Source organism: Exiguobacterium sp. FD-YE-25-4 (assembly GCF_057004685.1).
In genome coordinates this window covers 1,076,067-1,133,367 of the sequence record NZ_CM168041.1, presented here as the reverse complement: position 1 = coordinate 1,133,367, position 57,301 = coordinate 1,076,067, and the positions used below count along the sequence as shown (strand labels likewise).

Here is a 57,301-nt window from a genome sequence, read left to right as displayed (position 1 = left end):
ATCGCCTGGAACGTTCGTTTCGCAGGGTGTCCGCCTTTTCGTCGTGCCGGCGCCGGAATCGCGTCTTTGATCAACTCGACGAGTTCAAACGTCGTCTCGATCGGCTTGACGGCACGGGCTTGTTCGATCTTGCGGGCAATCTGTTTCGAGAATTTCTCTTCCCCGTATGTAAAGAAGATGCGGGCAAGGTCCCCGAACGGCCATTCGTTGACGACATGGTAAGCCGATAGCTCACGCGAACGGTCCATGCGCATATCTAACGGCGCGTCGTAATTGTAGCTAAAGCCACGTTCGGCCTCATCGAGCTGCGGCGAAGACACGCCAAGGTCAAACAATACCCCATCGACCTGGGTGATTCCCCGTGCCAGCAGTTCATCTTTCAAATGGACGAAGTTGCTTTTAATGAACGTAACCCGGTCCTCATATGGAGCCAACCGCTCACTCGCGTGCTTGAGCGCGACGTCGTCTTGGTCAAAGGCGTACAGATGGCCTGTCGTCAAACGCTTGACAATCTCTTCGCTGTGACCGGCTCCTCCTAACGTACAATCGACATAAATCCCGTCTGGCTTAATATTCAATCCCTCAATGGACTCCATTTTTAAAACCGTTTCATGCTCAAACATACAAAAACCCTCTCAACCTACATTTTTCAACTATTTTATTACGTTTACTTTATCATAAAAATGTCAAGCGCCGCATAGGTTTTTAGCGAAAAGAGGAAACAAAAAGGTAACAAACAAAAAAGATTCCCTGATTGCTCAGGGAACCATCAAAAAAACATTGGTATTTATTTTACAGTTTAACGAGACATCGCTCCGATTCAGACTGTTCGTAGGCGTCAAATAGCCGTTTGAACACATCGAGGCCATGACGATTCAAGAGCGGTACCATCGACCAGATCCGTTCTTGCGGCGCATCCATCGGTAAGAGCCTTGTCGACAGATGAATCCGTCGACTGTTCAACCGATATTGGTCACGTTTCGCCTCGGCCCGCATCTCGTCAGCGAGCCGATCAAGTACGTGTCGCGCCTTGGCGTCAAATCGATGGCCCCGCTTTCCGGCTTCGCGACCGAGCGCTTCCGTGAGCGTTCGGTAGGCGTAAAGACTCTGGTCGAACGCCTCGTCATCGAACGTATGGTCCGGCAACGGGTTCGTCAAGTAATCGACGAGCGTCACGCCTTCTTGGGCAAGCTTCTTCTCATCGTTCGTCGAAACGAGGACGGCCCCGAGCCGTGGGATGAGGAGCGGCATGTTCCAACCAAAGAGATGGAACAGCGGGCGCAACTGAAGCCAGTAGGCGATTTCCCCCGGACCGGCGATATAAGCGAGCGTCGGGAACAAGAAGTCTTGCATGAGCGGACGTGACACGACGTTGTTCGAGAACCGCTCCGGGTGCTCCTCGACTTGTTGCAGCAACTCGGCCTCGGTGAATCGATGGCCTCGTTTCGTCGTGAACACCCCGTCTTGTTTCGTCAACAACTCGCGTGTGCCGTCGTGATAGAACAGATGGGCCGCGTCCCGGTTCAAGTCGACGTGTGGCATGCCATCCTCGAACGCCCCTCGTAGCGCCGTGTTCAGACGATCGTGTTCACGAATCAACCGCTTGAATGCGTCGCGCTCGAGCGCCCGGACTTCCGGTTGGTGCGGGTCGAACAGGATGAAGTCTTCTCCGACGAACCGGCGCATCATCCGCCCGAAAAATTCGGCGAACGAATGGCTCGCTTGGAGCACGGCGACGAGCTCATGATAAAGTGTCGTCGTGTATGGCGTCTCCGTCTCTGATAACAGCACACGCTGTAACATTTGCACGAGCTCAATTTTCAGTCGATCGAATTCTAACTCCCCGATCGATGCCTTGCCGGCGAGCGGGACCGTCGATAGCGCCTCTTTACGCAATTGACGCGACAACGGTTGGCTCACGAACACGTGGTTGATTTCCGCATAGTCATGATCCTCGGTCGCCATCCAAAAGATCGGGATGACCGGTTTGTTCAGTTTCGCTTCTGCCTGTTTGGCTTTTTTGATCACGGTCAACAGTTTATACACCGCGAACAACGGACCACCGAATACCCCGACTTGCTGTCCGGTCACCATCGTCAACGCCTCGCCTCGAGCCAACGCGTCGAGCTTTGATTCGAGCGCGGGAGACATCGGACCGTGGGCGGTTTGTTGGTCACGCAATATAGTTACAAGCGCGGGCAAATGCGTGAACGAACGTCCGGTCAGTTCGTCAGCCCTCGCCTCGAGTTCGTCCATCCCTTTATAGTCCAGCCATTTCGAATAGCCTGTCTCCACCTGCATCATCGGAGACGACGGGGCGTACATGGCATCTAGCGACTCTATCCTCACGTATAACGACTTCCTTTCAAACGATTAATACATCATCTCGCGTGCGATGCCGATCGTGAACAAGACGAAGTGGGCCGGGACGAGCAACAAAAACAATAGGCGCCACCCGTGCACGAACATCTTCGAATAGACGACATCCTCATGACGCACCCGCTGCCAAATAGCGTTGGCAGGGAAGATGGCGGCACAGACGGCTAGCAGCAGCCAGAACACATCGACCCCGACAATCGCCTCGAGCAAAATCCCACACGCATAGAACCATAGGACCACGCCGGCATCACAGACGAGTTTGAACGTATTAACCGATTTCGGCATAATTTTTCTAAGTATCATATACACCATAAACCAAATGACGAGTGGAAATGAAACAATATACACTAGCACGATACGCTCGCTCCTAAAATTAATTTTTGTAGGACGGGAATGACGGTTAACGTGATGCCTCGCTCGTCGGCCCGTTTCAACAGCGGTGTCAAGATGGCGTCGACCTCGGTCTGGCGCCCTGCTTCGATGTCACGTAACATGGAAGACCGGTTATGGGCCGTTTTTTCAATGATGGTCTCGATATATGTATAAGGCACGTGCCGGTCGAACAATGTGGACAATTCCGCATAGACGGCATCGGCGATGTCACGGCAAGGCGGCGAAGCGACCGCACCATTTTCGACACGACAGAGCGCTGTGATCGGATTGATGATTGCGTTCGCGAATAGCTTCTCGGTGACGACTTGCTCGATGTCTGCTTCCCAGACGACATCGAGTGGAGATGCGTTGAACGACATCTCTTCGAGCGAGCCGAGGCTGCCAATCCGGATGCGCCCGAGCCCGGTATGCTGGAGCCGGTCGCCATCGCGGCTCACGCCATGTTCGACCACGCCGAGATGAAACCCTCGTTTCCGTGCGTAGTCGAGATGGGCAATCCCGTTCGAACAGATGAAGACGGGCACGTCCCCTGACAATCGTTCCGTCGCCGCCTCGACCTGGTGTGCTTTCGTCGTCACAAAAAAAACGTCCTGCTCCGACTCGACGAGTGTCGTCACCGGACAAAGGCTTACATGAGCCGTCCCGTTCGTGACGCCGATTCGTTCGATCGTCACGGTCGTCGCCTCGTCGACACGGCCATAGAGCGTCACCGTGTAATCCGATTCGAACAGCGAAGCCATCAGCATGCCGACGGCGCCGTTCCCGATAATCCCAATTCGTTTAATCGGCTTCATTGCCATCCCTCCACGTCTAGTCTGCACTCAAAAGTTTACCACAATCTGTTTCCACGACCCAAAAAGAAAAAAAGAAGCGATCTCCGAGGAGACCGCTTCTTTTCGCATTATTTGCTTGTTACTTCTTTACCGTTGTAGTGTCCGCAAGATTTGCATACACGGTGAGAAAGCTTCATTTCGCCACAGTTCGGGCACTCGTTCATACCAGGTACGTTGAGTTTGAAGTGAGTACGACGAAGACGTTTGCGAGTTTTCGACGTTCTACGGAATGGTACTGCCATCGTTGTCCACCTCCTTGAAAAGTTAGCCGTTCTCGTCCTCTTTTTTAGAGAACAAGTCGGCGAGGCCCGCGAGGCGCGGGTCAATTTTTGGTTGGTCGTCCGGCTGCTCGTCAATGACGGACCAGCCTTCCCCTTCAACCTGAGTTTTGTCTGTTTCGTTCCCGAAAACTTGCATCGGGACGTCTAACATGATGAGCTCTCTTACGATTGGTCGCAGATCAATCGTATTTCCTTCTGGCAAATTGACATCATCGAATTGCTCCGTATAACGCCCATTCTCCAAAAAGAAAGGCTCGAGCGATTCAATATCAAATTCATAGATGACATCGTCCAACGTACGCGCATCTGGCAACGTCAGGTCACCTTGAACCTTCAAATTGAATGTAACTTGATTAGATGTGAACGACGCATCCCCGTGCACATGCACCGGGCGAATCGAACGGATATCCGGATGGAGCTGAGTAAGCTCTGGTAGTTCGACCATCTCATCGATGGCAAAACTGTCACCCTGGTTTCGTAGCTTAAGTAGCTGTGCAATAGACCACTTCATCCGAATCACCTCAATTGCAACAATATGAATTATAGATAGGCCAACTTGTTTTGTCAATGTTTTTTCTTTACACTAAAATCAGTTGACGACGGCGCTTTGCCAAAGCGTACTTATCCATCTTACACCAATCCAATCGACAATGCAAAGGAGTAATTTTATGCGAAAAACGGCCATCATCGCTGAGTACAACCCGTTCCATAACGGGCATCTCCATCAAGCTGAACGAGCACGGATCGAAACGGGCGCCGATGCCGTCATCGCCGTCATGAGCGCCCAGTTCACCCAACGCGGGGAACCGGCGGCGTTCGACAAATGGAGCCGCGCGAAAGCGGCCGTCCAGACGGGCGCGATTGACCTCGTCGTGGAACTGCCGACCCGTTACGGGGTACAACGTGCCGACCGGTTCGCAAGCGCCGCCGTCGCCATCGCCGAACGCATGCAGTGCCAAACGCTGTCGTTCGGAAGCGAGAGCGGAGACATCACAGCCGTGAAACGGGCCGCGGCCGCAAACATCGAGGAGATGCCAGCTTATCAGACGGCACTAAAAGAAGCGCTTGACCAAGGACGATCCTCGGCCAAAGCGTCGAGTGAGGCGTTCGGTGCGCTCTATCCCGATTTCGACTTGACGCTCCCGAACAATATCCTCGCCTATCACTATGCGAAAGCGGCGACGACGATCGAGCTCCATACGATTCGTCGCCTCGGTGCGGGATACCATGACCCAAGCGTCTCAGACGTCATGTCGGCCACGGGGGTGCGCGGCCACTACTTGGAGACAGGTATGGTCCGGGCCGTCCCTGACGCCACGAGAGCCCTGTTTGCGGACGTGTCGATGGCACACTGGTCACTCTATTGGCCCGTCTTGCAGTACAAGTTACGGACGACCCCGAAAGACGTACTCGACCAACTTGTCGGCATCGACAGTTCGTTATCACCGCGTTTGATTCAAGCCGGTCTCGAGCCGACGTTCGAGCAGGCGCTCGCTCGACTGTTGACGAGACGCTACACTCGGACCGCCATTCAACGTGCTCTCGTCTCTGTTCTCGTCCATTGGCGCCGCGATGAGCTGCCAGAGCGTTTCGATGAGGTGCCTTACGTCCGCCCGCTCGCGTTCAACGCGATTGGACGAACCGTGTTGAAAGGCATAAAAAAAGACGTACCGCTCATGAGCAAGTACCATCCTGACCTTGCGTTCGAGGCTCGAGTGACCGAGGCGTATCGCCTTCCTCTCGGAAATCGGTCACTCGTCGAACACGTACAAACCCCTCAATTCATTGACTCCAAATAATCGATGGCCTCCTCGACCGTCTTGACCGGAACGACTTTGATGTCACTGTCTAGGCGATCGAGCGATTCCATCGCCTCATCGTAATTTGATCCGTCCGGCACGAAGAAAACCGACGCACCGGCCCGATCGGCGGCGACGATTTTTTGCCACGCCCCGCCGATTGGTCCCACGGTCCCGGTCTCATCGACCGTGCCGGTACCGGCGATCACAGCCCCGCCCGTCAAATCACCCGGTGTTAACTGATCAAAGATTTCAAGCGTGAACATAAGACCGGCCGAAGGTCCTCCGACGTTCGTCAGTTCGAACGAGACTTCCGGGACTGTGCGCACGTCTTGAATCGGTAACGGTTCATAAATCCCGAGACCGACCCGGTCGCCGGTCCGGTCGAGCGGCTGGATAAGCGTATCGACCTCCAGCTCCCGTTCATCCCGTTCGAGCGTGACGGACACTTCATCGCCGGCTTCAAACGAAGCGACACGTTCAATGAAGTCGAGACGCGACGCGAACGACTGGCCGTCGATGGCGGTGATCACGTCACCCGGTTTCAAGACGTTCGCCGCGAGCGACCCGCTGATCGGGGCGGAGACATACATCCCTTCGAACGAAACCGTCACGTCGGCGTCCGCCAACTCATAGGCGTATTGAATCGCCGCCTGCTGGGACGATGCCATCAACAGTTCTTGTCTTCGCTCGTAGTCTGCTTCCCCTTCTCCCTCATACAAGTATCGACTGGCCGGGCTGGCATCGGTGAACGGCGTGAACCAACTGCCGACGAGCCAAAGCGGAGTCGCCCGACGTTGCGAGATGGTCACCATCTGTAGCTCGCCGGGTTCTTTGTCCCCGCCTTCGACCGTCATGAATTCTTCAATCGTCGTTGCTTCCCCCGGGTAGGTGATGTAATACGGGAGCGGCACAAACAAGAAAATCAAGACGGCCACGAGCAACCCGAAGCCGATTTTGAGAGACTTCATTGCCCTTGGCTCACTTTATACTTTTGACGCAAGGCGTGCTCGACTTGTTCAGGGACGAGTTCAGCGACGGACGCCCCGTATTTGGCGACTTCTTTCACGATTGACGAGCTTAGGAACGAATATTGGCTGTTTGTCATCATAAAGAGCGTCTCCACGTTCTCGTTCAACTTTTTATTGATGGATGCGATTTGAAGTTCATATTCAAAGTCAGAGACGGCCCGCAGCCCACGGACGATCGTTGCCGCCTCACGCTTCGCTGCATATTCGACGAGCAATCCCCCAAACGCGTCGGCGGTGACGTTCGGCAAATGCGTCGTCACTTCACGGATGAGCGACAGGCGCTCTTCTACATTAAACAGTGGTGCCTTGCTCGAATTTTCGAGCACGGCGACGATGACTTCGTCGAAGATGGCTGCCGCCCGCTCGATGATATCTAAATGACCGTTCGTAATCGGGTCAAAGCTCCCCGGGCAAATCGCGATACGTTTTGACATGTTCTCACTCCTCGGTCGCCGCATACTCGTAGAAGCTGATCGTGATCACGTCCGAGTAGCGCTGCACCTTGATTTTTTCCAACTGCCCGACCTGATCCGGTAACGTCACATCGCTGCCATGTTCGCAGACGACGACCCCGTTGTCCGTCAATAGTCGGTTCGACTCAATGATGTGTAAAAACGGCACATGTTCTTCCGCATGATATGGCGGATCCATAAAAATCAATTTAAACGGCTGTCCTTTTAAGACGAGTTGGTCGAGGACCGACCGGGCGTCTTGTTGCAACACCGTCGCTTTTGACTCATAGTGTGTCGTCTTCAAATTGTCTGTGACCGTCTGGATCGCCTTTCGTTGCTTGTCGACGAACACGGCATGGTCACATCCCCGTGACAACGCCTCAATCCCTAACCCACCGCTCCCGGCGTATAGGTCAAGCGCATCTCCCCCGGCGAAATAAGGGCCGATGATGTTGAATAATGATTCTTTCACTTTATCTGTCGTCGGTCGTGTCGCCGACCCCGGGACCGCCTTGAGTCGGGTCCCTTTTCGTTCTCCTGAAATCACTCGCATCTCCGTTCTCCTTCACCACAAAAGATGAAGGCGGTGCCGCCTTCATCTTTGTGTTATTTCTGCTTCGATTCGTACGTCTCCGCGACGAACGGCCGCTCACTGCGGACGACCGCTTCGACGAACGGCAACGCGCTCACTTGTTCGAGAATCGCCTCATGTCCATCGAGGTCGGTATACAAGAAGGCGTACTTCTCCCGCTTTGACACGTAATACAGGTTCGCATAGCGACGCAACGCCTTCACTTGCTTCAACGATTGGACGTAGACGACGAATCCGATTCGACCATTCAACTCAAACGTCTCAGATGGCACATCCACAGCTTCCGCCTCCACAACTTCCTCCGCCTGAACATCCGCCTTCATCGAAGAACGGGTTTCCGGTCGGGACTTTGATTTTTGGAGAAACCGAGAAGGCCAACAGCTCACTCACTTCCCCGAGCAGTTTATCTAAACTGCGTTCCGCTTTTTTAAATGCGGCCACTTCTGGCTGGACATCGAGACGCCGTTTGACGAGATGCATCTCTTTTTTAATGCGATCGTGGTCCGGGTGATGTTTCCCGAACCGCTGTACGTACTCGTAATCTTCTTTCATCCGCAAGAACTCACGTTCCACGAGGCGCGCTTCCTCCGATTGGGCTCGCGCTTGTTTCGTGGCGATATATGTTTGGAACGACTCGCTCGCTTCAATCAAATCGGCTAACGATTCCGTTTGATCGAGCAGGGCGATCGTCTGTTCAGTAATAATCATGGCTTTCACCCTTTCTGCCATGATTTTAACACATTTGATTCCCTCTGTAAGCAATCGGCTTTATAATTGAACGTGACTGTCAAGCGTCCAACCAGAAAGGAAGTGAACAGGTGCATCCGTGCACCTCGCTATGAAAAAAGTCTCATTTAACATGATTCGTTCGGCCGGCATCAAGACCGACTATGCGAAACCTGAATATTATTACGACCAGCTCGATAAAGTAAGAGCGGCCGACCTCGTCTTGTTCCCTGAATATTGGATGGTCAACTCGATCATCTACGGACTGAATAAACCGATTTTCCCGTCCCCGGCCACGTATCACCTCGGGCACGATAAGATTGAGATGACGCGCGCCTTCAAGGCGACGTTCCCGCACCGCATCCCGAAGACGCTCATCTACGGGAAAAACCCTTACACGATTGAGCGCGTCTTGGAAGAGTTCGAGTACCCGTTCGTCGCCAAGACGGCCAAGTCGTCGATGGGACAAGGCGTCTGGCTCATCAAGCATGAACAGGACTGGCTCGAATACGTCGACAAGCACGAGACGTTCTACGTCCAGCAATACATCCCGAATGACCGCGACCTGCGGATCATCGTCATCGGTGAAGAAGTCGTCGGTTCGTACTGGCGCGTCAGCGAAGCGTTCTTGAACAACGTCGCCCAAGGTGCCCACTTCTCGTATGACGACATCCCGGAAGACGTCGTCGCGGAAGTGCTCGACATCGCCAAGACGCTTCACATCAATCACGCTGCCTTCGACGTCATCGTCGCAGACGGTGAATTTTACATTTTAGAGTTCAACGTCTTCTTCGGTTCGGAAGGGCTCCTGCCGCTCGGTGTGAGGCTTACAGACAAGATTGCCCACTACCTCGACACCCAGGCTTGAGGCGTTCATCTTTTTTTCACAATTTGAACACACGTTATTCCAAGAACGTTTTCGAATATGATATGATGACATATGAGGTTTATTAGGGAAAAGGGGGATTATGATGAAATTTGAGCAGTTCCACATCGAGGGAAAAGAGATCCGCTTCGGTTTGCTCGAGACGATCATGGATCATCATCATTTCATCCGTGAAGGCGCTTGGGACTATGAGCGTGCAACGTATGACATGAAGTACGAGAAACAATCGACAGGCGAGACGTTCTACCTTCGCTTACCGGTATATGCGATTGAAGGACAAATCGAGGACCGTCATGCGGTCGTTAAAATGTTGACACCGATTCTCGGAAAACATTACTACCCGCACGGCGTCGAGTACGACGAAGAGTTCCCAGAAGAAATCGTCCGTGATTGCGAGCGTCGTCTTGCCGCACTCGCTGAGACACTCGAAGTAAAACCCCTTGCATAAGCGAAGGGGTTTTTCTTTTGTGCGCTCAAAAAAATGGAGAACCCGGCTGGGGTTCTCCATTTTTTATACTCCGATGACGTTGAGCGTCACATCGACCTGTCCGAGCAACAAGTCGAACTGATCGCGCACATACCGATACAAGCGTTCAGCCTCGACGAGCGAGACGGGTGCGATGATTTGATAATCGTATTGCTCTTTCGACAGAGACACGACTTTCACTTCACGCAATCCGAATTCGATCGCACTGCAAGCGATCAAATCCTCGATCGCCCGTTCGGCAATCGTCACATCTCCGTAGGAATAATCATTTCCGATGACAGCCATCGTATCATTCATCTTCTTCACTCCTTTTCTGCCGCGAGTACTAACACGTCCTCCATAATGGTTTCGATGTCGACAGGTTTTTCTCCTGCCGTCGCCATTTGGGCGACCGCGCGCACGTCATGCTTGCGATCGATGATATACATCGTCGTCGCATGCGTGACGAGGCCACTGTTCGCTTTCGAATAGTAGAACTGAAGCTGACGCGTGATACGGTCGATATCGGCTTTGTCTCCGGTCAACATCTTCCAGCCCGTCGGTTCGGCTTGGAACGCCGCCCCGTAGTTCTCTAAGACGGGGACCGTATCGACTTCCGGGTCGACCGTGATGGCGACGAGTTCAACGTCCGTCCCGTATAGATCGTTCGCTTTCAGCTCTTGCTCGAGCTTCATGAAGTCGCGCAACGTGAGCGGACAAATGTCCGGGCAGTTCGTGTAAAAGAACGTGACGATTTTAACTTTACCGTTGTCCGAATTGTACGACTGACCGTCGAGCGCGTTCGTCAACGTGAACGGGGTCGGCTCTTGGATGACGGGCAAGTCCTCTTCTTTAAAGAATAAGAAGTACGAGGCCACGCCGATTGCCACCAAAATGGCGACCGTCAAACCGACCGTCATATAGCTATTCCGTTTCATCCTCTTCCCCCTCTCTCGATTCACCCACCGATAATGGCACGGAAGACGTTCGTCGTCTCACCTGGGTCATAGGCGACGTAGAGGAGAACGTATACCGTCACCCCTGTGATCGCCGTGAAGAACCAGACGACCGAAGCTTTCGGTCCGATTTTCCGGTGTTTCTCGACTTTGTTTTTATAGCCGAGGTAAAGCGTGATCAAGCCGAGGACCCCGCCTGTCGTCGCGAGTAAGATATGAAAGATCATGAACGCCAAATAGTATGGCTTCACTGAATCAGGTCCGCCGAAAGCGGTATTGCCGACAAAAATCGTACGCGAGACGTAAAGAATGAAGAATGTTGTCGCGGCAATCGCGGCAGCCGTCATGACTTTTTTATGTTTGTCGACGTTGCGACGATCACGCGCGATGATCGTCCATCCGATTGCGACTAAAATAGCACTGATGACAATGAATGTTACACTGATCAAGGCAAGATAGTTCATCGTAGTTTCCCCTTTGACTTAGTTCATTTTTTCTCTTTTGGTTCTTGCGGTGTGAACGACATGCCTTCATCGAGCGCAAGCGATTTTGTCCGGCGCACCCAGCCGAAGAACGTCCAGCCGAAGAAGAAACCGTAGACAACTTCTTGACCGAGCTTCATCAATACCCCACCGAAGCGTTGGTCTTCAAGGGCGCTGTTCGTCGCGCTCATTAGCGCGTTCAAATCAAGGCCGGATACGTCCCCGTTCGGCATACAGTAGCCGAGCACGGTCGCAAACGTTTCTGCGTCTGTATAGGCGTCATACAAGATGCCTTGGCTGAAGATGATGAACGCACACGCCGGCGTCAACAACACCCCGTTCGCGATGATGTATACCATCCGCTTCAAATCAGACATGCCTTCCTCTTCTTCCGAGAGGAATGGTGCAATGACCGGATACCACATCGTCAAACTGAAGACGACGAGAGCGCCGTGGAAGATGCGATGCACACCATAGTTCGTCAACACGTAGTCAAAAATGAATGGCATATGGTAGAACGTGAATAATGCATTGAACAAAACGAGTGCGATCAAAGGTTTTGTCATAAATTTGAGCGTCGGCCCAATCACCTTATAGCTAAATAATTTTTCAAACACCCAATATGGCATCCCGTACACGACGAGCGCCGGTGCGAGCACGTAGACGAGCACCATCTGTAACATATGCACCGAGAAGATGATATGCGCGAGCACATCGACCGGGCTACCGAAACCGATGTAATACAATAAAATAGCGGATAACATGCTGAACTTTTGTAGCAACGTGGTCGACTCGTACCCTCGCTTCGCCATGCTCTCTGTGACGACCGCATAGAGGACGTACAACCCTACCATCAACAATCCGAACCATGGACTCCAAAGCGTCGTCCAATCGAACTGTTTGAGTAGCTCTGATGTATTCCAGAGCATCCCTTCACCCCTTTTCTTTCTCTCCCAAACCGATGAAACCGTTCACTTCAAGATTACTATTCCTTTATTTTTGAAGTAAAGCAAAAAGGACTGAATCATCTATGTTTCCACAGATGTTCAATCCTTTGTCACATTTACCAAATGAGCAAGCGAAGGGCCGCGACCGTGATGATGGCGACAAAGATGCCGAGCCACATCATTCCGACGATCCACGTGTTGCCACGGTTGTTCATATGCATGAAGATATAAAGCTGCAAGAACACTTGGATGATGGCGAGGATGATCAAGAAGCCACCTGCCGCCCACACCGGCATGAGTTCAGCGTATACGGCGCCGAACGCGACGAATGTGAGCAAAATCATCATCGCGAAGCTAATCAACTGAAGTTGATACTCGCGTCTTGATTCGGCTTTTACTTCAAGCTCTAACTGTTTGTGCGTTTCGTTCATTGGTTGTTTTTCCATATTAGCTCACCATCCCTAAGAGGTAGACGATTGAGAAGATGAAAACCCATACGACGTCGATGAAGTGCCAGTACAGGCTCGACACGTAGAACTTCGGTGCGTTGTACACATCGATTGGACGGTTCCAGTTGCGAATCAAAAGCGTCGTGATCCAAAGGAGACCGAACGTGACGTGTGCGCCGTGGAATCCGACGAGCGTATAGAACGCAGATCCGAACGCGCTCGATGTGAACGTGTGACCGATGTGGTAGTAGTGGATGAACTCATAAATCTCTGCTCCAAGGAATCCAGCCCCGAGGAGAAGCGTGACGACCAACCAAAACTTCATGCGGCCTGGATTGTTCGCTTTCATGTTCATCATGGCGAGAACACTTGTGAGCGAACTTGTGAGGAGGAGCATCGTCATCAAGAAGACGAGCCCCATCTCAAAGATATTGTACGAACGAAGTTCCTCTGGCGCACCAGAGTTCAGTAGACCGACGTACGTTCCGAATAGCGAGGCGAAGAGAACAGTCTCTCCACCGAGGAAGAACCAGAAGGCCACATATTTATTTTTCCCTTCCAGCGTGGCTTTCTCTGGATTGGCCGGAATACCGGTCACCGGGTGTTTTTCGACTGCATGTGCCATTTATTGGTCTCCTTTCTCACGAATCGCTTTCAAATCCGCTTCAATCTGTGATTTTGGAATATAGAAGCCATGGTCGTCGATCCATGAACGGAGGAACATCGACACGAATGTGATGAGTAATCCGATCACGATGAGTGACCAACCGACAACCGCGTTATCCATTTGGAAGATCGCTCCAAGTCCGGCGATGAAAAGACCGAGTGACATGAAGAATGGAATCAACGAGTTGTTCGGCATGTGGATGTCTGCTACCGGTTCAGCAACAGAGACCCGTTTGTTGCCCGCCATTTTCTCGAGCCAGAACGTATCGAGACCTTTGACAAGCGGTGTTTGTGCAAAGTTGTACTCTGGTGTCGGTACAGGAAGCGTCCACTCCAATGTACGTCCATCTTCCCAGTGGTCTGGCTTGACGCGTTGTTTCGACAAGAATGCCTTGACAACAGCGACGAGCAAGATGATTGTCGATACACCCATGAAGAAGGCACCGATCGTCGACAGTAAGTTCATCGTCTCAAACCCTTGGTTAGGAAGGTATGTGAAGACGCGGCGTGGCATCCCGAACAATCCGAGGAAGTGTTGCGGGAAGAACGTCAAGTGGAACCCGATGAAGAACAACCAGAACTGCCAGTAGCCAAGCTTCTCAGAGAGCGCTTTGCCGAACATGAGCGGGAACCAGTAATAAAGTCCTGCGAATAGACCATAGACAACCCCACCTACGATAACGTAGTGGAAGTGAGCCACAACAAAGTAACTATCGTGATACTGATAGTCGGCCGGTGCGACCGAAAGCATGACCCCTGTCATCCCCCCGACGAGGAACGATGGAATGAATGCGACCGAGTAGAGCATCGCGACGTTGAACTTGATTTGTCCGCCCCATAGCGTGAACAACCAGTTGAAGATCTTGACCCCTGTCGGAACGGCGATGGCCATTGTGGCGACAGCGAAGATCGAGTTGGCGACCGGTCCGAGACCGACCGTGAACATGTGGTGGACCCAAACCATGAATCCGAGGAAACCGATGAGCATCGTTGCGAAGACCATCGTTGTGTAACCGAACAGACGTTTACGAGCGAATGTCGGAATGATTTCCGAGAAAATACCGAACGCAGGGAGTATCAAGATGTATACTTCCGGGTGTCCGAAGATCCAGAAAAGGTGTTCCCAGATGACGACGTTACCGCCGGCTGCCGGATCAAAGTAGACGGCACCGAACAAGCGCTCGAACATCAACATGAACAAGCCGACTGTGAGCGGCGGGAACGCGAAGACGATCAACGCCGAAGCGACGAACGTCGTCCACGTGAAGAGCGGCATCCGCATGAGTTTCATGCCTGGTGCACGCATGTTCAAAATCGTGACGAGGAAGTTAATCCCGGCCATGAGTGAACCGAAACCTGAGATTTGAAGACCGAGGGCGTAGAAGTCGACCCCTGATGCTTCAGGTTGTGTCGAGAGCGGCGCGTACGCCGTCCACCCTGCGTTCGGTGCAGCGCCGAAGAACCAGCTAAGGTTCAGCATGACACCACCGAAGAAGAACAACCAGAAACCAAGTGAGTTAATGAACGGGAACGCGACGTCGCGTGCCCCGATTTGTAGCGGTACGACGGCGTTCATAAATCCGAATAGCATCGGCATGGCCGCTAGGAAGATCATCGTCGTCCCGTGCATCGTGATCAATTGGTTGAACGTTTCGCCGCTTACGAAGTCGTTCATCGGACGAACGAGTTGCCAGCGAATAAGTAAAGCTTCAATTCCACCGAGAAGGAGGAAGAAGATTCCTGAGAACAAATACAAAATACCGATTTTTTTGTGGTCAACCGTCGTAACCCAATCCATGATGCCATTGTATTTACGCGGTTGCTGCATAGCAGTGGTCTGTGCCACGTGAAATCCCCCTTTTCCCGTTAGTCAATCTTCTGATCGTACAAGAAGTCAACGAGTGCATCTAACTCTTCATCACTGATTTGGCCTTCACCGAAGCCAGGCATGAGCGCGCCTTGTTTCAATTCTTGTGGGTCGCGAATCCATTCTTTCAACTTCTCTTCGTTGTTTTCGAGGTAGCCCGCCAACCATTCGCGATCACCAAAGTTCGTCAAGCTCGGCGCGACTTTCCCGCCACCGTGACAGCTCAAGCAGCTCTCGACGTACACGGCTTCGCCTGTCGTCAAGTTTTGGTTATCTGCAACGAGGTTTTCTGTGTTTGCGTCCTGCTGTGCTTTCATGTCTTCGAGCCATTGGTCGTACTCTTCTTGCTCGAGTGCGATGACTTTGAAGTCCATGAGTGCGTGTGAAGGTCCGCAAAGCTCGGCACATTTCCCGTAGAACGTACCTGGTTCATTTGCATGCAACCACATTTCGTTATCAAGGCCTGGGTTCGTATCCGTCTTACCTGACAAGGCCGGTACCCAGAACGAGTGAATGACGTCTTTCGATGTCAAGTTGATGCCGACACGCTTACCGACTGGGATGACGAGTTCTTGACCCGTGACCACGCCTGCGTTCGGATATTCAAATTCCCACCAGTAAAGGTTGGCCGTGACATTGATTTCTTCTTCTTTTTTCGCTTCTTTCGCTTTCGCGAGCTCGACTGTCGTCGTGATCGTCGGAACAGCGAGAATGATCAATAAAATGATTGGAACGACTGTCCAAATCATCTCAAGCGTGCTGCTTCCTTCGACTTGCTTCGGAATCGATTCATCTTTCCGACGGAATTTCATGAGCACGTACACGTAAATAATCGTTACGATGACAAGTACAAAGAGCATGATTGCCAAACTGATGAGAATGATGCGAAGCTGAATCTCAGCTCCCTCTCCCATCGGCTTCAATGCAGACAATCCCTCTACGCCGCACCCTGATAACAGTAGTGCGAACATCATCATCGGGACGATGCCAAACAGAAGCTTCTTAAATGATTTCACAACAATCCCCACTTTCTCCCAAAATGATGTGCAATGGTTTCTATATAGTGAGTGCGACTATCAAAGTGCCGTCAATACCAGCGTGACAATCCACACGACTAAATAAATCAATGAATAAAAGAACATTTTGTTTGCCCACTTGATCTCATCTTCGGCCTTGAAACCTTTCAAGCCGAGATATAACCAGTAGCCCCCAAGACCGGCCGCGACGATCACGTAGATCAAACCGTAATGCAAGAACAAGAGCGACGCTGGAATGAGTGTCGCGATCCACCAAATGATTTGGCGCTTGGTGATCGCAAAGCCGTTGACGACCGGTAGCATCGGAATGCCGGCCGCTCGATACTCCTCGACACGCCGCATGGCGAGCGCGAGGAAGTGTGGCGGTTGCCACAAGAACATGACGAGGAACATGAGCCACGCATCGATATGAAGCGCGGGATCGATGGCTGCCCAACCGATGAGCGGTGGTACCGCTCCGGAGATGCTGCCGACGACCGTGTTCAACGTGTGCGTTCGTTTAAGCCACATCGTATAAATGACGACATAAAAAAATGCCCCGATTAAACCGAAGACTGCTGCCACATACGACACGATCAATAAGAGCAATGTCCCGATCGCGAGTTGCGTTAATCCAAGGAGCAAAATCCGTTCTCCCGAAATTTTCCCGGTGACACTTGGTCGGTTGTCTGTACGTCCCATCAAGTAATCGATATCACGGTCCACGAAGTTGTTTAGGTAACAACTCCCGGAGATGACGAGCGCGCTTCCTAACATCGTTAATAAGAGTTGTGGCCAAACTTCAAACAAATAAAGTACTGGCGTATCACTCTGATATGTTGCTGCTACAAAGAAACCGGCGAACACCAACAATAGATTGGCGCGGACGATTCCCATTTTTGCCAGAGCAACATAGTCGCGGAACGAGGCGGATTCTGTATATTCTACTTCTGCCATTGTCCCTGGGTTGACTTTTGTCATACTGACCCCCCTACTAATCACGAAATCCTCGTATTCTTTTCACAGAAAAAACACAATATGAACAAAGTTCACCTAACTCATAACAAAGATACCATATTTTCAAAAAGAATACGTCGTTTATGCTTGTAAAATAGCTAGTTTTTTGTGACAGACGTGTGATAATTGTCACAGTAAAAACGCTACGCTAATACTAGAATAACGATTTTGATAGCGATTGCAAGCTTTTCCGTTTCGTTTTTACGACGTAAAGCCGTATAATAAGTATGGCGAAAAAAATATAAACTGACAAGGCACAATTCTAGTGATTTTTCTCAAAAGCAGGTGGAAACGAATGCATAAAAAACTCGCACTATTTTCAGCACTCGTCACGCTCGGGATGATGCTCGTTCTCATCATGGGTGGAACCGTGACGAAGACCGACTCCGGCGACGGGTGCGGTACAGACTGGCCGCTCTGCCACGGGAAACTGATTCCGACCAATCCGAGCGTCGAGACGATGATCGAGTACAGTCACCGTGTCGTCTCCGGCATCGAAGGACTGCTCATCATCGCATTGACGGTTTGGACGTTCGCGGTCGTCAAAAACCGCTATGACGTCAAAGTGTTCGCGTTCCTCGCGTTCATCTTTATGCTCATCCAGTCCATCATCGGCGCCGGTGCCGTCATCTGGCAACAGTCGGACGCGATTCTCGCGCTCCACTTCGGCATCTCGCTCGTCTCGTTCGCGTCGCTTCTCATTTTGACGATTCTCTTGTTCGAAGGAGAACGTCTGCATCGGGCCGTCTCCGAACGATTGAAGATTCACCTTTACGGCTTGACGATCTATACGATGGTCGTCGTCTACACGGGTGCTTATGTCCGTCACCTCGGCGCGACGTATGCGTGCGTGGGCTGGCCGATCTGTGACCAGAACGTGTGGACGTTCGAGTCGTACGTCCAAATGGGGCACCGGATCATGGCGGGACTGCTCGTCTTCTATACGCTGTACGTGTTGTACTTGGCGCGACGGGAGACGAATCAACTCGTCGAGACCGGGATGTGGGCGTCCTTGTTCTTCATCTTGCTCCAAGTCGGCACGGGGGCGTGGATTGTCCTTGGGGGACATGCCACATACGTGCCGCTCCTCCACGCGTTCTTGATTACCTGCTATTTCGGGATTGTCTCGTACTTGGCATATCATGCGTATCGGAGTCAGAAGCAGACGACCGCGTCCGCTCGACAAAAATCAGTTTAATCGAACACACGAAAAGGAGCGACGTTCATCGCTCCTTTTTTCTATGCCTATTTACTGTGCATCCTTGAACCGTTCGAGCGCTCGGGCCCGCGCTTCCTTATGGTCGACGACTGGGTCGACGTATCCGTCCCGCTCGCTGAGATCGGGAAAGTGAATCGACTTTTTGTCGAGGTCGGCGAGTTCAGGCACATACTTCCGAATGAACGTCCCTTCGGTATCAAACTTCTCGGATTGCGTCGTCGGATTGAAGATGCGGAAGTACGGAACCGCATCCGTCCCGACCGAGGCGGCCCATTGCCAGCCGCCAATATTCGAGGCTGCCTCATAATCGATCAGTTTCTGTTCGAAATAGCGTTCCCCTTTTCGCCAGTCGATCAGTAAATGTTTCGATAAGAACGAGGCGACGATCATCCGGAGCCGGTTGTGCATCCAACCTGTCTCGTTCAGTTGCCGCATCGCCGCGTCGACGATCGGGTAGCCCGTCTTCCCCTCACACCACGCCTGAAAGTTCTCGGCATCGTCTTCCCAGTCGAGGTGCTTATATTTATCATTGAACGGACGGTCTTTCAGTCCCGGGAATTGAACCATGATCATATAATAAAATTCGCGCCATAACAGCTCATCGTAATACGTGTCGCGTCCGCTCGATTTCGGCGCCGACAGCACCGCTTCCGCCACGGTGCGGATCGACAACACCCCGGTCCGTAGATATGGAGACAGCCGGCTCGTGCCGGCGATCGCCGGGATATCGCGGTCTTCATCGTAGGCGTCGATCCGGTTGGCGACAAAGTCATGCAAGCGTCGTTTCGCGGCCGCTTCTCCGAGCGCTTTCCACGAACGCTCGCACCGGTCGAACTGACGCCGCAATTCAGCAGGCACGACATGTTCGGTCGCGACGAGTTGCTTCAGCGCTGTCACATCGACATCATACGGTGCGGGCGGCGTTTCGGCGTAGGCCGCCTTTTTGAACGGCGTATACACTTTGTACGGGTCGCCGTCTTTTTTCGTGAACGCGTTCGGGGCGAACAAATGCCGATCGAGCAGACGGATGACTTTGACGTCTTGCCCGAGCGCCTCGATGACAGCATCGTCGCGCTGCTTGAACGGTTCAACATACTCGGCGTTAAAGTATAGCGTGTCAAACTGACCGAGCGCTTCGACGAACGCTTCGGCCGTGTCGGCGACGATGACACGCAGGCCGAGGCCGTTCTCCTTGAGCTCACCCATAAATTGTCGCATCGTCGCGAAAAAGTAATCGTGCCGCGTCTCGAACGGCTCGCAATAGTTCGGATTGAGCCAAAAGACGAACTCCAATTCATCGCCTGAAGCAGCGTCTTTCAATACCCGGTGTAACATATGATTATCAGTCAATCGAAAATCCGATCGAAACCAACAGACTCGTCTCATCTCTCCCACTCCTATCTAAAAAAGAAGCATAGCCGCGCTATGCTTCTTTCCATTATACAAACTCAATCAATAAGTCGTCACTTTGGATTGTGTCGCCTTCTTTAATATGGACCGCTTTGACTTCACCGTCTTGAGCGGCTTGGACCGTCGTCTCCATCTTCATCGCTTCCGTGACGAGGAGCTGTTCCCCGCGATGGACACGGCTACCAGGTTCGACGAGCACTTTCAACACCGATCCCGGCATCGAAGCACCGACTTGTTTCGGGTTCGTCCGATCAACTTTCGGTCGGCTCGTCGTCGCCGACTTCACGTTCACGTCTTTGATTTCGATTTCACGCGGTACCCCGTTCATCTCATACGAGACAAGACGGATACCGTCCTCGTTCGCCGCACTGATTTGAACGAGTTTGATGATGAGCGTCTTCCCGGTCTCGATCTCGACTTGAATCGTCTCTCCGACGTTCAAGCCGTAGAAGAACGTTAACGTGTCGAGGACGGATACATCGCCATACGTCGTCGAATGGGTGACGTAATCCTCGAACACTTTCGGATACAACGCGTTCGAGAGCAGTTCGAAGTCCGTCACCGGGCGCTCGAGCTTCTCGAACAACTTCGTCTGCGCCGCCTTGAAATCATACGGTTCGATCAGTTTACCCGGACGTACGTCGAGCGGTTTTTCGCCTTTCAAGATGGCTTGTTGCACGTCTGTCGGGAATCCGCCTGGAGGCGTTCCGAGCTCACCGCGCATCATTTCGACGACCGAGTCTGGGAAGTCGAGTTGGTGACCCCGCTCGACCACATCTTGTTCGTTCAAGTTATGTTGGACCATGAACAGTGCCATGTCCCCGACAACTTTTGACGACGGCGTCACTTTGACGATATCGCCGAACAACATGTTGACGCGGGCGTACATCGCCTTCACTTCGCTCCAACGGTCGCCTAACCCGACCGCTTTCGCTTGTTGTTGCAAGTTTGAATACTGACCGCCCGGCATCTCATGCTCATAAACCGATGGGTTCGAAGCACGCATGTCGCTTTCGAACGGCTCATAGTTATGACGCACGTCTTGCCAGTAGTCGCTGATGACCTCGTAATGCTTCGCATCGATTTTCGGTTGACGTTCATGGTGATCGAGCGCATAAATCAAGCTGCCGCCTGAAGGTTGTGACGTCATGCCTGACATCGAGCTCGCAGCCACGTCGACGATGTCGACGCCCGCATCTGTCGCCCGGGCATACGTGAAGATTCCGTTGCCGGAAGCGTCATGCGTGTGCAAGTGGATCGGCAAATCGACGGCATCTTTCAAGGCTGAGACGAGCGCGTATGCCGACTCTGGCTTGAGCAGACCGGCCATGTCCTTGATGGCAAGGATGTGGGCCCCGCTCGCTTCGAGTTTCTTCGCCAAATCGACATAGTACGGCAAGTGGTACTTCGGACGGTTGCCATCGTACAGGTCGCCTGTATAACAAACGGCCGCTTCCGCGACTTTTCCTGTCGGTAACGTCGCGTCGATCGCAAGTTGAATCGACTCGAGGTTGTTCAAGCTGTCGAAGATCCGGAACACGTCGACACCCGCATAGGCCGCCTCATGGACGAACTGTTCGATGACGTTGTCGGCATAGTTTTTATACCCGACCGCGTTGGCGCCGCGAAGCAACATTTGAATCAAGACGTTCGGCATCTTCTCGCGGAGCCGCATGAGGCGAACCCATGGGTCTTCCGAGAGGAAACGATAGGCGACGTCGAACGTGGCCCCGCCCCATGCCTCGACCGAGAATAGCTCCGGCATGAGTTTACTCGTCGGTTCGGCGATATTGACGATGTCTTGTGTCCGCATCCGCGTCGCAAGAAGCGACTGGTGCGCGTCTCGCATCGTCGTATCCGTCAACAACAGTTCAGGTTGACGTTTGATCCAATCGGCAAGGCCGTCCGGACCGAGCTCCGTCAAAATCTGTTTCGTACCTGGTTTGGCTTCAGCCGGAAGGTCTTGCGGAATCCGGACCGAGCGGCTGATCGGCTTATCTTTCAATCCGACACCCGGGAATCCATTCACGGTGACGTCACCGATATAGTTGAGCAACTTCGTTCCACGGTCTTTCCGTTTCGGGAAGACGAACAGTTCTGGCGTCTCGTCGATGAACGACGTGTTGTAGTCACCGCTGATGAAGTTCTGGTGTTTCATCACGTTAATCAAGAACGGAATGTTCGTCTTGATGCCGCGAATCCGGAACTCGTTCAAGTTACGGACCATTTTCGAAGCCGCCTGTTCGAACGTCATGCCGTGTGTCGACAGCTTCACGAGAAGCGAGTCATAATACGGTGAAATCTCGGCCCCGACGTAAGCGTTCCCGCCGTCGAGTCGGACCCCGAAGCCGCCCGGAGAGCGGTACGCCATAATTTTGCCCGTGTCCGGCATAAAGTTGTTGCCCGGGTCTTCTGACGTGACACGTGACTGGATCGCATAACCGAGCAATTTGATGTCTTCTTGTTTCGGCATATGGATGACGTCGCCGTGGAGCGACTCGCCTTGCGCGATCATGAGCTGGGTCTGCACGATATCGAAGCCGGTCACCATCTCTGTGATCGTGTGCTCGACTTGGATGCGCGGGTTGACCTCGATGAAGTAGAACGACTCGTCTTCCGTGACGAGGAACTCGACCGTCCCGGCGTTGATGTAGCCGACGTGGCGCATGAGCTTAACCGCCGCGTCACAAATCGCTTGGCGCGATTCTTCAGACAACGTCACACACGGTGCGACCTCGACGACTTTTTGATGTCGACGTTGGACCGAACAGTCACGTTCGAACAAATGAATGATGTTACCGTGATCGTCCCCGAGAATCTGAACCTCGATATGTTTTGGACGCTCCACTAATTTTTCTATGTACACTTCGTCTGAACCGAACGCTTGCTTCGCCTCTGACTTGGCACGTTCAATCAAATCTTTCATCTCGGCTTCCGTACGGATGACACGCATCCCGCGGCCGCCTCCGCCCATCGCCGCTTTGACCATGAGTGGGAACCCGTGCTCGTTCGCAAACTCGAGCGCGTCTTCGTATGATGTGAGCGGTCCGTTTGAACCTGGAATGACCGGGAGTCCGGCCGCGATCGCACTTTGACGGGCCCGAACTTTATCCCCGAACGCATGAAGATGCGATTCATTCGGACCGACGAAGATGATACCTTCTTCGCGGCAACGACGTGCGAGCTCGATGTTCTCAGATAAGAAACCGTATCCTGGGTGAATCGCGTCAGCCCCCGACTGTTTCGCGATCCGGATCACGTCCTCGATATCGAGATAGGCGTCAATCGGCTTTTTATCGAGACCGATCAAATATGCCTCGTCCGCTTTGAAGCGGTGTAACGAGCCGCTGTCTTCTTGTGAATAGACGGCGACTGTGCGCATTCCTAGTTCAGTGGCTGCCCTAAATACACGAATGGCGATCTCTCCACGGTTGGCTACAAGTAATTTGCTAATTGGTTTCAACATAAATCCCCCCATTTAAGTAGTTCGAACCTTCTTACCTGACAACATGTAACGATGAACCTTGCACATTTTCGGCTGATTTCTCACGAATCTCAGCCCGTCTTGTTGCTTCCCGGTGCCGGTTTCGCATCGAGATGCTACTGAGCACTCCGAGAATGCCCATCGTCATGATGAGTGATGTCCCGCCGTAACTGACGAGCGGGAGCGTGACCCCCGTCCCCGGGAACCAGCCCGACATCGCCCCGATATTGATCCCGGTTTGGACCATGATTTGGGCAGCGATGCCAAATGAGACGAACATCGCGAAGTGATTATCGCTATGATTGGCGATATTGACGGCGCGGAACGCGATGAAAAAGAGCAGGACGAGGACGACGACGACACCGACAAAACCGAGCTCTTCCGCGATGATGGACATGATGTAATCCGTCTCCGGTTCGGGCAGATACCCATATTTCTGATAACTGTTCCCGAGACCGACACCGGTCACTCCTCCGTGCACGATCGAGATGATCGACATGAGCAATTGGTGACCATAGCCTTCAGGGTCCATGAACGGATTGAAGACGACCTCGATCCGACTGCGCTGGTTTTCCGAAAAAATTGTCGTGAACATCAAATAGACGGCCCCAATCCCAGCGATCACCGATGGGATAATGATTCGGAGCGGCGCCCCAACGGCGAGCCACATGAGGAACATGATGGCGCCAAGGACGAACAGCCCCCCCATATCCGGTTGCCCGTTGATGGCGATCGCATACGGGAGAAAGAAATAGATGACGGGAATCACGAAGAAGGCACCGGCTTGGGCCCGTAATCCTTTTTTCGTGATCGCGGCTCGGCCGAGGCGTCCCGGCAACCCTTTCAGTTCATTGTTCCACAGTTGGTGATAATAGTTCGCGAGCAATAAAATCAACACGAACTTGGCGATCTCGACCGGTTGCACCGTGAATCCGCCGATGATGAGCCACGCCCGTGCCCCGTTGAGTGGTGGCATCGCCCAAGTGACGAACAAGAGGACGACCGACACGAGGTAGAGGCCGTACAAAATATTTGGTTTTCTAAAGTTCTCATAGCGGAACATCGTCGCAATCAAGTAGACGACAATCCCGAGTCCGGCGTAGAAGAGTTGCCGATAGAACAAACCGCTGTTCGCGTAATCCCCGCGATTCCATACGCTCGCACTGTAAATCATGATCGAGCTGATTCCGACAAGCATGAGCACCGCAATGAACAGTGAGAAATCAAAGTACCGAAACCGAGTTTTCATGTTTTCACTTCCTTATGTACAACAATCCTTGACCCATTATAAAAAAATACTCAAACAGCGCCGCTTGCACAGTTTGAGTATAAGGTTCATAAATCTGAAGCTTCCGCGAGGGCGGACAGCTTTTGTTCCAATGAATCGAGCAGTCCTTTACCTTCAATGTCTGAAATGAGTCCAAGACGGACCGCAAAATCAATTTGGCGTGATAGACCGAACATATGTGTATCAAGCACCTCTTCATAAAGCGGGCACTTCGGCATTTTTAGGTTTTCTAACTGCACTTCAATCAAACAACGGATTTTTTCAGCGTCTGCCTCTAATAGTTGAAGCGCTTGCTCCCGTTGGACTGCAGCCAAATTTGTCGCCACTACGACCCCTCCTCCGTACAATGACAGACTGTTTGTCATAACTCAACTGTACATTATATTTCATCATAATTCAATGAACAGTCTGGATTCACTATGAGTTTCTCGCAGTTTCCCTTTTTCCCCGGAAGAGCTGTATAATGTACAGTGTATCGTGAATAAAGGGGGCGTATCAATGATTTTTCCACTAGACGGAGCGGTTCGTCACGCGTTGACGATCGACCCGACCGTATGGATTTTCGACGACCGCAAGCGGAACATCGAGGAACTCGACCGCGCGGTTGAGAATGATAATGAAGCGTATTATGCCAAGATGGGGAAGGCATGGGACGACGGCTTGACACAAGGGACACGTGTCGACCACAATAAACCGATGACTCGGGCCGATAAAGACGCGGCGCTTCGCGACTCGTTCGCGATGCCGTTCGCTCCGTTCCTGCAAAACGCTGAACCAATCGCTACGGCGACACACGTCAGCTTTTATGGGGAATCGGTGCTCACGCTACCAATCGATGAGGCGCGCACCGTCTATCTCCAGTTCTCGAAGGACGGGAAAGTGCTCACGGACGGCCCGGTATACGTCTTGTATCATCAGCAAGTTTTGCGCGGCGTCCACCATATCGCAGTGCGAACAGAAGCTTGATCGAGAAGGCCATAGCGCCTTCTCATTTTTTTGGACTTTTTACTTCACAAAGTGTAACATATAGGTTATGGAAAAACTTCATGTTTGAAAGGTCGTGACGCTTACGTATCCTTTATGGAAGAAAAACTTAATCATCGTTTGGATCGGTAGCTTTTTGACGGCGGCCTCGATGAGCCTCGTCTTACCGTTCCTCCCCTTATTTATCGAAGAGCTCGGGGTCACGAATCCCGATCACGTCGTCACCTGGTCAGCCGTCGCTTTCGGGGCCACATTCCTCGTGGCCGCCATCGTCTCCCCGCTCTGGGGAAGGCTCGCCGACCAAAAAGGCCGCAAACTGATGCTCATTCGGGCAAGTCTCGGCATGGCCGTCGTGATGACGCTCATCAGTTTCGTCCAAGACGTGTATCAACTCGTCGGGCTTCGGCTTCTCATGGGTGCCGTCTCCGGATTCATCTCGGCGGGGATCACCCTCGTCGCTTCACAAACGCCAAAAGAGAAAAGTGGCTGGGCGCTCGGTACCTTGTCGACCGGTGGCATCACCGGCGGACTCCTCGGTCCATTGATTGGAGGACTCCTCGCCGACTGGATTGGGCTTCGACCCGTTTTTCTCTTGACCGGCAGTGCCCTATTTATCACGTTCATCATCACACTCGTGTTCGTCAAAGAGGACTTCGTCCCGGTGGCGCGCGAACGGCTAGATTCGACCAAATCGATCATCGCCTCGCTCCGCCATCCGCAACTGATCTTAAGTCTCTTTTTAACGACGTTTTTAATCACCTTCTCGACGCAGTCGGTCGGTCCGTTACTGACACTGTATGTCCGGGAATTGAACCCGTATACGACATCGCTCGCCTTTATCGCTGGCATCGTCGCCTCGGCACCGGGTGTGGCCGCGCTCATTTCCGCACAGCGGCTCGGGCGGCTATCGGACCGGTACGGGGCCGAACGTATCTTGTTTTGGGCGCTCATCGTCTATAGTGCCTTCTTGATTCCACAGGCGTTCGTGACGTCGACGACGCAACTCGTCGTGTTGCGATTCGGCCTCGGTTTCGCCACCGCGGCGCTCATGCCGTCCGTGCAGTCGCTTTTGCGACAACACACGCCGAGCCGAGCGGCCGGGCGCATCTTCTCTTATAATCAGTCGGCCCAGTTCATGGGTAACCTGCTCGGACCGTTGTTCGGGTCTCAAGTCGTCGCGCATTTCGGCTTCTCCGCCCTCTTCATCGTGACCGGTTTGATTATGTTGACGAACGCCTTGCTCGAAAAATCGAACGTACAAGTGGCACTTCATCCGAATACGAAATAAACGCCGAGCAGCCGCTCGGCGTTTTTCGTTATAGTAAATCGGCTGCCAACCGGGCGAGCGACGAGCGCTCCCCTTTGATGAGTTGGACGTGGCCGAATACGTTTTGCCCTTTGAACCGTTCGACGGCGTACGTGAGACCGTTCGAATATTCATCCAAATATGGGTGATCGATTTGATACGGGTCGCCGACGAGGACGATTTTCGAATTCTCCCCGACGCGGGTCAGGATCGTCTTGATCTCGTGTTTCGTCAAGTTCTGGGCCTCATCGATGATGATGAACTGGTCCGGCATGCTGCGGCCACGGATATACGTGAGCGCCTCGAGCTGAATCGATTTGATGCCGGCCAAGATGTTCCCGAGCTCGTCTTTCGAATTGGCATTAAACAAAAACTCTAAGTTATCGTAAATCGGTTGCATCCAAGGCCGCAGTTTCTCTTCCATCTCCCCCGGCAAGTAGCCGATATCGTTCCCCATTGGGACGACCGGACGGGCGACGACGAGCTTATTGAAACGACGTTCGTCTTCAACGAGCGACAACCCGGCCGCGAGCGCGAGAAGTGTCTTCCCGGTTCCGGCTTTCCCGAGCAACGTCACGAACGGGATATCGTCGCGAAGCAACAAGTCGAGTGCCATCCGCTGTTGGACGTTGCGCGGATGGATGCCCCAGACGTGTTCGACGTCTAGGGAGAGCGGACGAAGGATCGGTTGCAGCGCATCGACGACCGCGACTGCGCTCGCTTTCGAGACGTTGCTTTTTAAAACGACGAATGAATTCGGGTACAGTTGATTTTTCGTCAACGCAGACAGCGGCAGCTGACGGACTTTGTAAAATTCATCGATGACGGCTTGATCGACCTCGATCTCCCGGTAGCCGGCATATAGGTTCGTCGTATCGACGATATGGTCGGTCAAATAGTCTTCGGCTTCAATACCGATCGCGTCCGCCTTGACGCGGACAAGTATATCTTTCGAGACGACGACGACTTTACGGGTCCGGTCGTGCTCGTATTGTTTCATCAGGCCGAGCGCCACGGTCAAAATGCGGTTATCGTTCGTCATGACGTCGAACGGGAAATCGACGGTATGTTCATGGCCGATCTCGACGAACAAGTGACCGCCATTCTCGAGCGGTACCCCGTCATGCAGTTTCCCGGTCGTGCGGAGTTGGTCGAGTACACGCGCCGTCTCACGGGCGTTACGTCCGACCTCGTCCATATTGCGTTTTTTGCCGTCAAGCTCTTCTAATACGATGGCGGGGATGACGACATCGTGCTCATCGAATTGGAACAAGGATAGTGGATCGTGTAAGAGTACGTTCGTATCGAGCACATACGTTTTTTTCATAGACTTTGCCGCCCCTCGAAAATAGGATGGTGATCAAGAATTCAAACTCTCCTTGACTTCACGGTCCAGCTTTTCTGCTGCTTCGACATCGTACGTCTTGACGATGTCCGGTTGTCCATATGTCGCCCCGTAAAAGGAGATGTTACGGACTTCTTCAACGTGCCCTTCAAAAAAGCGAAGGTGCAATCCCGGCTTCACGCTTGGCTCGAACTCGGCCACATGCGACAAGGCCACACTGTAAGCCAGGCCTCCTTCTATAAAGATGAGACTTGCGGTCCGTTCATTCCCAAGCAACGTGATCAAATGCGAATTTTTCGTCAAGGCGAAACGTATCGTTACTTCATTCGGCGCTTGCACCCAGCTGATGGCATGGGTGATCGGCCACCGTTTCGGTTCGTCAAATGTGATTAAAAATGTCAATGGCATATCATTCAACGTACCTTGTTGTGCCTTTGAGAGTTCGAACGCGGCTTTGCTCGCCATATACTCCCCTCCTCCCGAACGGGTATACGAAATGGATTCGCCCTTACAAACCTCTTTCCCTGCTTTTCTCTCCTGAAATCATGCTATAATCAACGAAGAGGAAGGTGAGACCATGCGCGTAAAGTGCTCTCTTTGTGACAAAATCGATACGATTGATTCGTGGTCGTTCGAAGCGAAACGACTTCGTAATAAACCTGCTAAAACGTACATGTGCCAGACGTGTCAAGAACGCATCACCGCGCGAACCGCGGAGCGTGCCGCGACCGGCCAATTCCACCTATATCCATCGTTCCGTCAAAAACGGAGATGGTAATCAAAAATGGACGTTTCGCCCTCGGGCGAAACGTCCATTTTTTCAGTGTGATTCGACGCCTTGTCGACGGTTCCACCAGAGGCGGCCCCGGTAGATTGCCAAGACGACAGCCATGACAAGGAGAACTTCTGGAATCGGCCATGTGAAGAAGACGAGCGCCATCGTGCCTGCCCCGAGTGCGAGCAGCATATAGACGACGAGCGACTTCCACCACGTCAATTGTTTGGCAAAACCTAATTTAAACACGAGTATCGTCAATAAGATGACCGTGATGATCAAGGCGTTAAACCCGACCGAGAAGTCGTTCGCGTCACTGCCGACGCCAAGTAGCGAGGCAATCCACGGCACATCGATTTGTGTGATGTCCATCGTTTGAGAAGCTTTCAAGCTGATAATCCCCCTTTATTTCCTTCACAATCATTCTACACTATCCAAAACAAAAGGGAACGCCTAGGCGCTCCCTTTTTTTCTGACTTATTCTTTACCAAGTTTACGACGCTTGTCAGCTTTCTCGCGTTCGTTCTTGTTCAAGACTTTTTTACGGAGACGGATTGACTCCGGCGTGATTTCACAGTACTCGTCATCGTTCAAGAACGTGAGCGACTCTTCGAGTGAGAAGACGCGTGGACGTTTCAAGACTTGTGTCGAGTCTTTTGCTGAAGCACGCATGTTCGTCAACTGTTTGCCTTTGACAGCGTTGATCGCGAGGTCGACGTCGCGGTTACATTCACCGATGATCATTCCCTCGTATACTTCTACACCTGGCTCGATGAAGATCGTTCCACGATCTTCAAGGGCACCGATCGAGTAAGCCGTCGACTTACCAGGTTCGATACAAACCATGACACCGCTGCGGCGGCCGCCGATGTCAGCAGAGATGAACGGACGGTATTCTTCGAACGTGTGGTTCAAGATTCCGTATCCGCGTGTCGCTGACAAGAACTCGTTACGATATCCGATGAGGCCACGTGAAGGAACGATGAATTCCATACGTGTTTGACCGTTGTCGTTCGTGTTCATGTTAGCAAGTTCACCTTTACGGAGACCGATTGATTCCATGACTGAACCCGTGTACTCTTCTGGGACGTCAACGATGACGCGCTCGAACGGTTCGATCTTCGTACCATCTTCGTCTTCACGGATGATAACTTGTGGTTTCGAAACTTGAAGCTCGTACCCTTCACGACGCATGTTCTCGATCAAGATCCCGAGGTGAAGCTCACCGCGTCCTGATACGATCCATTGGTCAGGCGAATCTGTGTTCTCGACACGGAGTGAAACGTCCGTCTCAAGTTGTTTCATCAAACGCTCTTCGATTTTACGTGCCGTCACGAAATCGCCTTCGCGTCCTGCGAATGGAGAGTTGTTCGTCATGAAACGCATTTGAAGTGTTGGCTCATCGATGCGAAGGAGCGGAAGTGGCTCTTCTTTACCGACTGGCGTGACCGTCTCACCGACGTTGATGTCTTCCATCCCGGCGATGGCGATCAAGTCACCAGCTTTGGCTTCTTCGATTTCAACACGTTTGAGGCCGAAGTAACCGAACAATTTAGTGACGCGCAATTGTTTGATTGATCCGTCTGTTTTGCAAAGTGAGACTGACTCGCCAACTTTGATTTTCCCACGGAAGACGCGACCGACACCGATCCGGCCAAGGTAGTTGTCATAGTCGAGCATCGTGACTTGGAACTGAAGCGGCTCATCCGAGTTATCGATTGGTGCCGGTGTGTTCTCAAGAATCGTGTCGAGCACGTACGTGATTGTATCTTCTTGCTTCTCTGGATCAGGATCGAACGAACTTGAACCGCTGACAGCAGACGTATAGACGACAGGGAATTCAAGTTGATCTTCATCTGCTCCAAGGTCGATCAACAAGTCGACAACTTCATCGACAACGTCGAGTGGGCGTACCATCGGCTTGTCGATTTTGTTAACGACAACGATTGGACGGAGACCTTGGTCGAGTGCTTTCTTCAATACGAAACGCGTTTGTGGCATGCAGCCTTCACGTGCATCGACGACGAGGATAACGCCGTCAACCATACGCATGATCCGCTCAACTTCACCACCGAAGTCGGCGTGACCTGGTGTATCAACGATGTTGATGCGTGTATCTTTATAATCGATTGCCGTGTTTTTCGCGAGAATCGTGATTCCGCGCTCACGTTCGATGTCGTTCGAGTCCATGGCGCGTTCTGCGACCATTTCGTTTGTCCGGAAAGTACCAGACTGTTTCAATAATTCATCGACAAGCGTTGTTTTACCGTGGTCAACGTGGGCGATGATGGCTACGTTCCGAAGGTTAGTTCTTACATTCATGTAGTTAGTCCTCTCTTATTTAAAAAAGTTTCATCTTTTATTCAACTTTAAGAGTATAGCACACGTCCCACCACTTTTGTCGAGTGTTATCAACTGTTAACGTTTCCAAACGCATCATTTTTGACTACAATAAAGAAGACTAGAGAAAAAAGGGGGAATCTCCATGCAACTCATGTTCGTTTTAATCGCGACCGCGGTCGTCGCCGGTTTCGTCGGCATCGGAATTGGGGTGGCCGAAGGAAGTGCCGCCATCATCATCGGCAGTCTCGCCTTGAGTGGCATCGCCACATTCTTCGGTATCAACTTACGCCGTCGCGTCCTCTCCGACCGACGTCCATAACAGAAGGCCCGGGCGCTGCGCCCGGGCCTTGTTTATGAGCTTGTTCTTCTGTCTGACACGCTTATAAGTCGCGCGTCAGACAGATGCGGTCACGCAAGGCGAGCCCGTCCTCTTCGATTGGCGGATAACCATGACTCGGGAAGTAGTCGCGCTCGACCGATTCAAAGCGGAAGCCAGCTTGTTGATAAAATCGCAACTGGACGATGCTCGAGTTGCCCGTACAGACGAGCATCTGCTTCGCACCGCTTTGCTCGGCCCGACGAATCGCGTCTTGGAGCAGCCGTTGTCCGATCGTCTGGTTTTGCCGATCCGGCTTGACGGCGATATTGACGAGCTCGAGCAGCGTTTCGCTGCGCCGCACCAACATGTACGCTCCGACGCGTTCTCCGCCGAGCGTCGCTTCATATGTCTCCCCCGCTTCATACTGCTCACGCACCATCGCCTCGTTCGGATTGGCCAAGACGAGCAAGTCACGGACGCGGTCGTAGGAGCCGTTAATCCCAATCTGAAGATCAGGTCTCACTTCCGGCGCCGCCCCTTTGGCGATGACATAGTGTTTGACGACATCTTTGACGAACGTCTCGCTACCGGCAAGGACCGACGTCTTCCCGTCATAACGGACCGGTTCCCCGTAAATTGAGACGACTCTGCCTCCGACTTCCTCGACGAGCAGTTTTCCAGCCGCATAATCCCACGGCATATTCCGCATCGTGATGTACCCGTCGACCCGACCCGCGGCGAGCCACGCGAGTTCGAGCGACGCGGCGCCATGGGCCCGCGTGCCGACCGAGTCGCGCACGATTGGGGCGAGTACTTCCGGAGCGATTTGCTGATTCGGCGTGACCCAAGTCGCGTTCATGCTCAGGAAGGCGTCACGGACATGATGTTCTTGGATGGCCGGAAGCTTGCGACCGTTCAGCGTCGTCCCAACGCCGCGACGCGCCACGAACAGCTCATCCGCCATCACATCATAGACGAAGCCGTATTCGACGACCCCATCGATCATGACGGCCACTGAGATGGCGAACATGCGCTTCTGATGGATGAAGTTCAACGTCCCATCGATCGGATCGACAAACCAGACCGTTCCGGACAAGTCGTCCGGTCCTGTCGAGATTCCTTCTTCCCCGATGATGTGATGCTCGGGGTACGTTTCACGGATACGGTCGACAATCAACTGTTCGACGGCTCGATCGATTTCTGTGACCAAATCCCCTTTACCTGTCTTTCGTTCGATGCGATAGCTCTCATCGATTTTTTGCCGAATATATTCCGCTGCTTGTTTAATCAAGTCAATCGCGAACCATTCCAACATGTTTATCACCTCTACTATGTATTGTACCAAACAAAAACCAGTATCCGCATGGAATACTGGTTGAATGAGTGGTTGTGGGTCAGGCTTCGAGACGCAAAAGTTCTTGGCGATATTTCTCTAACCGATGCTTGCTAGCCTGGACAGTGGCATCGTCTTGTGACGCCATCGCATCGAAGAGAGTTGCCAATTCATAATCAATCTCTAAGCGCAGCACCGGAATCCGTTTTTCTGCGTCTTTTCTTTTGAATGCCTCGATCACTTGTTTCATGAGATGCCACACTCCTTTAGTTGGGCTACAAGTTACGGTTTAGTGAGTTGAATTGAGTATATCAGATGAGATTCAAAAAGGAAAGAGAATTGTCTGACTATTTTGAATTTTTTATCTTAGTGAGTATATTCCCATTTCAACTGACGCTAAACCTGAAATAACTGTTAATAATATGTACCCTATTTAAAAGACAAATAACAAAAAAAGCATGAGAAAACTGTTCTGTTCTCCCATGCTTTCCAGCAGTTACAATTTTATAATCTTTGCATTTGATTTTAGGGCCGCTTGGACCGTACGATAGGTAGAGTATCCGGTCTGTTCGTCGTGCACGGCGCTCAGTTGTTTTTCTTCTGATTTCGATGTCACGATTTGTTTGAACGACCGATACGCATCCAAAAACGTTTCGCGGTCGACACCGCCTTCATTGGCAAGGGCGACTTGATTGTAGAACTCGACGACTTCTATGAGCTCATCCGTCGTCCAGTCCGGATTAATCGGATAGTTGATTTGCATATTCTTCACCTCGACAACCATTGTATCAACAAAAAAAACTATTGCAAGTTGGGATAGAAATCACTATAGTTTTTTTGTTGCATTGTTTTTTAAAACGAAACGTCTAAAATGACATGAGATTGAACTTAAACCGACAACCCATATACACACTGCTATCAAGGAGGACTTACTATTGAAACTTAAAGGTGCTACACAGCTCGAGACACCGCTCTTTGACACGTTGCTCACGCACGTGGACACGAATCCGATCGCATTCCACATCCCAGGCCATAAAGGCGGGAAAGGAATGGACCCTGAGTTCCGCGACTTCATCGGCGAGAACGCTTTGAAGATCGACCTGATCAACATCGCCCCGCTCGATGACCTTCATCATCCGAAAGCGGCGATTGCCGAGGCCGAGCGCCTCGCAGCCGAAGCGTTCCGTGCCGACGAGACGTTTTTCTCAGTTCAAGGGACATCAAGCGCCATCATGGCAATGATCATGGGCGTCGTCGGACCGAACGAAAAGATCATTGTGCCGCGCAACGTCCATAAATCTGTTATGTCCGCGCTCGTCTTGACCGGGGCCCACCCTGTCTTCATTCACCCTGAATATGATGAGACATACGGAATCGCCCACGGAATCACGGCAAGTGCCGTCGAACGCGCCCTCGAGATGCACCCTGACACGAAAGCCGTCCTCGTCATCAACCCGACTTACTTCGGGATCGCTGGTGATTTAGAACGGATCGTCGCCGTCGCCCATGCCCAAGACGTACCGGTCCTCGTCGATGAGGCACACGGTGTCCACTTGCCGTTCCACGACGAACTCCCGCTCTCGGCGATGCAGGCCGGCGCGGACGTCGCGGCAACGAGTGTGCACAAACTCGGCGGCTCGATGACGGGAAGTTCCATTTTGAACGTCCGCCGCGGACTCGTCTCACCAGAACGGATTCACGCGATGCTCTCGATGATCACGACGACATCGACGTCTTATCTTCTCCTCGCGTCGCTCGATGCGGCCCGTCGCCAATTGGCGACAAAAGGAGAGGCGATGAACGAACGTGCCCTCACGCTCGCACGTACGGCTCGTACGGCCATCGACAACATGCCGCACTTGTCGGTCTACGGTCACGCCGAACTTCATTCAGAGTCGACGTACGCGCTCGACGAGACGAAAATCCTCGTCTCGGTCCGCGAGCTCGGGATTACCGGCTTTGAAGTCGAGAAGTACTTGCGCGAGACGCACCGCATCGAAGTCGAGATGTCAGATCTGTTGAACGTCTTGTTCATCGTGACGAGCGCCGACGACGAGTCGACGATTCAAGCGTTGATTGACGGGATGCGTGACGTCGTATCGGTCTACGACCAGTCTGGAAACGATTCGTTGTCGATTATGCTCCCAGAGATCCCGCCACTCGCGCTCAGCCCGCGTGACGCCTTCTACGAGGAAACGGAGACGATTCCACTCGAGAACGCCGTCGGACGCATTTCGGCCGAGTTCATCATGGTATATCCACCAGGAATCCCAATCATTATTCCGGGAGAGCTCATCACGACATCGACGCTCGAATATATTATGGCCAACATCGAGGCCGGTCTACCGGTCCAAGGTCTAGAAGACGAGTCGCTCCAAATGATTAAAGTTATCCAACAAACAAAAGCTATCCGCTAAGACGAAAGCGAGCCGGTCCATTGGACCGGCTCGCTTTGTGTCATCAGAAGAAAAGGTGGCTTATGATGATCGAATTGCTTCCCCTACGTTCCATTATAAGAAAACGCTTACATTTTTTCAAGGGGTGAATTTTCAGTTTGGTTGGATTCAGTCTCATTTTCAGTTAGACAAAGGCGTAAAAACTCGGCGACGTGTCCGGTGTCTCGCAAGGCGATGCCGAGCATCGGATAGAGCTGTCTCGGTTCTTCGAGCGCATGGACGTCAAGAAGGGCAGACTGTCCGGTCTGCATGCAGACGACGAGCACTTTCCTCATAAATTGATGTGTATACACAAAACCGAAATCATAACGTGACGTCTCTGTCTCGATCCCCGTGAATCGGACGCGGCTCGTCTCAGAGACGGTGTATAACAATTCTTCATCGAACGCCATCATCGTTCCCTCCTTTCTCACTTCATTCTTTATTTTCCTTTATACTGAACGTACGAAACATAAGGAGGACGACTGATGAAGATTCGAAAAGCGAATGAACAAGATTGCCTTGAACTGGTAGCTCTCATGCGACAACTATGGCCAGACGCACCCGTTGCTGAACTGACCCCTGAGGTCCGGCTCGGGATCCGCTCCGGCAAGATGCACTATTTTATCGCGGAAACGGATGAACCGGTCGGATTTTGTCAGCTCAGCTTCCGTCATGACTATGTCCCTGGCACCTCCACCTCCCCGACCGCGTTTATAGAAGGGATTTACGTCGTCGAAGCCGCGCGGCAACAGGACGTGGCGACACGCCTCGTCGAAGCGGCCTCCGCGTTCGCCCGGTCGAAAGGATGCGACGAGCTCGCTTCGGATACGGAAATCGAAAACGTCGGCAGCCAACAATTCCATGAACGGATCGGCTTTCAAGAAGTCGAACGGACCGTTCATTACGTGAAAAAGCTCTCTCGCGAGTAAGCGAGAGAGCTTTTGACTTATTTAACGACGTGGATTGGCATACCCATTGCGATTTCTGCCGCTTCCATTGCCATCTCACCGAGTGATGGGTGAGCGTGGATTGTAAGCGCGATATCTTCTGCAGTCATGCCTGCTTCGATGGCGAGACCAAGCTCGGCAATCATATCTGAAGCGCCTGTACCCGCGATTTGAGCACCGATCAAGAGACCGTCCTCTTTACGCGTGATGAGCTTCATGAAGCCGTCTGGCTCGTCGAGAGCGAGGGCACGGCCGTTCGCTGCGAATGGGAATTTCGATACAGTGATCTCAAGTCCTTCTTCTTTTGCGAGTGGCTCTGTGTAACCGACTGTTGCAAGTTCAGGGTCAGTGAAGACGACCGCTGGGATTGCTGAGTAGTCGAGGTAAGCTGGCTTACCGGCAGCTGCCTCCGCTGCGACTTTCGCTTCGTAAGAAGCTTTGTGCGCGAGCGGTGGTCCAGGTACGATGTCGCCGATTGCGTAGATATTTTCGTTCGACGTTTTGCACTGGTCGTCGATTTCGATGATGCCGCGGTCGCTGATTTTAACTTCCGCGTTTTCGAGACCGATGTCGCCAGTGTTTGGACGACGGCCGACTGTGACGAGGACGTAGTCCGCTTCAACAGACTGCTCTTCGCCGTTCACTTCAAACTTAACTGTTACGCCGTCTTCTGTTTCCTCGACGCCTTTTGCAAGAGCGTTCGTGTGAATCGTGACGTTGCCTTTTTGTTTGAGTTTCTTTTTGACGATTTGCGTCATTTGCGGCTCGAAGCCAGACAAGATGTCGCTTGCGCCTTCAACGACGACGACTTCTGTATCGAAGTTCGCGTACGCTGTGCCGAGCTCCATACCGATGTATCCGCCGCCGATGACGACGAGTTTCTTCGGTACTTCAGGAAGAGCCAATGCGCCAGTTGAAGAAAGGACGCGTTTTGACCATTTGAACGATGGAATCTCGATAGGTGTTGAACCAGTCGCGATGATCGCTTTTTTGAACTTGTAAGGAGTCGAGCTATCTTCTGTGATGACACGTACTGTGTCTTCAGATGCGAAGAAAGCTTCACCTTGAACGATTTCAATCTTGTTACCTTTCAAAAGGCCTTTGACGCCGCCAGTCAATTTATTGACGACCGACTGTTTCCAGTCTTGGACTTTTGTGAAGTCGACTGACACGTTATCAGACGTGATCCCCATTGAAGAGTGACCTTTAGCGTGCTGGAAGTTGTGACCAGCCGTGATCAATGCTTTCGATGGGATACAACCGACGTTCAAGCAGACGCCACCAAAGTTTCCTTTTTCGACGATCGTGACTTTAAGGCCGAGTTGTGCGCCACGGATGGCTGCGACGTATCCACCAGGACCGGCGCCGATGACAAGCAAATCAGTTTCTTGTGCGAATTCTCCTACTACCATGTTCTTATCCCTCCATCATTAGAAGTGCTGGATCTTGAAGCAAGCGTTTCACCATGTTGAGTGCGTTTTGAGCTGTTGCACCGTCGATGAGGCGGTGGTCAAAGCTGAATGAGAGCGCGAGGACTGGAGCCGCGACGATTTCACCGTCTTTAACGACAGCTTTTTCAGCGATGCGACCGATACCGAGAATCGCAACTTCTGGGTGGTTGATGACAGGTGTGAACCATTGTCCACCAGCTGAACCGATGTTCGTGATTGTGATCGATCCGCCTTTCATGTCGTCCCCAGCAAGTTTGCCTTCACGTGCTTTACCGGCAAGCTCATTGATGTTTGTAGCGAGTGCATAGATTGATTTACGGTCCGCTTCTTTGACGACAGGAACAACGAGACCGTTGTCCGTATCAGCAGCGATACCGATGTTGTAGTAGTTTTTGTAAACGATTTCTTCGTTGACATCGTCGATTGACGCGTTGATCGCTGGGTAAGCTTTCGCTGCAGCAGTCAATGCTTTAACGACGAACGGCAAGTACGTGAGTTTCACGCCTTGGTCAGCAGCCACTTGTTTGAACTCTTTACGGAGTGCGACGAGTTTCGTGACGTCGACTTCGTCCATGAGTGTAACGTGTGGAGCTGTGTGCTTCGAGTTAACCATTGCTTTCGAGATCGCTTTACGGATACCACGGATTTTCTCACGCGTTTCGAGTTCAGGCGTTGCTGACTCGTAAGGTTTGATTTCCGTTTTCGCAGCCGCTGCTGGAGCTACAGATTCTGTTTTCTCTGTTGTAGCTTCTGCTGTTGGTGCTTCTCCGTTTGCGAATGCATCGATGTCTTCTTTCAAGACGCGGCCGTTGTCGCCAGAACCCTGGACTTCACGGATGTCGACGCCTTTTTCACGAGCGTACTTGCGGATTGAAGGCATTGCGATGACGCGCTCCGATTTGTGAAGTTGAACTTCACGCGGGCCGTCTTCTTTCACGTCTTCTTTCACATCTTCAGTCTTCTCTTCAGCTTTAGGCTGTTCAGGAGCTGCTTCCTCTTCGCCTGCTGGCGCGTCACCTTCGATATCGAACGTGATGAGGACGTCACCGACGACCGCAACTGTACCTTCAGAGACTTTAACGTCTTTAACTGTTCCATCAACTGGAGCAGGAATCTCAACGACGGCTTTGTCGTTTTGAACTTCAAGAAGAATGTCATCTTCTTTTACTGTATCCCCTGCTTTTACGAACCACTTGACGATTTCACCTTCGTGAATTCCTTCACCGATGTCTGGTAATTTAAATTCAAATACTGCCACTGGTTTTTCCTCCCATCAATTAATCATGTAAACACAATGAGGGAGACAATTCTCCCTCATCGTTAAATGAACACGATCAGAAGTTGATAACTTCCTTAACTTTTGCAACGACATCTTTATGGTCAGGTAACCATGCGTCTTCCCCTTGTGCGAAAGCGAAGACCGTGTCTGGTGCAGTTACACGAAGCACTGGTGCCTCGAGGTGAAGAATTGCGCGTTCTTGAATTTCAGTTACGACATTTGCCGCAATACCTGCTTGACGTTGTGCTTCTTGAACGACGATGGCGCGACCAGTCTTTTTGACTGATTCTACGATTGTGTCGATATCAAGCGGGCTAACTGTCATAAGGTCGATGACTTCGACGTTGATGTCTTCTTTCTCAAGCTCTTCTGCCGCTTTGAGTGACGTGTGGACCATTGCACCGTAAGTGATGATCGAAACGTCAGTTCCTTCGCGCTTCACGTCTGCTTTCCCAAGCTCGATCGTGTAGTCGCCTTCTGGAACTTCGCCACGGAATGAACGGTAAAGTTTCATATGCTCGAGGAATACGACTGGGTCGTTGTCACGGATCGATGCGATCAAAAGACCTTTAGCATCGTAAGGCGTTGACGGGATGACGACTTTAAGACCAGGTGTCTGAGCCATCAAGCCTTCAAGGCTGTCCGCGTGAAGTTCTGGTGTTTTAACACCGCCACCGAATGGTGAACGGATTGTAACCGGTTGGCTGTAAGCGCCGCCTGAACGGTAACGCATACGTGCCATTTGAGCAGCAACCGAGTCGAAGACTTCGAAAACGAATCCGAAGAACTGAACTTCCATGATTGGACGGAAGCCTGTGAGACCAAGACCGATTGCAAGACCACCGATACCCGACTCAGCGAGTGGCGTATCGAAGACACGGTCTTCGCCGAACTCATCTTGAAGTCCTTCCGTCGCACGGAAGACCCCACCGTTTTTACCAACGTCTTCTCCGAAGAGAAGTACTTTCTCGTCGCGCTTCATTTCTACGCGCATCGCATCAGTAATCGCTTGGATCATTGTCATTTGAGCCATAACTTACTTCGACTCCTTTGCTGTATATTCTTCAAGCTGCTCTTTCAAGTTTGAAGGAAGTGTTTCGTACATGTTGTTGATGAAGTCCGAAACTTTTTGTTTTGGTTCTTTGTCGGCGAGGCTGATCGCTTCTTTCACGTCTGCTTTCGCTTGCTCGATGACTTCGTTTTCCATGTCTTCGTTCCAAAGCTTCTTGCCTTCGAGGAAGAGGCGGAAACGTACGAGCGGATCTTTCTCTTGGTACTCTGTATCGAGTTCTTTCGTACGGTAACGTGTTGGGTCATCCCCAGCGAGCGTATGTGGTCCGTAACGGTATGTGAGTGCTTCGATGAGCGTCGGAGTTCCATCAAGTGCGTCTTTACGCGCTTGTTGTGTTGCGGCGAGGACAGCAAGAACGTCCATTCCGTCAACTTGAATTCCGTTGATTCCCGCTGCGACAGCTTTTTGCGCGATCGTTTTAGCTGCAGTTTGCTTCTCAACAGGTGTCGAGATGGCGAAGCGGTTGTTTTGAACGACGAAGATGGCTGGTGATTTGAATGCACCTGCGAAGTTCAATCCTTCGTAGAAGTCACCTTGTGATGAACCACCGTCACCCGTGTAAGTAATGGCGACGTTTGTGTTGCCGTTGCGTTTGAGGCCCATAGCCACACCCGCAGTTTGGATGATTTGTGCCCCGATGATGATTTGTGGCATCAAGACGTTGACGTCTTCAGGGATACGGTTACCCGCGACGTGGCCACGTGAGAACAAGAACGCTTGATAAAGCGGAAGTCCGTGGAATACGAGTTGTGGGATATCACGGTAGCCTGGAAGGATCCAGTCTTGTTTGTCGAGCGCGTATTGCGTCCCGATCATCGTTGCTTCTTGACCAGCCACTGGCGCATAGAAACCTAAGCGTCCTTGACGGTTGAGCGAGATGGCACGTTGGTCCCAGATTCGAGTATAGACCATGCGGCGCATAAGCTCCTGGAGTTGCTCGTCCGTTACATCGGGCATCGCGTCTTGGTTGACGACCTCGCCCTTCTCGTCGAGAATACGGAACGTTTGGAAGTTTTCTTCCACGTTTTGAAGTACCTGAACGTTGTTCATTCGTTTCACCTCATCCTTTCAACTATGAGACAATTGTCTTTTTTGTGATCAAACACTACCTCAAATCTTAAGTGTATCTGTCCAAAAAAGCAATCTGTATTAACGTGATTCAGGAAAGTAACACTTATCCTGCCGTTTCCTAGTCAGTATAAAACGGGTTGTTATAATAACGCAAAAAATATGCTCACCTCATAAAAACGCTTACATGAGCACATCTTTCTCTTGATTTCGGCTCTGTATCATTTTCATTTCACCTTCTGTACCATCTAGGCGAAATCACTAATAAATATGATATAATTGATCATATCGCCATTGGAAAGGAAGTTTTGCATGTTAACGATGAAAGATGTGATTCGTGAAGGAGACGAGCGGCTCCGCACCCGTTCAATCGAGGTCCCGGTCCCACCGACGGCAGAAGACCTCGCGTTACTCGACGAAATGGAGACGTTCCTCGTCAATAGCCAGGATCCCGAGATGAGCGAGAAGTATGAACTTCGTGGCGGCGTCGGCATCGCTGCACCTCAGCTTGGTGTGAATCGCCGTTTCTTCACGGTCTTGCTCCATGAAGAAGACGACACGTTCAAACTATCGATTTTCAACCCGAAAATCACGAGCCACTCGGTTGAACAGACGTACTTAAACGGCGGCGAAGGGTGCCTATCGGTCGATCGCGTCGTGAAAGGGAATGTCCCACGCCATCGCCGCATCACAATCGAAGGATTCGACCGTGACGGTGCCCCGATCAAATTGCGTCTCCGTGGGATGCGCGCCATCGTCTGTCAACATGAGCTCGACCATTTAGATGGGGTCTTATTTTACGACCGCATCAATCCGACCAACCCGTTAGAGACTTACGGTGAGCCGATTTGAGGTGACGAGCTTGAAAAAAAAGGCGCTGTTGTTAGTATTCCCATTTTTATTTCTTTTAATCGGCGGATGTGTCCGGATTGAGTATGATGCCACCGTTCATTACGACCAGTCGGTCACGTTAGAGACGACGTACGCTTTCCGCGACCATCCCGTCATGAAGTTGCTCAATTTGCGGCTTGATTGGGAAACATGGAAACAACAAGCGACTGAGAACGGCTACGCAACGCGTGACTATTCGAGTGAGGACGATTACGAGGGTATGGTGCTGAAGAAGACGTTCGATCATGTCGATGACCTTCAAAACATCAAAGAAGAATGGAAAACCGGTCCGGCCGGTATCCTTGTCCCTCCCGATGTGAAATTCGATGTCGCAAAAGAGGACGGGATATGGTTTGACTCGTATGTGCTCAATACGAATCTCGACCTTCGGCTCGACCGTGTCGACCTACCCGGCGTGAATTTGAGCGGCTCGCCGAAGCAATTAGCAGAGCGGTACGTTCGTCAAGCCGATATTCGGTTCAATTTGACGGTGCCGACCGGCGTGTTCGTCGAAGACGGAACCGGACTCGATCTGCGTTCCATGAAACATGTCGAATGGCAAGTGTACGGCGGCCGTCAAAACAACATGACACTCGTCGCCCACGTGCCGAACGTCAAAGCATGGATCATCACGATCGTCGTCGGCCTCACCCTCGCCCTGATCGGTTTTTTCGTCTGGCGGAAGTACCGCAAAAACGTCGGCAATCCAGACAAGACATCGATTCGGTCCCGTATTTTCGGTGGATTGATTCTCGTCTTGACACTCGCCTTGATCATCGTGACGATTCGCGAAGAATTGACGACCGAACGGAAGACCGAAGCAATTCGCCAAGCGGCCCAAACGGACGAGTTCATCCCGACGTTCGCCGTGCACGGGTTGCTCGGGACAGACCGAACTTTCCTCCGCCTCTCGCAGTATATGGAACAGCGCGGATTGGCCAAAGATGGGGCGCTCTGTACCGTGACGGCGAAAGGTGCGGTCGACTGCGTCATCAACGACTATAATTCGATGCGACCGATTGTCCGCATCGAATACGAGGATGCTGAGGCATCGCTCAACAATCAGACGAAATGGTTGAACGCCGCCATCGAACGCTATAAGGACGAGCGGAACCGTTCGTTTGATCGAATGTACTTGATCGGCCACAGCATGGGCGGCGTCGCGGCAGCGAACTATATCTTGAATCAAGAAGACTACATCATCGACAAGTTCGTGACGTATGATAGTCCGTTCGCCGGCACGCGCCTCGCTAACTTTGGTTTATCCGCTAGCAACTTCGGAATCAATACGGGAAGCCCTGCCATCCGCGACTTGTCCCCGACCTCCGATGGTCTGCAAGCGTTCCAAGCCAAGCTCGAGACGTGGCCACGTTCCGTCCAGGTGTTCTCCTTCTCAGGGCGCGGCGGCGAGTTCAACTTGATCGAGCCGTCCAGCTCGCTCCTACTCGAAGAATACACGAACAATATCGATACGGAGACCGTGCCGTACGATCACTTCTCGCTCCACCGGAAGACAGACGTCCTCCGGGAGACAGGAAGGTTCTTGTACGAGTATTCGAACGAGTTTAACCCTGTCGAAACGAATTGACGAAAACCCGCCTTTTTATGAGGGCGGGTTTTGTTCGTCGTCATGTCGATGGTAGCCCGTCCACAACAAAGCCCACCTTCACAGGAAGGCGGGCTTGTGTCAGTAGGTCATCGTCCAAGTGAGTTTCTGGATCCAATAAATCACATACTTTCCGATTGGCAAATCGGTCTGAATCTCATCATAGGCGAGCGTATACGTTCCTTGCTCGTTGTTCCAGAGACGCTTGAAGTACCCGTCGACCTCGCGGATGAACGCTGTCTCCTCGGTCGTGACGACTTCGACATCCGCCTCCAAGTTGTAATCGTTCATGTTGCGGGTCGTATAGTTGCCCGACCCGATGACGACGACTCGACGGTCCCCTTCCACGTACAGCATCTTCGGGTGGTACTGCTCTTCGCCGACTTCGTACCACCGAATCTCGATTTGCTCCGGGTTCACCGTGTTCAATTCCGCGGCGACCGGCAAGTTCGGCAATCCTGACTTGTCGCGCCCGAACGCGTTCGTATTCGGGTCAAGAATCAGTTTGACGAAGACGCCGCGCTCGGCGGCCTCATGAATGGCTTGAATGATGTTTCGGTCGGCCAAGTAGAACATGCCGATCCAAATCGTCTCACCTGATTCCGCTTCTTCCATCGCCTTGATGACGGCGTCCTGAATCTTGGATTCCGTGACGTAGCGGATTTGCATCGGGCCTTCCGACGGCTCGTCGCGCAGATTCGCGAGTTTCTCCTCGCTCGGGAAACGTTCGGCATCCCCTTTCGAGAACGTCGCGATCGCTTCCTCCCCTTCGAGGATGTCCGCTAAAATCGGGCCATCGAGCCGCACCCCGACGTTTGAATGATACCCGCTCGCATCATGCGGGTTGGCCGATAAGACGAAGCCGTCATTCTCGGTCACCATCACTTTGCGGTGGTTCGCTTTCACGTTCAACAGCCGTAAATACGACCGGATCGTGATGTCCGGTGCCGATTTGGCCATCGGGTTCGGCAACCAGCCGTTCTGGCTGTCCCCGAACCATTGGAACCCGATCCGATACAGCGTCGAGTATAAGATGTTCGGGTCGCGGAGCGCATCGAGGTTCGTGTAGACGATTTCCGCGCCCGCTTCCTTCAAGACGTCGAGATGATCGGACGCATGACCGTTATACGTCGTATTGATCTCATCGGTGATCAACACGACGTTCATGTCCGGATACGCTTCCATCTGTTCTAACAAGGCCGACGACAGGCTAGCCGTGATGTCCGGATATTGCCGGTCTTCATTCGAATATGGGTTGAATAAGAAAAAGTCCATGACGATATATTCCCGCGCCTCGCGGATTGACCGTTCGACGTCTTGAAAGATCTCTTGCTCGTTCACTTCCGTGTCTTCCCCTTGATACGTCAAATCAAATAAAAAATCGATTTGGTCATCCGAAATCGCGACCGGTTCCGACGCACGCGACACGCCGTCCGGCAACGGTTTGACTTGATGGTATACCATCGTGATGAGGAAGAGTAAGGCGAATGCGGCCAGGCCCCATTTCAACCAACCTTTCTTCCGTTTCTTGCGTTCCATCAGACACCATCTCCTTTATCTTTGTCCTCTAAAAAACGGGCTGTAGTCCCCTACAGCCCGCTCGTTCATACTTCCATGATGATCGGAAGAACCATTGGGTGTCTTCGTGTTTTTTGTGCCAAGTATGGCGTGAGTGTATCCGAGACGAGTTGCTTCATCTCTGACCACTTCATCTGCTTGTTCGACAATCCTTGTTCGACCGTCTTCTTGAGCAAGCGCTCGCCGTCACGAATCAAGCTGCCCGATTCGCGCATATAGACGAAGCCGCGTGAAATGATGTCTGGACCTGAGACGAGTTTACGCGTCTTGCCGTCGATGCTGATGACGACGACGACGAGTCCGTCCTCTGAAAGGATGCGGCGATCGCGCAAGACGATATTGCCGATGTCCCCGATGCCGTTTCCGTCGACGTACACGGCGTTGGCCGAGATTTTCCCGGTGATGGCGGCCGAGTCGGCGTCGACGGCGAGCACTTCACCGTTATCCATGATGAAGCTGTTCTGTTTCGGGATGCCGACCGACTCTGCGAGTTCGGCGTGTTTCACCAACATGCGATACTCCCCGTGAATCGGCATGAAGAATTTCGGGTTGAGCAAGCGGATCATGAGCAATTGCTCTTGTTGCGACCCGTGACCCGACGTGTGGATGTTCGTCAATTTTCCGTAAACGACGTCCGCGCCGGCTTTATACAATTGGTCGATCGTTTTCCCGACCGAGATGGCGTTACCCGGAATCGGAGATGACGAGAAGATGACCGTGTCGCCAGGAATGATCGATACTTGACGGTGTGTTCCGTTGGCGATGCGGCTGAGCGCAGCCATCGGCTCACCTTGCGAACCGGTACAAAGGATTGCCACTTCATGCGGCTCATAGTTCCGCATTTGATTCGCTTCGATGATCATGCCTTTTGGCACGTTGATGAAGCCGAGCTCTTGTCCGATCGTCATGACTTTGTCCATCGATCGACCGAAGATAGCCAAATGGCGGCCTGTCTCGGCACAAGCATCGACGACTTGTTGCAGACGATAAATGTTCGAGGCGAACGTGGCGAAGATGATGCGGCCTTCCGCTTTCCGGAACGTCTCGCTGATCGTCCCGCCGACGACTTTTTCACTCATCGTGAAGCCTTCGACTTCTGCGTTCGTCGAATCAGACAAGAGACAGAGCACGCCTTCTTTCCCGATGTCTGCCATCTTCGCGATGTCAGCCGGTTCGCCGACCGGTGTGAAGTCAAATTTGAAGTCACCTGTATGAACGATATTTCCTTGTGGTGTCTTGACGACGACACCGAGTGAGTTCGGGATCGAGTGGGTCGTCCGGAAGAACGAGATGCTCGTCTTACGGAATTTAACGATCGTATCCTCATCGATTTCGTGAAGTTCCGCTTCGCGGAGCAATCCATGCTCCTCTAACTTCACTTTAATCAAGCCGAGCGCGAGCTTCGTCGCGTAGATCGGCAATTTCACTTGTTTCAACAGGAACGGGATACCACCGATGTGGTCTTCGTGACCGTGGGTGATGAACACCCCTTTGACTTTATCTTTGTTTTTAATCAAGTACGAGTAATCAGGGATCACGTAATCGATTCCAAGCAAGTCATCCTCCGGGAACATGATGCCCGCATCGATGACGATAATCTCATCTTGGAATTGAACGACGTACGTGTTCTTCCCGATTTCTCCGAGTCCGCCTAAGGCAAACACAGCTGTTTGGTGGTTCTTTACAAACTTCATTTAATCTCTCCTTACTACAAGTAGTTGATGTTCATCTATGTGATACATAAGTGATTCTCGCTATAAAAATTATGTCTCCGTAAGATTCTTTCTTCATTATAGCTTATATTGTGACAATATTTCACTAATGACGTTAGATTGAGGGCGGTTTCTCAATTTCATGTTATGCTTTTTAGTATAAAACTGACTTCATAAAGACAGAGAAAGCATGGTGAAACAACATGGAAGATAAGAAAGTAGTCTTTTTTGATATCGATGGGACGTTGCTCCACGAAGGGTCGTACATTCCACCTTCGACAATCAAAGCCATCGAACAACTCCGCGCGAACGGCGTCGAGACGTTTATCGCGACCGGTCGCGGTCCAGCGATGCTGTCGGACATCCCCGCGCAAGTCGGGATTGAGAGTTTCGTCTGTTACAACGGACAAATCGTCGTCCATCAAGGTGAGGTCGTCTACCGAAATGCCTTACCGACAGATGCTCTCCACCGTCTGACAACGCATGCCGGCTCGAACGACCACACGCTCGTCTACCTCGGCCAAGATCGGGGCGGAGCGACGAAAGCAAACGACCATGTCGTCGAACAGTCGCTTGGAGAACTCGATATGCCGATCCCGACTTACGAACCGAACTTCCATATCGAACAAGCCGTCTACCAGACGTTACTTTACTGTACACCGGAAGAAGAGCATCATTACTTGGACGCGTACGGCGAATTTGATTTCATCCGTTGGCACCCCCACGCCATGGACGTCATCAATCGCGGGGCGAGCAAGGCCGATGGCATTCGCCACTTCATCGAGGCGAACGGGTACAGACTCGAAAACACGTATGCGTTCGGCGACGCCTTGAACGACTTGGCAATGCTCGAATACGTCGGGACCGGTATCGCGATGGGCAACGCCCGGACCGAGGCGAAAGAAGTTGCCGACTTCGTCACAAAGTCGATTCTCGAGGATGGCATCGAGTACGGCTTAAAACAAATGAAGCTCATCTAAAAAAACGAGAGGCGCGCGCCTCTCGTTTTTATCTAGACCGAAGGGTACGTTCGAGTCGGTCCAAGTCTGTATCTTTGCCGATAATAATCAAGATATCTTCTGGCAGAATCATCTCGTCGGCTTGCGGGGAGATGATGACGTCGTCGTCGCGGCGAACGGCGACGATGTTGACGCCGTATTTAGCACGGAGGTCCAAGTCGATGAGCGACTTGTTCGACAACTTATCCGACGCTTTGATTTCAACGATCGAGTGCTCGTTCGAGAGTTCGAGGTAGTCGAGGATGCTTTGACTCATCAACCCGTTCGCGATCCGAACACCCATGTCGCGTTCCGGGTGGACGATGTTATCGGCTCCGATGCGGCGCAACACTTTCTCGTGATAATCGTTCGTCGCCTTCACGGTAATGATTTGAACGCCAAGCTCCTTCAAAATGAGCGTCGTCAAAATCGAGGCTTGAATGTTTTCCCCGATCGCCACGATGACGTGCTCAAAGTTACGAATGCCGAGACTCTTCAATACGTTCTCGTCTGTCGTATCCGCGATGACCGCATGTGTCGCCAGTCCCATAAACTCGTTGACGCGTTCTTCATCGGCATCGATGGCCAACACGTCATAACCGTTCGCCGACAATTCACGAACGATTGAGCCGCCAAACCGTCCTAATCCGATGACTGCAAATTCACCTGTCATAATTTCATACATCCCTTTCCTACGCTGTTTCTGTTCCCGATTCTTCGTACAGTGTAACCGATTCCCTCCAAAAAAACTATACAAAAAAAGACCGGAATCATCCGGTCTTATGCTTTACCACTCGAACGCTTTCCGCGTACATAGTCATTGTCGAACAAGAACAGGCGAAGTAAGAGATACAGCGCCGGTACGAGGAGGAGCAATCCGAGGATGAAGACGACGACGAGTGCGACCGCCATCGATTCGTTGACGACGCTTCCGTTGATGTCGATGTACGGATAAAGGATATATGGCAAGTGCGTATAACCATATCCGAACCAAGCCATGAAGAATTGACCCATGACCATCAAGAAAGCGAGGCCGTAGTTCCGCTTCAAGTAGACGAATGAAACCGCTACGACGAAGAAGATGAAACTTGCGGCGAACCACCACCAGTTGCCTGCCAAAATGCTCTCATAATGCCAAGCCGCCTGCGACTTCAACCCGAAGAAGACGAGGCCCGAGGCGATAATCGTCGGCACGCTCCAGAACAAGGCCCACTTCCGAACGAGCGGGACCGCTTGAACGTCACGCGCTTTGTCCGCGTAGAATAAAAGGAACATGGCACTGATGTAGAGCACCGACACGATTGCCAAGAAGACAACGGTCCATGAGTAGAAGTTGGTGAACAACTTCATGCCGTCAAAGAAGACGCCGGACTCGGTCTCATTGATGAACCCGCCTTGACTGACCGTGAGGACGGTCGACATCGAGGCTGGGATCAAGAGGCCGGTTGCCCCGTACAAGAACATGTAAAACGTGCTCTCTTTTGAACCGTAGTTGGCGAACGCATAGAAGCTCCCGCGAATCGCCAACAAAATCAAGACGACCGAAGCCGGAACGAGAAGTGCTGTCCCGTAATAGTAGGCCGTATCCGGGAAGAACCCGACGATTCCAACGAAGAAGAAGACGAAGAAGACGTTCGTCACTTCCCACGTCGGTGACAAGTACCGCTGAATCAGACGGTTGATCATGTGGTCACGCTTCGTGTACTTACTATAGAAAGCGAAGAAGCCGGCACCGAAATCAATCGATGCGACGATGAGATAGCCGTACAAAAACGTCCATAGTACGGCAATCCCTAGTTCTTGAATCTGCATGTCATACCCTCCGATCACACTTCATCCGCGAACATCGCTTCACCGCGATGCTCCGATTGTTTTAGTTCTTTCCCTACTGGGTTGTCCTTGAACAGACGAGTCAAGACGAGCACCGTGACTACGCCAAGAACTGCATACAGGATCGCAAAGGCGATAAGCATCCAACCGACGTTCGCTGATGTCGTGGCCGCTTCACTCGTGCGCATCAAATCATAAAGCGCCCAAGGTTGACGACCGAACTCGGCGAAGAACCAGCCGAACTCGATGGCCATCATCGCGAGCGGACCACCCGCTGCGATGGCGATGAGCATCGGTTTACTGAATTGCGGTAACCGCTTGATATAGCGTCCGAGGACGAACAAGAACGAAATCAGTGCGAGGAGCATCCCGATCCCGACCATCGCATCAAACAGATAGTGGATGAATAGCGGTGGCTGGTCTTCTTTCGCGAATTCATCAAGACCTGTTACCTCGTAGTTCGGTACGCCGCCAGCTAAGATGGACAAGGCGTATGGAATCTTCAAAGCGCCACGTACTTCGTAACCGCCTTCCCCGTCTTCCTCGAGCCAGCCGCCTAGGATAAGCTCAGCTTCCGAGGAGGTTTCAAAGTGCCACTCCGCAGCCGCCAATTTGTCCGGCTGGTACTTCGCCAAGTATTTCCCTGAGAAGTCCCCGACAAGAGCAGTCGCGATTGCGAAGATGAGTGCGACGGTCATCGTCAAGCGTAGTCCTTTTTTGTGATACTCGATTGACAACTTGTCGAGCTGGTTCCGTCGCTGACGGAGCAACTGGACGGCCGCGATCGCCGCAAGGATGAATGCCGACGTCAAGATAGCCGACGTCAAGACGTGCGCCATTTTCGTTGGCATCGCTGGGCTGAACATCGCTTCAAGCGGGCTCACGTTGGCAAGCCGTCCGTCGACGATATCAAATCCGACCGGTTGGTTCATGAAGCTGTTCACGGTCGTAATGAAGAAACCTGAGAACAAGGCACCGACCGCGACCGGAATCCCGAGAAGCATATGGTGCCACGGGTTTTTAAATCGATCCCACGTGTACAAATAAATTCCGAGGAAGATCGCCTCAAAGAAGAACGCGAACGTTTCCATGAACAATGGGAGTGCGATCGTTTGACCGGCTACCCGCATCAAGTTCGGCCAAAGTAAGGACAGCTGAAGCCCGATTGCCGTACCCGTCACAACACCGACCGCTACTGTGACAACATAGCCCCGTGACCAACGACGGGCCATCAAGGTATATTTCGGATCTTTCTTTTTAATGCCTAGAAACTCTGCCAATAAAATTAAAAGTGGAACCCCGACGCCGATTGTGGCAAATATCACGTGGAAACCCAACGTGAGTGCCGTTAACGCCCGGCTCATCAGGACAGGATCTTGAAACATCTATTGATTACCTCCTATCTCTCTCTAGCGCTTTAAACCAATGTCTATCGCGCAACATCACAGATGATTTCCCTTGGATACCCTTATCATAATGATTTTATATAGCGCTGTAATGTCTCAATGCTTGAGTTCGCAAAATGTTCACATTTGAGCATGATTAACAATATCGACGCTTTACAAGTCTTATTTACTTCCCGAATTTTTAACCGTTCACGCACAATTCAACACATTTCGCACAAAAAAGCGGACACCGTCGTGTCCGCTCCCTTCATTTAATGATCGCTGTTCGAAAGAAATGATCGAACAGCTCGATGGCGACATCAATCGCCCGCTCGTCCGGATTGAGCGTTGATTGATGGAGCCCTGAACCCATATCGTTCACGCCGAGCCAGACCATGAAGCCCGGTACTTGCTTCAACATGTAACCAAAATCTTCGCCGGTCATGGCGGGGACACACGTCTTGTACGAATACCCGACTTCTTCGACTACTTCTTCAAACTGGAACAAATAACGTTCGTCATTGACGACCTCGTGATAGCGATTGCCGAACTCTAGGTCGATTTGAACGTTATACGTCATCTCCACTCCGGCGATGATTTGACGGATACGCCCTTCGAGCACGACCATCTCCTTATCCGACAGCGCCCGGATCGTCCCGTCGAGTTTCGCCGTGTCGGCGATGATGTTCTCTTTCGTGCCGGCCGCGACCTTACCGATCGAGATGACAGCACTTCCCATCGGATCGATGTTCCGTGAGATGACCGTTTGAAGTTGCATGATTAAGGCAGCTTGGACGATCACGGCGTCAATTCCGGCATGTGGGAAGGCCCCGTGCCCGCCTTTTCCGTGAATCGTCAGATGCAGTTCACGCGCACTCGCGAACAAGACACCCGGGCGCGAGGCGATCGTGCCGACCGGATATTCCGGAGCCACATGAAGGCCGAACATCGCATCGGGACGGAAATGATAGAACAGTTCCGACACGGCCATCGGCTCAGCTCCGCCCGGACCTTCCTCTGCCGGTTGGAAAAAGATAACGAGGTCGTGGTCGAGCGGCTCCTCGACGGCACGTTTGATCAACCCAAGGGCGATCGCCATGTGAACGTCGTGGCCACAGGCGTGCATCATCCCCTCATGGACCGAGGCGAACTCGAGTCCTGTCTCTTCTGTGATCGGCAAGCCGTCCATGTCGGCCCGGTACCCAATCGTCTTCTCACCGACAAGCCCATCAACCCGGACGAACAGACCGGTGCGCCAGTGTGAGATATGCACCCGTGGCGAGTTCAGGGACCGGATCAACTCCTCAAGCGTCGCCTGTGTCTTAAACTCTTCATAACCTCGTTCTGGAATCAAATGTAACTGCCGTCTTGCTTCAATTGCCCAACTCATTCCACACTCTCCTTTGTCACTTCGTCCACGATTTCCCAAAATGCCTTCACTTGCGCCAACTCGAGCATCGATTCGGTCGACAACATCCACGTATCTCGGACGAGCGGTGTCCCGTTCGACGAGGTGAGCGGAATCTTATTGATCGCCTCGACATCTCGAATCGTCGACTCCGGCAAAATCGCGAAGCCAATTCCGTGGAGCGCCATCTGTTTGCACGTCTCAATCTGATCAACGACGAGCGTCGTCAGCGGCGGGCTCGAGAACCGTTCCTGCCACCATTCGAGAATCTCTTGATAATACGTCGAGTCGCTCTTGAATTGAATGAACGAGCGCTCGTTGTTTTTGAGTTGCTTTAAATCGGTCATCCGCATATCGACCAAGTGGAGCGAATCTGAGAACAGTTTCATCTTCTCGCCGCGCCAGTCAGGGTTCCCCCGGATGATACCGATATGAAAATTTTCTTCTAGCATATAGCGCATCATCTCGCTTGACCAGCCCGTCACGAGTTTGACCCGGACCGACGGATACCGCTCCATGAATCGTTTCAAGACGCGGGGCAGCCAATACTGTCCCATGATGGATGCGACGGCGATTTTTAATGTACCGTACACCTCACCTTGTTGCGCCGTCAACTCCCCACGCAGCTCCTGTTCTTCGCTGTACATCTTCTTTGCGAAGTCGATGATCTTTTCTCCGTCTGGTGTGAGCGCGAGCCCGCGCGTCGAACGGACGAATATCTTTTTACCCCATTGGTGCTCGATCGTGACGAGACGTTGACTGAGTGCGGGCTGGGAGACGAATAACCGCTCCGCTGCTTTGCGCATGTTCAACTCCTCGGCGAGGACGATCAACACTTCCACTTCTGATACTTGCATGACGTCACCTGTTTCTCTATCGTTTCAAAGATTGTATACTGGATACGTTATTGCTTCACTGTATCATATCATGTTTGTCGATTAGTTTTGAATCGTCAGGAGGAAATCAGATGCAACGTCATCATTTTGCCTTTATTGTCGCCACCATCGCGACGCTCGGCAGTCTTTATTTCTCGGAAATCATGCTGTACGTGCCATGCAAGTTATGCTGGTTCCAACGCATATTTATGTATCCGCTCGCCATCTATTACTTGACGGTGCTCCTCTCGAACCGTTCCGTGAACAGATTGTTCGTCGGTCTCATGGCCGGGGCGGGTTGGGCGATCGCCCTCTATCACGTCGTTCTCGAACGCATCCCGAACGGCGACGCGTTCTGCAGTAACGACTGTTTGATTCGTTGGGTGAACTACTTCGGGTTTGTCACGATCCCGCTGCTCAGCTTGATCGCGTTCACGCTCATCTTGCTCATCCAATTCGTGCCGACACGCTCGAAGCGCTAATGAATCGTACGTAAAAAAGAACCGGGCTATGGTGAACTGAACCGAAAAAGTTAGACACTAAATAGTTTCGTTAGGCGACCTTTAGAACCTGCGTCCGGTATTCCACCGGGCTCAGGTTTTTTAGTCGTTTCTTGATGCGACGATGATTGTAGTACTCGATGTATCGCTCGAGCTCCTGTTTGAAATGGGTCATATCTTCGAACTTCCTGAGATAAAGGAGCTCGGACTTGAGCACGGCGAAGAAACTCTCGATGGCCGCGTTGTCGAGACAGTTGCCCTTTCGGGACATACTCTGGGTGATGCCGTGTTCGCGCAGCTTCGCCGTGAACGCTCGGAACTGGTATTGCCAGCCCTGGTCAGAATGGAGGATTGGCCTTCCATCGCCGTCGAGTCTTGCGATGGCTTGGTCCAACATCTCGCCGACGAACGGATACCTAGGACTGTCTGACATCGAATAGGCGATGATTTCCCGGTTTGCCAGGTCCATCATCGGTGAGAGATAGAGTTTCTCCCCGAAAAGATGGAACTCGGTGACATCGGTCACCCACTTCTGGTTTAGGCCTGTGGCCTTAAAATCCCGTTCGAGGAGGTTCGGTGCGATTGTTCCGACCTCTCCCTTGTAGGACCGATATTTCTTCATGCGGACGAGGCACTTGAGACCGAGCTCGTCCATGAGACGCAATACGGTCTTCGGGTCGTGTCTGAAACCTCGGCGCTCGAGGAGCGCATGGATGCGACGATAGCCACAACGTCCTTCGTGTTCGTGGAAGAGGGCCTGGATCGCTTCCTTCACGTCCGCGTACTTGTCATCGGCCGTCAGGCGCGTCCGCCAATAGTAGTAGACGCTTCGAGCCATATCGAGCACCTGGAGGAGCCCCGGTACAGGATAGGTGGCCCGTAGCTCGTCGATCACTTGGGCCTTGATCCGGTTCGTCGCGCATCCTCTTCTTGAACCAAGGCTTTCAATTTTTTTAACGCGGCGTTCTCCATCTCGAGGTACTCGACCCGTTCCTTGAGTTTCTCAACTTCTGTCATCTCATCGGGATTCTTTTTCTTACGTTTCGCCATCGGGGCACGTCCTTTCGCTTTGGCTACCAGCCCCTCGACTCCTTTCCGTTCGTACGCGGACCGCCAATTGGAGATCATTCCGGGGGAGGAGATGCGGTACTTCAGGGCCGCATCCAAGTGGGACAGCCCATTGGTCGCCATGTCGTTTAGTACCTCCAGTTTAAACGCCGGCGAGTGGACTGTATAGGAAGGATCGAAGATTTCCTCCCCCCAACGCGCATAGAGATGCGACCAGGTACGCACCTGGCTATACGAGATCCCGAACTCCTGCGACAAAACTTCAAATCCGTCCCTTCCCGTGAAGTAGCGCTGGGCGATTTGGACTTTCAATGCCTTTGAATATTTGGTCATAAAAAACACCCCATAAAAGTTGGATTTTCATGTCCAACTTTTATGGGGCAGTTCAATGGCTCGGTTCTTTTTTATGGCCATTCCTTTGCTGGCACCCTCCGTTCCAAGAGCGATGCGAATGCCTCCGCAGCGCAAAATCGCGCTTTACGGGCTCATCCTTGCCTCGCTCTCCCCTAAGAGTTCGGGCGCCGGCCATGGCATCGATTGGCCTGTATACTATGAAAGCCTCCGCAATCCGTCCCGTGGCGCCCTGACTCATGCAGGAAAGCAATCCGACGAAGACCCCGCAGTGCCGGAATCGGCGCGAGGAGGCTTCGGGATTGCCTGCTGAAAGCATGGGCGCCAAAAGGAACGGATCGTAAACTTTACATCAAAAAGAACCAACCCAGAGGCTGGTTCTTTTTGATTACTGCCACCACTCGTCGTAGAGCGAGGCTGGCATATGGTGCTTATGGCGCGACCGCTTGAAGATCGTCTCGATCCGCTCGGCGATGGCCGGGTCGATCTCTTTGCCTTCTAAGTAGTCATCGAGCTGATCATACGTCATCCCGAGAGCGACCTCGTCCGGGAGTCCCGGCTTGTCATCTTCTAAGTCAGCCGTCGGCACTTTATAGATTAAACTCTCATGCGCCTCAAGTTCATGGAGCAACGCCTTGCCTTGGCGTTTGTTGAGTCCGGTGAGCGGCGTCAAGTCGGCAGCCCCATCGCCGTGCTTCGTGTAAAAGCCGGTCACATATTCAGCCGCATGATCCGTACCGACGACGAGCGCGCCGAACGTGGCGGCGATATCGTATTGAACTTTCATCCGCTCGCGTGCTTTCGTGTTCCCTTTATGGAAGTCACCGAGTTCAAGACCGGTCGCTTGTGCGAACGCTTCAGCCGAGGCGTCGACGGCCGGCTTCACGTTGACCGTGAACGTCTTGTCCGGACGGATGAATTCGAGGGCGCGCTTCGCATCCGCTTCGTCATGTTGTTCCCCATATGGAAGACGGACGGCGTAGAACGTGTACTCCGCGCCCGTTTCTTGACGCAACTCTTCCATCGCCTGCTGACAGAGTTTACCGGCGAGCGTCGAGTCCTGTCCACCCGAGATGCCAAGGACGAGCCCTTTCGCCCCTGCCCGTTTAACATAAGCCTTTAAAAAATCGGTCCGAAGACGAATTTCTTCGGCCGGGTTAATCGATGGTTTGACATGTGTCGATTCGATAATATGTTGCTGCATACTCAACTTCCTCCCTAACTGATATCGGTTTGCCTAATTGTCTGACAATCTGGGGGTGCCGTCAACTTGTTTCATTCCCGAAAAAAAACGACGGAAACCTCAGTTTCCGCCGTTCTTTTATTGGATGCGGAACGAGGCGACGTCGCCACCGACCGGTGTCATCTCTAAGAAGAGTGACTTGCCAGCCGGAGGTTCTTCGTCCAATAGGCCGCCGAATGTAAAGCCGCCGCTCGTCACTTCTCTCGCGCCTTGCGCATACAGGTTATGACCGTCCGACACACTCCACTCAAACTCTTCGACGTCGGTGTAGCCAGACACGTCGATGGCGTTGCCGTTCAACTTGATGACCACATCACGGAATGCACCGTTCGTTTGCGCCGGCTGATCGCTCGGCTCTTCCGTCGGCTCTTCCGACGGTTCTTCGGTCGTCCCCTCTTCCGCCGGTGCCTCGGTCGCCTCGACCGTCAACGTCTGTTGATCCGTCACCGCCATTTCAGGTGCACCGTCGACTTGGGCCAGTCCGACGAAATCGACTGTATAGTCCCCGGCTTCGAGCGTGAGCGGGAACACTTCATCGAACACTTTCTTCTCGCCTG

The 57,301-nt window shown here is 52.2% G+C and carries 61 protein-coding genes (2 of these 61 only partly in view); 14 read left to right on the top strand and 47 right to left on the bottom strand.

Features of this window, described 5'->3' with window-relative positions; all coding sequences use genetic code 11:
- From rsmH to AC13H5_RS05820, 6 genes are all read right to left on the bottom strand, one after another.
- Positions 1-623 carry the 5' portion of a 16S rRNA (cytosine(1402)-N(4))-methyltransferase RsmH gene (gene rsmH / locus AC13H5_RS05845; protein ID WP_034777067.1) on the bottom strand. It extends 310 nt beyond the left edge of the window, so 623 of the gene's 933 nt are visible here — the first part of the coding sequence; it begins with the start codon at positions 621-623; its stop codon lies beyond the left edge, outside the window.
- A gap of 169 nt (positions 624-792) precedes the next feature.
- Positions 793-2,349: a bacillithiol biosynthesis cysteine-adding enzyme BshC gene (gene bshC, locus AC13H5_RS05840; RefSeq protein WP_371819166.1), complete on the bottom strand. Its 1,557-nt coding sequence runs from the start codon at positions 2,347-2,349 to the stop codon at positions 793-795.
- Between the two features lie 24 nt (positions 2,350-2,373).
- Complete coding sequence (locus AC13H5_RS05835; protein ID WP_084592783.1) at positions 2,374-2,733, bottom strand: DUF3397 domain-containing protein; 360 nt, start codon at positions 2,731-2,733, stop codon at positions 2,374-2,376.
- Positions 2,727-3,566 carry a 2-dehydropantoate 2-reductase gene (locus AC13H5_RS05830; RefSeq protein ID WP_483546460.1) on the bottom strand — a complete coding sequence of 280 codons (840 nt, stop codon included), beginning with the start codon at positions 3,564-3,566 and terminating at the stop codon, positions 2,727-2,729. Before AC13H5_RS05830 ends, AC13H5_RS05835 begins: the two co-directional genes overlap by 7 nt.
- 107 nt (positions 3,567-3,673) lie before the next feature.
- Positions 3,674-3,847 (bottom strand): 50S ribosomal protein L32, encoded by a 174-nt coding sequence (gene rpmF, locus AC13H5_RS05825; protein WP_015881300.1) that lies wholly within the window; start codon positions 3,845-3,847, stop codon positions 3,674-3,676.
- Between the two features lie 22 nt (positions 3,848-3,869).
- On the bottom strand, positions 3,870-4,397 hold the full coding sequence (locus AC13H5_RS05820; RefSeq protein ID WP_034777064.1) for a YceD family protein: 528 nt from the start codon (positions 4,395-4,397) through the stop codon (positions 3,870-3,872).
- A gap of 157 nt (positions 4,398-4,554) precedes the next feature.
- On the opposite strand from AC13H5_RS05820, the gene AC13H5_RS05815 reads away from it, so the two are divergent.
- Entirely contained in the window at positions 4,555-5,685 is a 1,131-nt protein-coding gene (locus AC13H5_RS05815) for a tRNA(Met) cytidine acetate ligase (protein ID WP_483546459.1), read from the top strand.
- Here the strand turns inward: AC13H5_RS05815 and AC13H5_RS05810 are convergent.
- From AC13H5_RS05810 to AC13H5_RS05790, 5 genes are read right to left on the bottom strand one after another with little or no spacing between them, the layout of a single operon-like run.
- Entirely contained in the window at positions 5,664-6,656 is a 993-nt protein-coding gene (locus AC13H5_RS05810) for a SepM family pheromone-processing serine protease (RefSeq protein WP_214707387.1), read from the bottom strand. The genes AC13H5_RS05815 and AC13H5_RS05810 overlap by 22 nt on opposite strands.
- Positions 6,653-7,150, bottom strand: a complete 498-nt coding sequence (coaD, locus tag AC13H5_RS05805) for a pantetheine-phosphate adenylyltransferase (RefSeq protein WP_034777061.1) — start codon at positions 7,148-7,150, stop codon at positions 6,653-6,655. Before coaD ends, AC13H5_RS05810 begins: the two co-directional genes overlap by 4 nt.
- Before the next feature lie 4 nt (positions 7,151-7,154).
- Complete coding sequence (gene rsmD, locus AC13H5_RS05800) at positions 7,155-7,721, bottom strand: 16S rRNA (guanine(966)-N(2))-methyltransferase RsmD (RefSeq protein ID WP_034777060.1); 567 nt, start codon at positions 7,719-7,721, stop codon at positions 7,155-7,157.
- A 53-nt stretch (positions 7,722-7,774) separates the two neighbouring features.
- Positions 7,775-8,038 (bottom strand): DUF2129 domain-containing protein, encoded by a 264-nt coding sequence (locus AC13H5_RS05795; RefSeq protein ID WP_021067029.1) that lies wholly within the window; start codon positions 8,036-8,038, stop codon positions 7,775-7,777.
- Positions 8,022-8,468: a YlbF/YmcA family competence regulator gene (locus AC13H5_RS05790; RefSeq protein WP_034777059.1), complete on the bottom strand. Its 447-nt coding sequence runs from the start codon at positions 8,466-8,468 to the stop codon at positions 8,022-8,024. Before AC13H5_RS05790 ends, AC13H5_RS05795 begins: the two co-directional genes overlap by 17 nt.
- A gap of 151 nt (positions 8,469-8,619) precedes the next feature.
- Here AC13H5_RS05790 and AC13H5_RS05785 point away from each other — a divergent pair, with 151 nt between their 5' ends.
- Positions 8,620-9,354: an ATP-grasp domain-containing protein gene (locus AC13H5_RS05785; RefSeq protein ID WP_240731242.1), complete on the top strand. Its 735-nt coding sequence runs from the start codon at positions 8,620-8,622 to the stop codon at positions 9,352-9,354.
- A 103-nt stretch (positions 9,355-9,457) separates the two neighbouring features.
- A complete protein-coding gene (locus tag AC13H5_RS05780; RefSeq protein WP_021067026.1) occupies positions 9,458-9,820 on the top strand; it encodes a YugN family protein in 363 nt (120 codons plus the stop codon).
- Between the two features lie 63 nt (positions 9,821-9,883).
- Here the strand turns inward: AC13H5_RS05780 and AC13H5_RS05775 are convergent, their stop codons facing one another.
- The 9 genes from AC13H5_RS05775 to cyoE all read right to left on the bottom strand — a co-directional run bounded on the left by AC13H5_RS05775 (position 9,884) and on the right by cyoE (position 17,202).
- Positions 9,884-10,156, bottom strand: a complete 273-nt coding sequence (locus AC13H5_RS05775; protein WP_128122992.1) for a hypothetical protein — start codon at positions 10,154-10,156, stop codon at positions 9,884-9,886.
- Positions 10,157-10,161: 5 nt separating this feature from the next.
- Positions 10,162-10,776 carry an SCO family protein gene (locus tag AC13H5_RS05770; RefSeq protein WP_034777051.1) on the bottom strand — a complete coding sequence of 205 codons (615 nt, stop codon included), beginning with the start codon at positions 10,774-10,776 and terminating at the stop codon, positions 10,162-10,164.
- Between the two features lie 20 nt (positions 10,777-10,796).
- The gene (locus AC13H5_RS05765; RefSeq protein ID WP_034777049.1) at positions 10,797-11,258 is read right to left on the bottom strand and encodes a DUF420 domain-containing protein; all 462 of its coding nucleotides are present in this window, start codon (positions 11,256-11,258) and stop codon (positions 10,797-10,799) included.
- A 23-nt stretch (positions 11,259-11,281) separates the two neighbouring features.
- A complete protein-coding gene (locus tag AC13H5_RS05760; protein WP_483546458.1) occupies positions 11,282-12,205 on the bottom strand; it encodes a cytochrome c oxidase assembly protein in 924 nt (307 codons plus the stop codon).
- A 134-nt stretch (positions 12,206-12,339) separates the two neighbouring features.
- On the bottom strand, positions 12,340-12,669 hold the full coding sequence (locus tag AC13H5_RS05755) for a cytochrome C oxidase subunit IV family protein (protein WP_034777045.1): 330 nt from the start codon (positions 12,667-12,669) through the stop codon (positions 12,340-12,342).
- 1 nt (position 12,670) lies between these two features.
- Positions 12,671-13,297, bottom strand: coding sequence for a cytochrome (ubi)quinol oxidase subunit III (locus AC13H5_RS05750; RefSeq protein WP_034777044.1), 627 nt, complete (start codon positions 13,295-13,297; stop codon positions 12,671-12,673).
- On the bottom strand, positions 13,298-15,166 hold the full coding sequence (ctaD, locus tag AC13H5_RS05745) for a cytochrome c oxidase subunit I (protein WP_034777043.1): 1,869 nt from the start codon (positions 15,164-15,166) through the stop codon (positions 13,298-13,300).
- A 38-nt stretch (positions 15,167-15,204) separates the two neighbouring features.
- Positions 15,205-16,221, bottom strand: coding sequence for a cytochrome c oxidase subunit II (gene coxB, locus AC13H5_RS05740; RefSeq protein WP_214791563.1), 1,017 nt, complete (start codon positions 16,219-16,221; stop codon positions 15,205-15,207).
- A 60-nt stretch (positions 16,222-16,281) separates the two neighbouring features.
- Positions 16,282-17,202: a heme o synthase gene (gene cyoE, locus AC13H5_RS05735; RefSeq protein WP_034777042.1), complete on the bottom strand. Its 921-nt coding sequence runs from the start codon at positions 17,200-17,202 to the stop codon at positions 16,282-16,284.
- Between the two features lie 331 nt (positions 17,203-17,533).
- On the opposite strand from cyoE, the gene AC13H5_RS05730 reads away from it, so the two are divergent.
- Complete coding sequence (locus AC13H5_RS05730; RefSeq protein ID WP_034777041.1) at positions 17,534-18,436, top strand: COX15/CtaA family protein; 903 nt, start codon at positions 17,534-17,536, stop codon at positions 18,434-18,436.
- A gap of 51 nt (positions 18,437-18,487) precedes the next feature.
- Here AC13H5_RS05730 and AC13H5_RS05725 read toward each other — a convergent pair whose 3' ends face one another.
- The 4 genes from AC13H5_RS05725 to AC13H5_RS05710 form a co-directional block, all read right to left on the bottom strand.
- On the bottom strand, positions 18,488-19,843 hold the full coding sequence (locus AC13H5_RS05725; RefSeq protein WP_483546457.1) for a cryptochrome/photolyase family protein: 1,356 nt from the start codon (positions 19,841-19,843) through the stop codon (positions 18,488-18,490).
- Between the two features lie 52 nt (positions 19,844-19,895).
- Positions 19,896-23,333 (bottom strand): pyruvate carboxylase, encoded by a 3,438-nt coding sequence (locus AC13H5_RS05720; protein WP_138859662.1) that lies wholly within the window; start codon positions 23,331-23,333, stop codon positions 19,896-19,898.
- Positions 23,334-23,364: 31 nt separating this feature from the next.
- A complete protein-coding gene (locus tag AC13H5_RS05715; RefSeq protein WP_483546456.1) occupies positions 23,365-24,600 on the bottom strand; it encodes an FtsW/RodA/SpoVE family cell cycle protein in 1,236 nt (411 codons plus the stop codon).
- Positions 24,601-24,686: 86 nt separating this feature from the next.
- Positions 24,687-24,965, bottom strand: coding sequence for an Fpa/YlaN family protein (locus tag AC13H5_RS05710; RefSeq protein WP_021067011.1), 279 nt, complete (start codon positions 24,963-24,965; stop codon positions 24,687-24,689).
- Between the two features lie 172 nt (positions 24,966-25,137).
- On the opposite strand from AC13H5_RS05710, the gene AC13H5_RS05705 reads away from it, so the two are divergent.
- Together AC13H5_RS05705 and AC13H5_RS05700 are read left to right on the top strand one after the other, a co-directional pair.
- Positions 25,138-25,605 (top strand): hypothetical protein, encoded by a 468-nt coding sequence (locus AC13H5_RS05705; RefSeq protein ID WP_483546455.1) that lies wholly within the window; start codon positions 25,138-25,140, stop codon positions 25,603-25,605.
- Positions 25,606-25,699: 94 nt separating this feature from the next.
- Positions 25,700-26,911, top strand: coding sequence for a multidrug efflux MFS transporter (locus AC13H5_RS05700; protein ID WP_034777035.1), 1,212 nt, complete (start codon positions 25,700-25,702; stop codon positions 26,909-26,911).
- Positions 26,912-26,939: 28 nt separating this feature from the next.
- Here AC13H5_RS05700 and AC13H5_RS05695 read toward each other — a convergent pair whose 3' ends face one another.
- Complete coding sequence (locus tag AC13H5_RS05695) at positions 26,940-28,256, bottom strand: PhoH family protein (RefSeq protein WP_034777033.1); 1,317 nt, start codon at positions 28,254-28,256, stop codon at positions 26,940-26,942.
- Between the two features lie 33 nt (positions 28,257-28,289).
- Positions 28,290-28,739 carry a PNPOx family protein gene (locus AC13H5_RS05690; RefSeq protein ID WP_483546454.1) on the bottom strand — a complete coding sequence of 150 codons (450 nt, stop codon included), beginning with the start codon at positions 28,737-28,739 and terminating at the stop codon, positions 28,290-28,292.
- A 112-nt stretch (positions 28,740-28,851) separates the two neighbouring features.
- On the opposite strand from AC13H5_RS05690, the gene AC13H5_RS05685 reads away from it, so the two are divergent.
- Entirely contained in the window at positions 28,852-29,052 is a 201-nt protein-coding gene (locus tag AC13H5_RS05685) for a YlaI family protein (RefSeq protein WP_021067006.1), read from the top strand.
- Positions 29,053-29,094: 42 nt separating this feature from the next.
- Here the strand turns inward: AC13H5_RS05685 and AC13H5_RS05680 are convergent, their stop codons facing one another.
- Positions 29,095-29,439 carry a YlaH-like family protein gene (locus AC13H5_RS05680; protein WP_232939276.1) on the bottom strand — a complete coding sequence of 115 codons (345 nt, stop codon included), beginning with the start codon at positions 29,437-29,439 and terminating at the stop codon, positions 29,095-29,097.
- A gap of 87 nt (positions 29,440-29,526) precedes the next feature.
- Entirely contained in the window at positions 29,527-31,371 is a 1,845-nt protein-coding gene (typA, locus tag AC13H5_RS05675; RefSeq protein ID WP_034777027.1) for a translational GTPase TypA, read from the bottom strand.
- Between the two features lie 163 nt (positions 31,372-31,534).
- Between typA and AC13H5_RS05670 the strand changes: the two genes are divergently transcribed.
- Positions 31,535-31,711, top strand: coding sequence for a hypothetical protein (locus tag AC13H5_RS05670; protein WP_034777025.1), 177 nt, complete (start codon positions 31,535-31,537; stop codon positions 31,709-31,711).
- A gap of 61 nt (positions 31,712-31,772) precedes the next feature.
- On the opposite strand, the gene AC13H5_RS05665 is transcribed toward AC13H5_RS05670, so the two are convergent.
- From AC13H5_RS05665 to AC13H5_RS05655, 3 genes are all read right to left on the bottom strand, one after another.
- A complete protein-coding gene (locus AC13H5_RS05665; RefSeq protein WP_483546453.1) occupies positions 31,773-33,026 on the bottom strand; it encodes an inositol monophosphatase family protein in 1,254 nt (417 codons plus the stop codon).
- A 79-nt stretch (positions 33,027-33,105) separates the two neighbouring features.
- Positions 33,106-33,294 carry a hypothetical protein gene (locus AC13H5_RS05660; RefSeq protein WP_015881266.1) on the bottom strand — a complete coding sequence of 63 codons (189 nt, stop codon included), beginning with the start codon at positions 33,292-33,294 and terminating at the stop codon, positions 33,106-33,108.
- A gap of 246 nt (positions 33,295-33,540) precedes the next feature.
- Entirely contained in the window at positions 33,541-33,807 is a 267-nt protein-coding gene (locus AC13H5_RS05655; RefSeq protein WP_034777021.1) for a UPF0223 family protein, read from the bottom strand.
- A gap of 172 nt (positions 33,808-33,979) precedes the next feature.
- Here AC13H5_RS05655 and AC13H5_RS05650 point away from each other — a divergent pair, with 172 nt between their 5' ends.
- On the top strand, positions 33,980-35,461 hold the full coding sequence (locus tag AC13H5_RS05650) for an aminotransferase class I/II-fold pyridoxal phosphate-dependent enzyme (protein WP_138859669.1): 1,482 nt from the start codon (positions 33,980-33,982) through the stop codon (positions 35,459-35,461).
- A gap of 107 nt (positions 35,462-35,568) precedes the next feature.
- Here the strand turns inward: AC13H5_RS05650 and AC13H5_RS05645 are convergent, their stop codons facing one another.
- On the bottom strand, positions 35,569-35,895 hold the full coding sequence (locus AC13H5_RS05645; RefSeq protein ID WP_483546452.1) for a DUF3055 domain-containing protein: 327 nt from the start codon (positions 35,893-35,895) through the stop codon (positions 35,569-35,571).
- Between the two features lie 72 nt (positions 35,896-35,967).
- Here AC13H5_RS05645 and aac(6') point away from each other — a divergent pair, with 72 nt between their 5' ends.
- Positions 35,968-36,411 carry an aminoglycoside 6'-N-acetyltransferase gene (gene aac(6') / locus AC13H5_RS05640; protein WP_215190245.1) on the top strand — a complete coding sequence of 148 codons (444 nt, stop codon included), beginning with the start codon at positions 35,968-35,970 and terminating at the stop codon, positions 36,409-36,411.
- A gap of 17 nt (positions 36,412-36,428) precedes the next feature.
- Here aac(6') and lpdA read toward each other — a convergent pair whose 3' ends face one another.
- The 4 genes from lpdA to pdhA all read right to left on the bottom strand — a co-directional run bounded on the left by lpdA (position 36,429) and on the right by pdhA (position 41,281).
- Positions 36,429-37,841: a dihydrolipoyl dehydrogenase gene (gene lpdA, locus AC13H5_RS05635; RefSeq protein ID WP_021066997.1), complete on the bottom strand. Its 1,413-nt coding sequence runs from the start codon at positions 37,839-37,841 to the stop codon at positions 36,429-36,431.
- A gap of 4 nt (positions 37,842-37,845) precedes the next feature.
- Complete coding sequence (locus AC13H5_RS05630) at positions 37,846-39,138, bottom strand: dihydrolipoamide acetyltransferase family protein (protein ID WP_483546451.1); 1,293 nt, start codon at positions 39,136-39,138, stop codon at positions 37,846-37,848.
- A gap of 76 nt (positions 39,139-39,214) precedes the next feature.
- Positions 39,215-40,192 (bottom strand): alpha-ketoacid dehydrogenase subunit beta, encoded by a 978-nt coding sequence (locus AC13H5_RS05625; protein WP_034777010.1) that lies wholly within the window; start codon positions 40,190-40,192, stop codon positions 39,215-39,217.
- Between the two features lie 3 nt (positions 40,193-40,195).
- Positions 40,196-41,281 (bottom strand): pyruvate dehydrogenase (acetyl-transferring) E1 component subunit alpha, encoded by a 1,086-nt coding sequence (gene pdhA / locus AC13H5_RS05620; RefSeq protein ID WP_034777009.1) that lies wholly within the window; start codon positions 41,279-41,281, stop codon positions 40,196-40,198.
- A gap of 330 nt (positions 41,282-41,611) precedes the next feature.
- On the opposite strand from pdhA, the gene def reads away from it, so the two are divergent.
- Both def and AC13H5_RS05610 read left to right on the top strand, forming a co-directional pair.
- Entirely contained in the window at positions 41,612-42,151 is a 540-nt protein-coding gene (gene def / locus AC13H5_RS05615; protein WP_034777007.1) for a peptide deformylase, read from the top strand.
- Between the two features lies 1 nt (position 42,152).
- Entirely contained in the window at positions 42,153-43,778 is a 1,626-nt protein-coding gene (locus AC13H5_RS05610) for an alpha/beta hydrolase (protein WP_483546548.1), read from the top strand.
- A 99-nt stretch (positions 43,779-43,877) separates the two neighbouring features.
- Here AC13H5_RS05610 and AC13H5_RS05605 read toward each other — a convergent pair whose 3' ends face one another.
- A complete protein-coding gene (locus tag AC13H5_RS05605; protein ID WP_483546450.1) occupies positions 43,878-45,335 on the bottom strand; it encodes a phospholipase D family protein in 1,458 nt (485 codons plus the stop codon).
- 65 nt (positions 45,336-45,400) lie between these two features.
- A complete protein-coding gene (rnjA, locus tag AC13H5_RS05600) occupies positions 45,401-47,068 on the bottom strand; it encodes a ribonuclease J1 (protein WP_483546449.1) in 1,668 nt (555 codons plus the stop codon).
- Positions 47,069-47,289: 221 nt separating this feature from the next.
- On the opposite strand from rnjA, the gene AC13H5_RS05595 reads away from it, so the two are divergent.
- Positions 47,290-48,066, top strand: coding sequence for a Cof-type HAD-IIB family hydrolase (locus AC13H5_RS05595; RefSeq protein ID WP_034777002.1), 777 nt, complete (start codon positions 47,290-47,292; stop codon positions 48,064-48,066).
- A gap of 28 nt (positions 48,067-48,094) precedes the next feature.
- On the opposite strand, the gene AC13H5_RS05590 is transcribed toward AC13H5_RS05595, so the two are convergent.
- The 5 genes from AC13H5_RS05590 to AC13H5_RS05570 all read right to left on the bottom strand — a co-directional run bounded on the left by AC13H5_RS05590 (position 48,095) and on the right by AC13H5_RS05570 (position 53,564).
- Positions 48,095-48,757, bottom strand: coding sequence for a potassium channel family protein (locus tag AC13H5_RS05590; protein WP_034779811.1), 663 nt, complete (start codon positions 48,755-48,757; stop codon positions 48,095-48,097).
- A gap of 107 nt (positions 48,758-48,864) precedes the next feature.
- Complete coding sequence (locus tag AC13H5_RS05585) at positions 48,865-49,896, bottom strand: cytochrome d ubiquinol oxidase subunit II (protein WP_034777001.1); 1,032 nt, start codon at positions 49,894-49,896, stop codon at positions 48,865-48,867.
- A 14-nt stretch (positions 49,897-49,910) separates the two neighbouring features.
- Complete coding sequence (locus AC13H5_RS05580; RefSeq protein WP_034777000.1) at positions 49,911-51,299, bottom strand: cytochrome ubiquinol oxidase subunit I; 1,389 nt, start codon at positions 51,297-51,299, stop codon at positions 49,911-49,913.
- 268 nt (positions 51,300-51,567) lie between these two features.
- Positions 51,568-52,689: an N-acetyldiaminopimelate deacetylase gene (locus tag AC13H5_RS05575; RefSeq protein WP_034776999.1), complete on the bottom strand. Its 1,122-nt coding sequence runs from the start codon at positions 52,687-52,689 to the stop codon at positions 51,568-51,570.
- A complete protein-coding gene (locus AC13H5_RS05570) occupies positions 52,686-53,564 on the bottom strand; it encodes a LysR family transcriptional regulator (RefSeq protein ID WP_034776997.1) in 879 nt (292 codons plus the stop codon). The genes AC13H5_RS05575 and AC13H5_RS05570 overlap by 4 nt, the downstream gene beginning before the upstream one ends.
- 110 nt (positions 53,565-53,674) lie before the next feature.
- On the opposite strand from AC13H5_RS05570, the gene AC13H5_RS05565 reads away from it, so the two are divergent.
- Positions 53,675-54,064 carry a disulfide bond formation protein B gene (locus tag AC13H5_RS05565; protein WP_214797060.1) on the top strand — a complete coding sequence of 130 codons (390 nt, stop codon included), beginning with the start codon at positions 53,675-53,677 and terminating at the stop codon, positions 54,062-54,064.
- Between the two features lie 70 nt (positions 54,065-54,134).
- On the opposite strand, the gene AC13H5_RS05560 is transcribed toward AC13H5_RS05565, so the two are convergent.
- The 4 genes from AC13H5_RS05560 to AC13H5_RS05545 form a co-directional block, all read right to left on the bottom strand.
- On the bottom strand, positions 54,135-54,977 hold the full coding sequence (locus tag AC13H5_RS05560; protein ID WP_483546066.1) for an IS3 family transposase: 843 nt from the start codon (positions 54,975-54,977) through the stop codon (positions 54,135-54,137).
- Positions 54,974-55,483: a helix-turn-helix domain-containing protein gene (locus tag AC13H5_RS05555; protein ID WP_483546065.1), complete on the bottom strand. Its 510-nt coding sequence runs from the start codon at positions 55,481-55,483 to the stop codon at positions 54,974-54,976. The genes AC13H5_RS05560 and AC13H5_RS05555 overlap by 4 nt, the downstream gene beginning before the upstream one ends.
- A gap of 406 nt (positions 55,484-55,889) precedes the next feature.
- On the bottom strand, positions 55,890-56,705 hold the full coding sequence (gene nadE, locus AC13H5_RS05550) for an ammonia-dependent NAD(+) synthetase (RefSeq protein WP_034776993.1): 816 nt from the start codon (positions 56,703-56,705) through the stop codon (positions 55,890-55,892).
- A gap of 117 nt (positions 56,706-56,822) precedes the next feature.
- On the bottom strand, positions 56,823-57,301 hold the 3' portion of the coding sequence (locus AC13H5_RS05545; protein ID WP_371743387.1) for a BsuPI-related putative proteinase inhibitor. It continues 331 nt past the right edge of the window; the window shows 479 of its 810 coding nt (coding positions 332-810); its start codon lies beyond the right edge, outside the window — the gene reads right to left on this strand; it ends in the stop codon at positions 56,823-56,825.

Coding starts and splice junctions, on each gene's coding strand:
- AC13H5_RS05830 (WP_483546460.1), bottom strand. CDS start 3,566: ATGAAGCCGATTAAACGAATTGGGATTATCGGGAACGGCGCCGTCGGC.
- rpmF (WP_015881300.1), bottom strand. CDS start 3,847: ATGGCAGTACCATTCCGTAGAACGTCGAAAACTCGCAAACGTCTTCGT.
- AC13H5_RS05820 (WP_034777064.1), bottom strand. CDS start 4,397: ATGAAGTGGTCTATTGCACAGCTACTTAAGCTACGAAACCAGGGTGAC.
- AC13H5_RS05815 (WP_483546459.1), top strand. CDS start 4,555: ATGCGAAAAACGGCCATCATCGCTGAGTACAACCCGTTCCATAACGGG.
- AC13H5_RS05810 (WP_214707387.1), bottom strand. CDS start 6,656: ATGAAGTCTCTCAAAATCGGCTTCGGGTTGCTCGTGGCCGTCTTGATT.
- coaD (WP_034777061.1), bottom strand. CDS start 7,150: ATGTCAAAACGTATCGCGATTTGCCCGGGGAGCTTTGACCCGATTACG.
- rsmD (WP_034777060.1), bottom strand. CDS start 7,721: ATGCGAGTGATTTCAGGAGAACGAAAAGGGACCCGACTCAAGGCGGTC.
- AC13H5_RS05790 (WP_034777059.1), bottom strand. CDS start 8,468: ATGATTATTACTGAACAGACGATCGCCCTGCTCGATCAAACGGAATCG.
- AC13H5_RS05785 (WP_240731242.1), top strand. CDS start 8,620: ATGATTCGTTCGGCCGGCATCAAGACCGACTATGCGAAACCTGAATAT.
- AC13H5_RS05780 (WP_021067026.1), top strand. CDS start 9,458: ATGAAATTTGAGCAGTTCCACATCGAGGGAAAAGAGATCCGCTTCGGT.
- AC13H5_RS05775 (WP_128122992.1), bottom strand. CDS start 10,156: ATGAATGATACGATGGCTGTCATCGGAAATGATTATTCCTACGGAGAT.
- AC13H5_RS05770 (WP_034777051.1), bottom strand. CDS start 10,776: ATGAAACGGAATAGCTATATGACGGTCGGTTTGACGGTCGCCATTTTG.
- AC13H5_RS05765 (WP_034777049.1), bottom strand. CDS start 11,258: ATGAACTATCTTGCCTTGATCAGTGTAACATTCATTGTCATCAGTGCT.
- AC13H5_RS05760 (WP_483546458.1), bottom strand. CDS start 12,205: ATGCTCTGGAATACATCAGAGCTACTCAAACAGTTCGATTGGACGACG.
- AC13H5_RS05755 (WP_034777045.1), bottom strand. CDS start 12,669: ATGGAAAAACAACCAATGAACGAAACGCACAAACAGTTAGAGCTTGAA.
- AC13H5_RS05750 (WP_034777044.1), bottom strand. CDS start 13,297: ATGGCACATGCAGTCGAAAAACACCCGGTGACCGGTATTCCGGCCAAT.
- ctaD (WP_034777043.1), bottom strand. CDS start 15,166: ATGCAGCAACCGCGTAAATACAATGGCATCATGGATTGGGTTACGACG.
- cyoE (WP_034777042.1), bottom strand. CDS start 17,202: ATGACAAAAGTCAACCCAGGGACAATGGCAGAAGTAGAATATACAGAA.
- AC13H5_RS05730 (WP_034777041.1), top strand. CDS start 17,534: ATGCATAAAAAACTCGCACTATTTTCAGCACTCGTCACGCTCGGGATG.
- AC13H5_RS05725 (WP_483546457.1), bottom strand. CDS start 19,843: ATGAGACGAGTCTGTTGGTTTCGATCGGATTTTCGATTGACTGATAAT.
- AC13H5_RS05720 (WP_138859662.1), bottom strand. CDS start 23,333: ATGTTGAAACCAATTAGCAAATTACTTGTAGCCAACCGTGGAGAGATC.
- AC13H5_RS05715 (WP_483546456.1), bottom strand. CDS start 24,600: ATGAAAACTCGGTTTCGGTACTTTGATTTCTCACTGTTCATTGCGGTG.
- AC13H5_RS05705 (WP_483546455.1), top strand. CDS start 25,138: ATGATTTTTCCACTAGACGGAGCGGTTCGTCACGCGTTGACGATCGAC.
- AC13H5_RS05695 (WP_034777033.1), bottom strand. CDS start 28,256: ATGAAAAAAACGTATGTGCTCGATACGAACGTACTCTTACACGATCCA.
- AC13H5_RS05690 (WP_483546454.1), bottom strand. CDS start 28,739: ATGGCGAGCAAAGCCGCGTTCGAACTCTCAAAGGCACAACAAGGTACG.
- AC13H5_RS05685 (WP_021067006.1), top strand. CDS start 28,852: ATGCGCGTAAAGTGCTCTCTTTGTGACAAAATCGATACGATTGATTCG.
- typA (WP_034777027.1), bottom strand. CDS start 31,371: ATGAATGTAAGAACTAACCTTCGGAACGTAGCCATCATCGCCCACGTT.
- AC13H5_RS05670 (WP_034777025.1), top strand. CDS start 31,535: ATGCAACTCATGTTCGTTTTAATCGCGACCGCGGTCGTCGCCGGTTTC.
- AC13H5_RS05665 (WP_483546453.1), bottom strand. CDS start 33,026: ATGTTGGAATGGTTCGCGATTGACTTGATTAAACAAGCAGCGGAATAT.
- AC13H5_RS05660 (WP_015881266.1), bottom strand. CDS start 33,294: ATGAAACAAGTGATCGAGGCATTCAAAAGAAAAGACGCAGAAAAACGG.
- AC13H5_RS05655 (WP_034777021.1), bottom strand. CDS start 33,807: ATGCAAATCAACTATCCGATTAATCCGGACTGGACGACGGATGAGCTC.
- AC13H5_RS05645 (WP_483546452.1), bottom strand. CDS start 35,895: ATGATGGCGTTCGATGAAGAATTGTTATACACCGTCTCTGAGACGAGC.
- lpdA (WP_021066997.1), bottom strand. CDS start 37,841: ATGGTAGTAGGAGAATTCGCACAAGAAACTGATTTGCTTGTCATCGGC.
- AC13H5_RS05625 (WP_034777010.1), bottom strand. CDS start 40,192: ATGGCTCAAATGACAATGATCCAAGCGATTACTGATGCGATGCGCGTA.
- pdhA (WP_034777009.1), bottom strand. CDS start 41,281: ATGAACAACGTTCAGGTACTTCAAAACGTGGAAGAAAACTTCCAAACG.
- def (WP_034777007.1), top strand. CDS start 41,612: ATGTTAACGATGAAAGATGTGATTCGTGAAGGAGACGAGCGGCTCCGC.
- AC13H5_RS05605 (WP_483546450.1), bottom strand. CDS start 45,335: ATGGAACGCAAGAAACGGAAGAAAGGTTGGTTGAAATGGGGCCTGGCC.
- rnjA (WP_483546449.1), bottom strand. CDS start 47,068: ATGAAGTTTGTAAAGAACCACCAAACAGCTGTGTTTGCCTTAGGCGGA.
- AC13H5_RS05595 (WP_034777002.1), top strand. CDS start 47,290: ATGGAAGATAAGAAAGTAGTCTTTTTTGATATCGATGGGACGTTGCTC.
- AC13H5_RS05590 (WP_034779811.1), bottom strand. CDS start 48,757: ATGACAGGTGAATTTGCAGTCATCGGATTAGGACGGTTTGGCGGCTCA.
- AC13H5_RS05585 (WP_034777001.1), bottom strand. CDS start 49,896: ATGCAGATTCAAGAACTAGGGATTGCCGTACTATGGACGTTTTTGTAC.
- AC13H5_RS05580 (WP_034777000.1), bottom strand. CDS start 51,299: ATGTTTCAAGATCCTGTCCTGATGAGCCGGGCGTTAACGGCACTCACG.
- AC13H5_RS05575 (WP_034776999.1), bottom strand. CDS start 52,689: ATGAGTTGGGCAATTGAAGCAAGACGGCAGTTACATTTGATTCCAGAA.
- AC13H5_RS05570 (WP_034776997.1), bottom strand. CDS start 53,564: ATGCAAGTATCAGAAGTGGAAGTGTTGATCGTCCTCGCCGAGGAGTTG.
- AC13H5_RS05565 (WP_214797060.1), top strand. CDS start 53,675: ATGCAACGTCATCATTTTGCCTTTATTGTCGCCACCATCGCGACGCTC.
- AC13H5_RS05555 (WP_483546065.1), bottom strand. CDS start 55,483: ATGACCAAATATTCAAAGGCATTGAAAGTCCAAATCGCCCAGCGCTAC.
- nadE (WP_034776993.1), bottom strand. CDS start 56,705: ATGCAGCAACATATTATCGAATCGACACATGTCAAACCATCGATTAAC.